At 38.9% G+C, this 50,879-nt stretch carries 46 protein-coding genes and 1 rRNA gene (1 of these 47 running past the window's edge); 42 read left to right on the forward strand and 5 right to left on the reverse strand.

The genetic code is table 11. From position 1 onward, the window contains the following. The 5 genes from ptsP to OS139_RS06315 all read left to right on the forward strand — a co-directional run. Positions 1-1,109 carry the 3' portion of a phosphoenolpyruvate--protein phosphotransferase gene (gene ptsP / locus OS139_RS06295; RefSeq protein WP_002295388.1) on the forward strand. Its footprint begins 619 nt before the window's first position, so only the last 1,109 of its 1,728 coding nucleotides appear in the window; its start codon lies beyond the left edge, outside the window; it ends in the stop codon at positions 1,107-1,109. A gap of 163 nt (positions 1,110-1,272) precedes the next feature. Beyond that, a complete protein-coding gene (locus OS139_RS06300) occupies positions 1,273-2,319 on the forward strand; it encodes a glycosyltransferase family 4 protein (RefSeq protein WP_002323526.1) in 1,047 nt (348 codons plus the stop codon). Between the two features lie 16 nt (positions 2,320-2,335). Continuing rightward, positions 2,336-3,559: a glycosyltransferase family 4 protein gene (locus tag OS139_RS06305; protein ID WP_002287605.1), complete on the forward strand. Its 1,224-nt coding sequence runs from the start codon at positions 2,336-2,338 to the stop codon at positions 3,557-3,559. Positions 3,560-3,647: 88 nt separating this feature from the next. Further along, positions 3,648-4,535, forward strand: coding sequence for an NAD(P)-dependent oxidoreductase (locus OS139_RS06310; RefSeq protein WP_002287606.1), 888 nt, complete (start codon positions 3,648-3,650; stop codon positions 4,533-4,535). 85 nt (positions 4,536-4,620) lie between these two features. After that, complete coding sequence (locus OS139_RS06315; protein WP_002287607.1) at positions 4,621-4,851, forward strand: YkuJ family protein; 231 nt, start codon at positions 4,621-4,623, stop codon at positions 4,849-4,851. Between the two features lie 56 nt (positions 4,852-4,907). Here the strand turns inward: OS139_RS06315 and OS139_RS06320 are convergent, their stop codons facing one another. Then, a complete protein-coding gene (locus tag OS139_RS06320) occupies positions 4,908-5,873 on the reverse strand; it encodes a GIY-YIG nuclease family protein (RefSeq protein WP_002332047.1) in 966 nt (321 codons plus the stop codon). Between the two features lie 305 nt (positions 5,874-6,178). Between OS139_RS06320 and fabT the strand changes: the two genes are divergently transcribed. The 21 genes from fabT to OS139_RS06425 all read left to right on the forward strand — a co-directional run bounded on the left by fabT (position 6,179) and on the right by OS139_RS06425 (position 22,447). Next, complete coding sequence (gene fabT / locus OS139_RS06325) at positions 6,179-6,619, forward strand: fatty acid biosynthesis transcriptional regulator FabT (RefSeq protein ID WP_002287610.1); 441 nt, start codon at positions 6,179-6,181, stop codon at positions 6,617-6,619. Positions 6,620-6,628: 9 nt separating this feature from the next. Then, a complete protein-coding gene (locus OS139_RS06330) occupies positions 6,629-7,591 on the forward strand; it encodes a beta-ketoacyl-ACP synthase III (protein ID WP_002332046.1) in 963 nt (320 codons plus the stop codon). A gap of 52 nt (positions 7,592-7,643) precedes the next feature. Beyond that, the gene (locus tag OS139_RS06335; protein WP_002332045.1) at positions 7,644-7,868 is read left to right on the forward strand and encodes an acyl carrier protein; all 225 of its coding nucleotides are present in this window, start codon (positions 7,644-7,646) and stop codon (positions 7,866-7,868) included. Positions 7,869-7,974: 106 nt separating this feature from the next. Continuing rightward, positions 7,975-8,892, forward strand: a complete 918-nt coding sequence (fabD, locus tag OS139_RS06340) for an ACP S-malonyltransferase (protein ID WP_002332044.1) — start codon at positions 7,975-7,977, stop codon at positions 8,890-8,892. A gap of 11 nt (positions 8,893-8,903) precedes the next feature. Continuing rightward, positions 8,904-9,641: a 3-oxoacyl-[acyl-carrier-protein] reductase gene (fabG, locus tag OS139_RS06345; protein WP_002332043.1), complete on the forward strand. Its 738-nt coding sequence runs from the start codon at positions 8,904-8,906 to the stop codon at positions 9,639-9,641. An 18-nt stretch (positions 9,642-9,659) separates the two neighbouring features. After that, positions 9,660-10,895, forward strand: coding sequence for a beta-ketoacyl-ACP synthase II (fabF, locus tag OS139_RS06350; RefSeq protein WP_002287619.1), 1,236 nt, complete (start codon positions 9,660-9,662; stop codon positions 10,893-10,895). A 2-nt stretch (positions 10,896-10,897) separates the two neighbouring features. Continuing rightward, complete coding sequence (gene accB, locus OS139_RS06355; RefSeq protein WP_002332042.1) at positions 10,898-11,374, forward strand: acetyl-CoA carboxylase biotin carboxyl carrier protein; 477 nt, start codon at positions 10,898-10,900, stop codon at positions 11,372-11,374. A gap of 24 nt (positions 11,375-11,398) precedes the next feature. After that, entirely contained in the window at positions 11,399-11,818 is a 420-nt protein-coding gene (gene fabZ, locus OS139_RS06360; protein ID WP_002287621.1) for a 3-hydroxyacyl-ACP dehydratase FabZ, read from the forward strand. Positions 11,819-11,825: 7 nt separating this feature from the next. Next, on the forward strand, positions 11,826-13,205 hold the full coding sequence (locus OS139_RS06365) for an acetyl-CoA carboxylase biotin carboxylase subunit (RefSeq protein ID WP_002287622.1): 1,380 nt from the start codon (positions 11,826-11,828) through the stop codon (positions 13,203-13,205). Then, complete coding sequence (accD, locus tag OS139_RS06370) at positions 13,206-14,075, forward strand: acetyl-CoA carboxylase, carboxyltransferase subunit beta (RefSeq protein ID WP_002287623.1); 870 nt, start codon at positions 13,206-13,208, stop codon at positions 14,073-14,075. It abuts the gene before it with no gap. Beyond that, positions 14,068-14,853, forward strand: a complete 786-nt coding sequence (locus OS139_RS06375) for an acetyl-CoA carboxylase carboxyl transferase subunit alpha (protein WP_002290847.1) — start codon at positions 14,068-14,070, stop codon at positions 14,851-14,853. The genes accD and OS139_RS06375 overlap by 8 nt, the downstream gene beginning before the upstream one ends. Positions 14,854-15,080: 227 nt before the next feature. Continuing rightward, positions 15,081-15,608: a YqeG family HAD IIIA-type phosphatase gene (locus OS139_RS06380; RefSeq protein WP_002287626.1), complete on the forward strand. Its 528-nt coding sequence runs from the start codon at positions 15,081-15,083 to the stop codon at positions 15,606-15,608. Next, positions 15,605-16,714 (forward strand): ribosome biogenesis GTPase YqeH, encoded by a 1,110-nt coding sequence (gene yqeH / locus OS139_RS06385; RefSeq protein WP_002287628.1) that lies wholly within the window; start codon positions 15,605-15,607, stop codon positions 16,712-16,714. The genes OS139_RS06380 and yqeH overlap by 4 nt, the downstream gene beginning before the upstream one ends. A 15-nt stretch (positions 16,715-16,729) precedes the next feature. Further along, positions 16,730-17,041, forward strand: coding sequence for a ribosome assembly RNA-binding protein YhbY (gene yhbY, locus OS139_RS06390; RefSeq protein ID WP_002295376.1), 312 nt, complete (start codon positions 16,730-16,732; stop codon positions 17,039-17,041). A gap of 9 nt (positions 17,042-17,050) precedes the next feature. Beyond that, positions 17,051-17,701 (forward strand): nicotinate-nucleotide adenylyltransferase, encoded by a 651-nt coding sequence (locus tag OS139_RS06395; protein ID WP_002332041.1) that lies wholly within the window; start codon positions 17,051-17,053, stop codon positions 17,699-17,701. Next, positions 17,685-18,278, forward strand: a complete 594-nt coding sequence (yqeK, locus tag OS139_RS06400; protein ID WP_002287635.1) for a bis(5'-nucleosyl)-tetraphosphatase (symmetrical) YqeK — start codon at positions 17,685-17,687, stop codon at positions 18,276-18,278. The genes OS139_RS06395 and yqeK overlap by 17 nt, the downstream gene beginning before the upstream one ends. Before the next feature lie 20 nt (positions 18,279-18,298). Beyond that, entirely contained in the window at positions 18,299-18,658 is a 360-nt protein-coding gene (gene rsfS / locus OS139_RS06405) for a ribosome silencing factor (RefSeq protein WP_079993968.1), read from the forward strand. Positions 18,659-18,661: 3 nt separating this feature from the next. Continuing rightward, entirely contained in the window at positions 18,662-19,402 is a 741-nt protein-coding gene (locus tag OS139_RS06410) for a class I SAM-dependent DNA methyltransferase (protein ID WP_002287639.1), read from the forward strand. Positions 19,403-19,618: 216 nt separating this feature from the next. Continuing rightward, entirely contained in the window at positions 19,619-20,770 is a 1,152-nt protein-coding gene (locus OS139_RS06415) for a nucleotidyltransferase (RefSeq protein ID WP_002332039.1), read from the forward strand. A gap of 130 nt (positions 20,771-20,900) precedes the next feature. Continuing rightward, the gene (locus OS139_RS06420) at positions 20,901-21,620 is read left to right on the forward strand and encodes a YebC/PmpR family DNA-binding transcriptional regulator (RefSeq protein WP_002287641.1); all 720 of its coding nucleotides are present in this window, start codon (positions 20,901-20,903) and stop codon (positions 21,618-21,620) included. Positions 21,621-21,799: 179 nt separating this feature from the next. Beyond that, positions 21,800-22,447, forward strand: a complete 648-nt coding sequence (locus tag OS139_RS06425; RefSeq protein ID WP_002319388.1) for a hypothetical protein — start codon at positions 21,800-21,802, stop codon at positions 22,445-22,447. Positions 22,448-22,539: 92 nt separating this feature from the next. On the opposite strand, the gene helD is transcribed toward OS139_RS06425, so the two are convergent. Next, positions 22,540-24,819, reverse strand: coding sequence for an RNA polymerase recycling motor HelD (gene helD / locus OS139_RS06430; protein WP_325066839.1), 2,280 nt, complete (start codon positions 24,817-24,819; stop codon positions 22,540-22,542). A 277-nt stretch (positions 24,820-25,096) separates the two neighbouring features. On the opposite strand from helD, the gene OS139_RS06435 reads away from it, so the two are divergent. The 5 genes from OS139_RS06435 (at position 25,097) to OS139_RS06455 (ending at position 32,943) form a co-directional block, all read left to right on the forward strand. Beyond that, on the forward strand, positions 25,097-26,920 hold the full coding sequence (locus OS139_RS06435) for a heavy metal translocating P-type ATPase (protein ID WP_002332037.1): 1,824 nt from the start codon (positions 25,097-25,099) through the stop codon (positions 26,918-26,920). Between the two features lie 46 nt (positions 26,921-26,966). Next, positions 26,967-27,146, forward strand: coding sequence for a 2-hydroxymuconate tautomerase (locus OS139_RS06440; RefSeq protein ID WP_002287649.1), 180 nt, complete (start codon positions 26,967-26,969; stop codon positions 27,144-27,146). Between the two features lie 336 nt (positions 27,147-27,482). Beyond that, positions 27,483-29,423, forward strand: coding sequence for a threonine--tRNA ligase (gene thrS, locus OS139_RS06445; RefSeq protein WP_002319391.1), 1,941 nt, complete (start codon positions 27,483-27,485; stop codon positions 29,421-29,423). A gap of 224 nt (positions 29,424-29,647) precedes the next feature. After that, the gene (locus OS139_RS06450; protein WP_325066840.1) at positions 29,648-30,496 is read left to right on the forward strand and encodes a MurR/RpiR family transcriptional regulator; all 849 of its coding nucleotides are present in this window, start codon (positions 29,648-29,650) and stop codon (positions 30,494-30,496) included. A 293-nt stretch (positions 30,497-30,789) separates the two neighbouring features. Further along, positions 30,790-32,943, forward strand: a complete 2,154-nt coding sequence (locus OS139_RS06455) for a peptidoglycan D,D-transpeptidase FtsI family protein (RefSeq protein WP_002332036.1) — start codon at positions 30,790-30,792, stop codon at positions 32,941-32,943. A gap of 430 nt (positions 32,944-33,373) precedes the next feature. Here OS139_RS06455 and OS139_RS06460 read toward each other — a convergent pair whose 3' ends face one another. Then, a complete protein-coding gene (locus OS139_RS06460; protein ID WP_002296740.1) occupies positions 33,374-34,183 on the reverse strand; it encodes a Cof-type HAD-IIB family hydrolase in 810 nt (269 codons plus the stop codon). A gap of 292 nt (positions 34,184-34,475) precedes the next feature. Between OS139_RS06460 and OS139_RS06465 the strand changes: the two genes are divergently transcribed. Both OS139_RS06465 and OS139_RS06470 read left to right on the forward strand, forming a co-directional pair. After that, complete coding sequence (locus tag OS139_RS06465; protein WP_002298256.1) at positions 34,476-35,912, forward strand: NCS2 family permease; 1,437 nt, start codon at positions 34,476-34,478, stop codon at positions 35,910-35,912. Between the two features lie 169 nt (positions 35,913-36,081). Further along, the gene (locus tag OS139_RS06470; protein ID WP_002290958.1) at positions 36,082-37,278 is read left to right on the forward strand and encodes a multidrug efflux MFS transporter; all 1,197 of its coding nucleotides are present in this window, start codon (positions 36,082-36,084) and stop codon (positions 37,276-37,278) included. Positions 37,279-37,339: 61 nt separating this feature from the next. Here the strand turns inward: OS139_RS06470 and OS139_RS06475 are convergent, their stop codons facing one another. Next, entirely contained in the window at positions 37,340-37,525 is a 186-nt protein-coding gene (locus OS139_RS06475; protein WP_002295359.1) for a YjzD family protein, read from the reverse strand. A gap of 230 nt (positions 37,526-37,755) precedes the next feature. On the opposite strand from OS139_RS06475, the gene dnaE reads away from it, so the two are divergent. The 3 genes from dnaE (at position 37,756) to pyk (ending at position 44,058) form a co-directional block, all read left to right on the forward strand. Then, a complete protein-coding gene (dnaE, locus tag OS139_RS06480) occupies positions 37,756-41,070 on the forward strand; it encodes a DNA polymerase III subunit alpha (protein ID WP_002332035.1) in 3,315 nt (1,104 codons plus the stop codon). A 167-nt stretch (positions 41,071-41,237) separates the two neighbouring features. After that, on the forward strand, positions 41,238-42,200 hold the full coding sequence (gene pfkA, locus OS139_RS06485; RefSeq protein WP_002304759.1) for a 6-phosphofructokinase: 963 nt from the start codon (positions 41,238-41,240) through the stop codon (positions 42,198-42,200). Positions 42,201-42,273: 73 nt separating this feature from the next. Beyond that, positions 42,274-44,058 (forward strand): pyruvate kinase, encoded by a 1,785-nt coding sequence (gene pyk / locus OS139_RS06490; RefSeq protein ID WP_002295355.1) that lies wholly within the window; start codon positions 42,274-42,276, stop codon positions 44,056-44,058. Positions 44,059-44,092: 34 nt separating this feature from the next. Here pyk and OS139_RS06495 read toward each other — a convergent pair whose 3' ends face one another. Continuing rightward, positions 44,093-44,995: a LysR substrate-binding domain-containing protein gene (locus tag OS139_RS06495; RefSeq protein WP_002295354.1), complete on the reverse strand. Its 903-nt coding sequence runs from the start codon at positions 44,993-44,995 to the stop codon at positions 44,093-44,095. A 185-nt stretch (positions 44,996-45,180) separates the two neighbouring features. Here OS139_RS06495 and OS139_RS06500 point away from each other — a divergent pair, with 185 nt between their 5' ends. The 6 genes from OS139_RS06500 to OS139_RS06525 all read left to right on the forward strand — a co-directional run. Then, positions 45,181-45,750: a YceD family protein gene (locus OS139_RS06500; protein WP_002332034.1), complete on the forward strand. Its 570-nt coding sequence runs from the start codon at positions 45,181-45,183 to the stop codon at positions 45,748-45,750. Between the two features lie 57 nt (positions 45,751-45,807). Beyond that, positions 45,808-45,987: a 50S ribosomal protein L32 gene (gene rpmF, locus OS139_RS06505; RefSeq protein ID WP_002290970.1), complete on the forward strand. Its 180-nt coding sequence runs from the start codon at positions 45,808-45,810 to the stop codon at positions 45,985-45,987. Positions 45,988-46,156: 169 nt separating this feature from the next. Beyond that, positions 46,157-47,578: an NADP-dependent phosphogluconate dehydrogenase gene (gene gndA, locus OS139_RS06510; protein WP_002295350.1), complete on the forward strand. Its 1,422-nt coding sequence runs from the start codon at positions 46,157-46,159 to the stop codon at positions 47,576-47,578. Positions 47,579-47,770: 192 nt separating this feature from the next. Next, positions 47,771-48,457 (forward strand): response regulator transcription factor, encoded by a 687-nt coding sequence (locus OS139_RS06515; protein ID WP_002332033.1) that lies wholly within the window; start codon positions 47,771-47,773, stop codon positions 48,455-48,457. Then, positions 48,454-49,959, forward strand: a complete 1,506-nt coding sequence (locus tag OS139_RS06520; protein ID WP_002298265.1) for a HAMP domain-containing sensor histidine kinase — start codon at positions 48,454-48,456, stop codon at positions 49,957-49,959. Before OS139_RS06515 ends, OS139_RS06520 begins: the two co-directional genes overlap by 4 nt. 686 nt (positions 49,960-50,645) lie before the next feature. Further along, a 16S ribosomal RNA gene (locus OS139_RS06525) occupies positions 50,646-50,879 on the forward strand; the annotation flags it as partial.

Here is a 50,879-nt window from a genome sequence, read left to right on the forward strand (position 1 = left end):
CAAAAGAAATTACTGCTAAAGTCAAAGAAGGCGATATTTTGGCTGTCAACGGGATCGAAGGCGATGTAATCATCGATCCTACAGATGAACAAAAAGCTGAATTTGAAAAAGCAGGTGCAGATTACGCAGCACAAAAAGCAGAATGGGAAAAATTAAAAAATGCAGAAACTGTCACAGCTGACGGCAAGCATTTTGAATTAGCTGCAAACATCGGAACACCAAAAGATCTAGTTGGTGTCCATAATAATGGTGGAGAAGCAGTTGGTCTGTACCGTACTGAATTCCTGTATATGGATTCTCCAGACTTCCCAACAGAAGATGACCAATATGAAGCTTACAAAGCTGTATTAGAAGGTATGGAAGGAAAACCTGTAGTTGTTCGTACAATGGACATCGGTGGAGATAAAGAACTACCATATCTGCAATTACCTCATGAAATGAATCCATTCTTAGGATATCGTGCATTGCGTATCAGTTTATCTGAACAAGGCGACGAAATGTTCCGTACACAAATGCGTGCATTGCTTCGTGCATCTGTTCATGGTAATTTACGTATCATGTTCCCTATGGTAGCTACACTCAAAGAATTCCGCGCAGCAAAAGCGATCTTTGAAGAAGAAAAACAAAAATTGATCAGTGAAGGCAAGGAAGTATCTGATACGATCCAAGTCGGCATCATGATCGAGATTCCAGCAGCAGCAGTCTTAGCAGACAAGTTTGCAAAAGAAGTAGATTTCTTCTCTGTAGGTACGAACGATTTGATTCAATACACAATGGCAGCAGACCGTATGAACGAACGCGTTTCTTACTTGTACCAACCATATAACCCATCAATTTTACGTTTGATCAAAAATGTAATTGATGCAGCACACGCTGAAGGAAAATGGGCAGGTATGTGTGGAGAAATGGCTGGAGATCAAACAGCTGTTCCATTGCTAGTAGGTATGGGTCTAGATGAGTTCTCAATGAGTGCGACATCTATTCTTAAAACGCGTAGTTTAATGAAACGCTTGGACACAGCGAAAATGGCTGAACTTGCTGATCGTGCATTGAAAGAATGCGATACGATGGAAGAAGTCGTTGAACTTGTTCATGAATATGTAAAATAAACAACGTATCAAAAGCTGGTGTGGCTTGTAAAAGAGCTACGCCAGTTTTTTTGTTCTTTTTTAAGAAAACGTTTTTGTCAGTAAGAATAGATAAAAATAGGGCTTAAGTTTGAGTGACAGTTTGTAGGCTATGTTATACTATATAAGTGAAGGGGGACGTAAGGTGAAGGTATTATTATATTTTGAAAGTGAAAAGATGCTTGCAAAATCTGGAATCGGGCGTGCGCTTGATCATCAAAAACGTGCTCTGACGGAAGTTGGTATCTCTTATACACTAGATGAAAAAGAAGATTATGACATCCTGCACATCAATACATACGGAATCAATAGTCATAATATGGTCAATAAAGCCAGAAGAGAAGGAAAAAAAGTTGTCTATCATGCGCATTCTACAGAGGAAGATTTCCGAAATTCCTTTATCGGATCGAACCAGCTTTCTCCTATCGTAAAAAAATATCTGGTAGGATTGTACCAAAAAGCGGACTATCTGATCACGCCAACACCTTATTCAAAACAGTTGTTGGAAAGCTATGGTATCCGTGTGCCGATTCAAGCTATTTCCAATGGGATCGACTTAGAGAAATATCGCCCTGATCCAATGAAAGAACAAAAGTTCAGAGAATATTTCAAACTGTCTCCGGATCAAAAAGTAATCATTTGTGTCGGTTTGTTTTTCGAACGTAAAGGAATCATTGATTTCGTAGAAATTGCTAAGAAGATGCCCGAATACACATTTATTTGGTTTGGTCATGTTCCCATGTACTCGATTCCTCGGAACATCCGGAAAATTGTAAAAGAAGATCATCCTGAAAATGTCCTGTTTCCTGGTTACATTCGTGGAGAGATCATAGAAGGTGCGTATTCAGGTGCAGATCTATTCTTTTTCCCTTCTTATGAAGAGACAGAAGGGATCGTTGTTTTAGAAGCTTTAGCAAGCAAACAAAACGTACTTGTTCGAGATATTCCAGTGTATAATGGCTGGTTAGAAGATAGCAAGAACTGCTATATGGGGAAGACAAACGAAGAATTTATCCGACTGATCCAACAGATTACCAATCAAGAACTACCGAGTACGACACAAGCCGGTTATCAAACAGCAAAAGAGCGAAGTATCAATAAAATCGGTGAAGAACTTAAAAATGTATACGAAAGTGTACTGAATGAAAAAGTCTCTAGCAAATTAAAAAAAGTAAATCAGGTCAAGGACTAGTTTGGAGGCGAAAAACATGAAAATCGGCTTTTTTACCGATACCTACTTTCCGCAAGTCAGCGGAGTTGCTACATCGATCAAAACATTAAAACAAGAATTAGAAAGACATGGGCATGAAGTCTATATTTTTACAACGACCGATCCTAATGCGGATAAGTTGGAAAAAGATGTGATTCGAATGCCAAGTGTACCATTTATTTCTTTCAAGGATCGAAGAGTTGTTGTTAGAGGCATGTGGTATGCTTATTTGGTTGCCAAAGAACTAGAACTAGATCTTATTCATACCCATACAGAATTCGGAGCAGGGATACTTGGGAAGATGGTAGCTAAGAAATTGAAAATACCTCTGATCCATACTTACCATACGATGTATGAAGACTACCTTCATTATATCGGTAAAGGAAAAGTGATCAGGCAATCCCATGTAAAATACTTGTCTAGATTATTTGCAAATCATACGACAGGTGTAGTTTGTCCAAGTGAACGTGTTATTGATACATTACGCAGCTATGGTGTAATAGCACCGCTTCGCGTGATTCCTACTGGTATCGACATTGAAAAATTCAAACGTTCTGATATCACTCAGCAGGATATCAGCAAATTAAGGGAGTCACTAGGTCTTCAGGAAAACCATTTGATGATTCTTTCTTTAAGCAGGATTTCTTATGAGAAAAATATCCAAGCCTTGATTAATGGGTTTCCTCAGGTCATCTCCGCTTATCCTAACGCCAGATTAGTTATCGTAGGAAAAGGACCTTATGTAGAAGAGTTAGAGGAATTGATCTCAGAACTGCAGTTAGAAGAATTTGTGCAGTTCACAGGAGAAGTGGACAACAATGATGTAGCACTTTATTATAAAGCGGCAGATTATTTTGTCAGTGCTTCTACTTCAGAAACACAAGGGCTTACTTATACAGAAGCGATGGCAGCCGGAACACCTTGTGTCGTGGAAGGAAATGCTTATTTGAACCGATTGTTCGATCATCCTTCATTAGGGAAAACTTTTGAAACCGACGAAGACTTTGCACCAGCACTTATTGATTATATTTCCAGTGAAGTTCCTAAAGATCCAAAAGTTTTAGAAGCTAAACTTTATGATATTTCATCTACACATTTCGGCGAAGCTATGATCGAATTTTATCAAGACATGGTTGTTTATCATGAAGAAGAGATGCGAAGAAAAGAAGAAGAAGACTCGATTGAACGAATCAAAATAAAATTAAATTCATTTAAAAGATAAAATTCAAACATTTTTTATGAAAAAATCCTTGTTTCTAGCGTATACTAGCATAGAAGCAAGGATTTTTGATTTTTAGGAGGTCGAAAAAATGAAACTTGGTTTTATCGGAACAGGCGTCATGGGAAGTGCTGTCGCACGCCATCTACTAGAAGCAGGACACGAAGTAGCTGTCTATAATCGGACAAAAGCAAAAGCTGATCCTTTAGTAACAGAAGGAGCTATCTGGGCAGATACACCAAAAGCGGTAGCAGAACAAAGTAATATTCTCTTTACAATGGTAGGTTACCCCAAAGATGTAGAAGAAATCTACTATGGACAGTCGGGGATTTTTTCTGCAGATATCTCAGGACATATTTTAGTTGACTTGACTACAAGTACACCAAGCCTGGCAGAAAAAATTGCAAAAACAGCAAAAGAAAAAGGCGCAGATGCGTTAGATGCACCGGTATCCGGTGGTGACTTAGGAGCAAAGAATGGTACACTGACGATCATGGTCGGTGGAGAAGAAGCCGTTTATGATCAAGTACTGCCTTTATTCAAAGAATTTGGTACGACATTTACATTGCATGGTTCTGCTGGGAAAGGTCAGCATACAAAAATGGCTAATCAGATCATGATTGCAGGTACGATGACAGGAATGACGGAAATGCTTGTCTATGCACAAAAAAACGGACTTGATTTAAAGAAAGTGATTGAGACGCTTTCAGGTGGAAGTGCAGCTAACTGGTCTTTAAGCAATTATTCTCCTCGTATTTTAAAAGAAGATTACACACCTGGTTTTTTTGTCAAACATTTTATCAAAGATTTAAAGATTGCATTAGAAGAAGCAGAAAAAATGGACCTTGTATTGCCAGCAACTACCCAAGCATTGAAACTATATGAAGAGTTGGCAGATAAAGGTTTTGAGAATGACGGAACCCAAGCTTTGATCAAACTTTGGTGGCCTGAAGGAAAAATACCAGAAAAAAAATCATAAAAAACGAGTTTTTTTAGAGAAAATCAATGCAAGTAGGCTATGCTTTTGATACAATATAACAGAAATAAGAAAAGGAGGACCTCCGATGACACATTCACAATTAGTCGCAATCATAAAACGACTGGAGGCTATGGTCGAGTCAGCAGATAATGAACTGCAAGTTCGCCGTTTTGAAAAAGAAGGCGTAGAGAAGTGTACAGTAACTTATGATAAAGCGACCGATACATTTGAATTAACTGAAACAGATACTCATCAGCAATACGAATTTGATAATATCGATATCGTAGCGATGGAAATCTATGACTTAATCCAATAAATTTTAGGATAATTGACATTTGAAGTTGAAGATGCCTAAAAGAAGCCGAGAAGCAACTAATTTAGTTGCTTTTCAGCTTCTTTTTTGTTTAACAGTTCAATTTCAAACTGTTCTTTTTCTAATTTTTTGCGGTAACTGATCAAGATTTGTACAGGATCGATTTCTTCTTTTGACAATTGACGTTTCAAAGATAAATGAGCTTCTTTCTTTTTATAATAGAAGTCAGGAGAAACGTCACCAGAGGCAATCATTGTTTCTGCAAGTTGACCATAACAAACGAGGTAGTGCTTTTTCTGACTCTCATCTGCTGCTAATGGCATGCTGAAGGTGAGCGATGGTGTTCTTAAAAACTGCTTTTGTTCCTGGATCCGTCTAATAAAATAAGTAACTAATTCGATATCTTTTTGAAGCATACCGGCTTTTTCGAAATTCAACTTATAGATGAAATGTTGTTGTCTTTTTTTCAAGTAAGTCAGTAGCTTTTTATTTCGGCCTTGAAACAGCCCTTGGAGTTCCTTTTTTTTCTGTTCAAAAGTCATTTCCTGTAGGTCAGGAAGCTGGACTCGCAAAGCTAACAAACTAATTTCAGACAACCAAGGCATTTGATAAGTTTCTTCCATTATACGCAAAATAGACGGCATTTTTTTATAGAGACGAAAAGGCCCGTATGTTCGAGCCGTAGGAGTATCTGTTAATACAAATCCCTTATTGGTAATATGTACATAATTATAATTACTGAAATAATTCATTTGTCGGTTATAAAAAGGACGGTAATGTTGGATCAATTGACACTCGAGCAATAAAGCATCTAATTCCGTGTCTACTACGACGAAATCAAAATCTGTTATATGATAAATCATACGTAATACTTTTTTTGAATGCTGTTTATTCTGATGAAAATAGCTGCTTACTCTATTTTTGAGCCGTTTTGCTTTACCAACATAGATGACCTTACCATCTCGGTCTTTCATAAGATAGACACCCGGCAGCATGGGGAGAGTTTTCATTTTTTCTTTTAACATAGGATCTCCTTTTACGCTTTGAATAAAAAGACTATAACAAATTTTGGAATAATGGACAAGTTTTAGGAAATTCTATAGTTCTGTTCACAGAAAATACTTTGATAATCAAAATATGTGAGATAGATGATTTTTCTAATAAAAGAAATTATAAATGCTGATTTATCAGTTTTTTTAAATGAGTAAAATCTTAAAAAAAGCTCATATAGTAAAAAAATGATCTTTTAAGGTTGCATTTTGAAAAAAGTTAAGATATAGTTTGAACATCAAAAGATTTGATAATCAAACTAATTAGTGGACGGTGGAACATGGAACCAGATTTAAAAACAGTAAATGATTATCTTGTTAGTGTCTTCAATGATATTTTGACAATCGAAGAGTCTGAGCTGAAAAAATCTCAATTCAAAGATCTGTCAATCACAGAGATGCACACGATCGAGGCAATCGGGATGTACAAGAAAAAAACAACTTCAGAAGTAGCCAAAGAACTATCAATTACTGTTGGGACCTTGACCACTGCTATTAACAAGTTAGTAAAAAAAGGCTATGTCGAACGTATCCGCAGTGAAGATGACCGCCGCGTTGTAAAGTTGGGACTAACGAAAAAAGGAAAGTTACTATTTCGGGTCCATCAGCATTTTCATCGTGAAATGGTCAAGAACATCTTAGACGGAATGGCTACGGAGGAACAGCATGCCTTGCTGGATGCACTGAAAAACTTGCACGACTTCTTGCAAGACTATAAGTGAGGATATTTAATGGAACAATTTGGAATGATTACTGCAACAGCCAGCGTCCTTCCTGAAAAGATTATTACTAATAATGATCTTTCCAAGATGATGGATACCTCTGATGAATGGATTTCGTCAAGGACGGGTATTCGTGAACGAAGATGTGTAACAAATCAGGAGACTTCTGATTTATGCATTTTAGTGGCGGAAAAATTGATAAAACAGAAAAATCTAAACCCTAAAGATTTGGATTTTATTTTAGTAGCAACAATGTCGCCCGATTACACGACACCATCTGTAGCAGCACAAGTACAAGGGGAATTGGGAGCAACTCATGCTATCGCTTTTGATATCAGTGCTGCGTGCTCAGGATTTGTTTATGCGTTAAGCATGGCTGAAAAAATGATCCGTTGCGGCTCAACTAAGGGACTGGTGATTGGTGGTGAAACACTATCTAAGCTAATCGATTGGTCTGATCGTACGACTGCTGTGTTGTTTGGCGATGGAGCAGGTGGGATTCTCTTAGAAGCGAATCCACAGAAAAAATTGCTGAAAGAAAAATTAGCAGCTGACGGTACCAGAAGTAGCTCATTGACCGCTGGCTACCAGCAAAATAAAAATCCGTTCTATTCAGAAGATTCAGAAGGTTCGTATTATTTGCAAATGAATGGCAGAGATATTTTTGATTTTGCCGTACGAGACGTTGCAAACAATATCCAAGAAGTCATGAAAGACAAACCAGTTGATTATCTGCTTTTGCATCAGGCAAACCTCAGAATTATTGAGAAAATTGCCCGAAAAGTAAAGATGCCGCAAGAAAAGTTCCTGACCAATATGGATAAATATGGGAATACATCTGCTGCAAGCATCCCTATCTTATTGGATGAAGCAGTTTCTAGTGGAAAGATCACCTTGGGAAAACAGCAGAAAGTAATATTTACAGGCTATGGCGGAGGTTTAACATGGGGAAGTATTCTCATGGAGTTGTAGACTGTTAAATTATAAAAATAAAAAGCAAACAATATCGGAGGAATATATTATTATGGTATTCGAAAAAATTCAAGAAATCATCGCAGAAGAATTAGGAAAAGATACTGAAGAAATCAAATTGACTACTGACATCCAAGAAGACTTAGAAGCTGACAGCTTGGATTTATTCCAAATCATCAATGAAATTGAAGATGAATTTGACGTGAAAATCGAAACAGAAGACGGAATCAAAACGGTTCAAGATTTAGTGACTTACGTAGAAAAACAAACTGCATAATCATTAAAATTAGGTTGGGGGCTGGGATATTTCCTGAAATAGGAATGTCTCGGCCTTTTTGAATAGGAAGAATCAAACATATATTCTGGATATATTGGAGAAAAACATGAAAACAGCATTCTTATTTAGTGGCCAAGGTGCACAATATCAAGGTATGGGAAAAGATTTATATGAAGAAGCCGTTGTAAAGCAGACATTTGATGAAGCAAGTGAGATTCTCGGCTACGATATGGCTGAACTTTGCTTTACAGAAAATGAACGTTTGGATCAGACGCAATATACACAGCCAGCTATTCTAACAGTCAGCATCGCGTATTATCGCTTATTGAAGGAGCATGGAATCATCCCAGATGCAGCTTTAGGACTGAGTTTAGGAGAATATTCGGCATTAGTAGCTAGTAATGCGCTATCCTTCACTGAAGCAGTTGCGTTAGTAGCAAAAAGAGGCGCTTATATGACAGAAGCTGCCCCAGCTGGAAGCGGGAAAATGGTTGCAGTGATGAATGCGCCGATTGAAACGATCGAGGAAAGCTGTCATGAAGCTAGCAAGTACGGCATCGTATCTCCTGCAAATTATAATACACCTCAGCAGATCGTGATTGGTGGCGAAGAAAAAGCAGTAGACGAAGCTGTTTTACTATTAAAAGAAAAAGGGTTCAAAAGAATGATCCCTCTAAATGTCAGCGGGCCTTTTCATACAGCTATTTTAGAACCGGCAGCAAAAAAACTGGCGAAGGACCTAAGTCAGATTCAATTCTCTGAACCTTCTTTTCCTATCATAAGCAACACAACAACGGAAATAATGAAGAAAGAAACAATCGCGGGACTACTTGAACAGCAAGTCATGCAACCTGTTCTTTTCTATGAGAGTATCCATAAGTTAAAAACAATCGGCATCGAACAAGTCATCGAAGTCGGCCCCGGAAAAGTATTAAGCGGATTTATGAAAAAAATCGATAAAACAATACCAGTTCTGCGTGTTGAGAATAAGCAGACATTTGATGAAACAATAGCAATACTATAAGGAGGAACGTTATGGATGTAAAAGGAAAAAATGTATTTATCACAGGTAGTACAAGAGGAATCGGCAAAGCGATGGCCTTAGCTTTTGCAAAAGCTGGAGCAAATATCATTTTGAATGGTCGCGGAGAGATTCCAAAAGAAAAGATAGAAGAAATCGAAGCATTCGGTGTAAAATGCGTAGGAGTTTCCGGTGACATCTCTGATTATGAGAAAGCGGGACAAATGATCAAAGAAGCAGAAGAAAAGCTTGGATCGATCCATGTGTTAGTAAACAATGCCGGAATCACAAATGACAAACTTGTGATGCGAATGGATGCAGAAGATTTCAAAAAATGTCTTGACATCAATTTGATTGGAACCTTCAATATGACGCAGCACGTATTGAAAAAAATGATGAAGCAGCGAGAAGGGACCATCATTAATCTCTCTAGTGTATCTGGGTTGATTGGAAATATTGGTCAAGCAAATTATGCAGCTAGTAAAGCTGGCGTAGTAGGATTAACAAAATCTGTGGCACGAGAAGCTGCAACTAGAGGCATTACATGTAATGCCATTGCGCCAGGATTCATCACAACTGATATGACGGAAGTTTTAGCAGACAAAGTCAAGGAACAAGCGGAAAAGCAAATTCCGATGCAGCGTTTCGGACAAGTAGAAGATATTGCACAAACAGCAGTTTTCTTAGCACAAAATCCATATATCACCGGACAAGTCATCAATGTCGATGGCGGATTGGTCATGCACGGATAAGAAAAGGAGAGCAAACAAATGAATCGAGTGGTAATTACTGGCTATGGAGTCACTTCACCTATTGGAAATGACGCAGACAGCTTTTTGAATAGCTTAAAAGAGGGGACGAATGGCATCGCACCGATCACTAAATTTGATGCTTCAGAAACAGGGATTACCTTAGCGGGCGAGGTCAAAGATTTTCCTTACGATAAATATTTTATTAAAAAAGATAGCAAACGAATGGATATGTTTTCGATCTATGGAATCTACGCTGCTTTAGAAGCAATGGAGATGAGCGGTTTAGATAAAGAAAAAATGAATCAAGACCGGTTTGGCGTCATCATCGGATCTGGGATCGGTGGTCTTCCAACAATCGAAAACCAAGTTATTCGTCTACATGAAAAAGGTGCAAAACGAGTTTCTCCAATGTTCGTACCAATGGCGATTGCCAACATGGCAGCTGGAAATATTGCTTTGCGCGTAGGTGCAAAAGGTATTTGTACAGCTATCGTAACAGCTTGTGCTAGCGGAACGAATTCAATTGGGGAAGCATTCCGTAACATCAAACATGGCTATTCTGATGTCATTCTTGCTGGGGGAACAGAAGCAACGATTTGTGAGATGGGGATTGCTGGATTTGCAGCTTTAACAGCACTCTCAGAATCAACTGATCCTAATCGTGGTTCGATTCCGTTTGACGAAAATCGGAATGGTTTTGTGATGGGTGAAGGAGCAGGTGTTCTAGTTCTTGAATCTTTAGAACATGCACAAGCTCGCGGTGCCAAAATCTATGGAGAAATCGTTGGATACGGTGCAAACTGTGACGCTTACCATATGACAGCTCCTACTCCAGATGGTTCTGGTGCATCTAAAGCAATGAAGCTTGCGATGGAAGAAGCTGGTGTACAGCCGGAACAAGTCGGATATATCAATGCTCACGGAACAAGTACACCAGCCAATGACCAGGCAGAAGCAAAAGCAATCCAAATCGCATTAGGTGAAAATTTCAGAGATACTTACGTCAGCAGCACGAAATCGATGACTGGACATTTATTGGGAGCAGCCGGCGGGATCGAAGCCTTGGCAACTTTGCTGGCATTAGAACATCAATTTATCCCACCTACGATCAATGTAGAAAAACAAGATCCTGAGATTGACTTGACAGTTGTCAAAAACGAAAGCAAACCTGCAAGTTTTACTTATGCAATGAGTAATTCATTAGGGTTTGGCGGACATAATGCGGTTCTGTGCATGAAACGCTGGGAGGAATAATTTTGGATATCAATGAAATCAGAGAATTAGTCAGTCAATTTGATCAATCCTCGCTAACGGAATTCGATTTGCGTGAAGGTCAATTTGAATTGTATATGAATAAAAATAAAACAAGTCGAGGCATGAATATGGTTCAGACAAACGAAACGTTGCCAGTTTCGGAGCCAGTCAATGTCATACCTGAACAAGCAACAACTGTTCCAGAACCAACGAAGGAAAAAGAATCGGCAGTATTTGATGGAATCGAGGTTGTTTCGCCAATCGTGGGAATCGTTTATCTGCAACCGGCGCCCGACAAACCAGCTTTCAAAAAAGTAGGTGATCAAGTTGCCAAAGGAGAAGTTATCTGCATTATTGAAGCGATGAAACTGATGAATGAGATAACTAGTGAGGCCGACGGAGTGATCACAGAAATCCTTGTAGAAAACGAGTCAGTTGTCGAATATGGACAGCCACTCTTTAGGATTCAGCAAAAATAAGCAAAGCAGGAAAGAGGGAAATCAATGAACATACAAGAAATAAAAGAAATCATTCCACATCGTTATCCAATGCTTTTGATTGATCGAGTGGAAGAAATGGTTGAAGGAGAACGGATCGTTGCTAAGAAAAATGTAACGATCAATGAGCCCTTTTTTCAAGGACATTTTCCAGAAGAACCTGTTATGCCAGGGGTATTGATTGTTGAAGCAATGGCTCAAGCAGGAGCAGTTGCATTACTTTCTCTTGAACAATTCAAGGGAAAGACGGCTTATTTCGGCGGATTGGACAAAGCAAAATTCCGTAAGAAAGTTACACCGGGAGATACCTTATACCTTGAAGTTGAGATATTGAAAGTGAAAGCTTCAGCCGGAATAGGCAAAGGAATCGCTAAAGTAGACGGTAAAAAAGTAGCCGAAGCGGAATTAACCTTTATGATTGGATAGGTGAAATATGTTTTCTAAAGTATTGATAGCTAACCGCGGTGAAATCGCTGTACGTATCATTCGTGCATGCCGCGAACTAGGGATCCAAACCGTAGCGATATATTCAGAAGCAGATGCCGAAGCACTTCATACACAGTTAGCAGATGAAGCAATCTGCATTGGCCCGGCCAAAGCCGTTGATTCATATCTGAATGTTCAGGAAGTACTGAGCGCTGCAATCGTGACAAAAGCCGAAGCAATTCATCCAGGATTTGGTTTTTTATCTGAAAATAGCCGATTTGCCTCCATGTGTGAAGAGTGCAATATCACATTTATTGGTCCTAAAAGTGCAACGATCGATGCAATGGGAAATAAGATCAATGCGCGTCAATTGATGCAAGAAGCAAATGTCCCAGTCATTCCAGGAAGTACTGGTGTATTATCTACAGTAGAAGAAGCATTGGAAATAGCAGACAGAATTGGTTATCCAGTGATGCTGAAAGCAGCTGCAGGTGGTGGCGGGAAAGGCATTCGGAAAGTTCAATCAAAAGAAGAGCTCCCACAGCATTTTTCTTCAGCTCAGCAAGAAGCAGCAGCGGCATTTGGAAATGATGATATGTATTTGGAAAAAATCATTTATCCTGCTCGCCATATAGAAGTTCAGATCTTAGGTGATCGATTTGGTCATGTCATTCATTTAGGCGAGCGAGATTGTTCTTTACAACGCAACAATCAAAAAGTACTGGAAGAATCTCCTTCTGTAGTGATCTCACAAACAAAAAGAGAAGCACTAGGAGACGCTGCTGTTCGAGCAGCTAAAGCAGTCAATTATGAAAATGCCGGAACGATCGAGTTTCTGATGGATGAAGAAGGCGATTTTTATTTCATGGAAATGAATACTCGAATCCAAGTGGAACATCCAGTAACAGAAATGGTCACAGGAATCGATTTAGTAAAAAAACAGGTGGAGATAGCAGCCGGTGAGCCTTTGAATGTGTGTCAAGAAGAAGTAGTATTCCAAGGACACGCAATCGAATGCCGGATTAATGCAGAAAATCCTGCTTTCCATTTTGCTCCTTCTCCAGGGAAGATCCAAAACTTACTGCTTCCAGCAGGTGGGATGGGACTGCGAGTAGACAGTGCAGTTTACCCGGGATATACGATCCCGCCATATTATGATTCAATGATTGCAAAAATAATCGTCCATGGAAATACGCGTTTTGAAGCATTAATGAAGATGCAGCGAGCCTTAAGTGAATTTATCACAGAAGGAATCATCACGAACGCAGAATTTCAGATGGATTTGATTAGTCACCCTGCAGTCATAGCAGGTGATTACAGCACAGCATTTTTACAAGAAGAATTTTTACCGAATTGGACACCAGAAACGGAGATAGGAGGCGCATAGATGGCTCTGTTTAAGAAAAAGAAATATATTCGGATCAATCCTAATAGAGAGAGCAAACCTGCTAACTCGCCATCTGTTCCTGATAACATGTGGGCAAAGTGTCCAAATTGTAAACATATCCTTTATACGAAAGACATCGGTGAAGAAAAAGTATGCCCTCATTGCGGATACGCTTTTCGAATCGGTGCATGGCAGCGTCTAGCTTTGATTATTGATGAAAAAAGTTTTGAAGAATGGGATACGGATCTTGTAACCAAAGATCCGCTAGCATTTCCCGAATATACGGAAAAAATTAAAAAAATGCAAGATAAAACAGGACTTCATGAAGCAGTCCTCACTGGTAAAGCAACCATTCAGGGGATTCCCTTCATTATTGGAGTGATGGATCCTAATTTTATCATGGGAAGTATGGGAACGATTGTCGGAGAAAAGATCACCAGATTATTCGAACGAGCAACAAAGGAAAGTCTTCCAGTCGTCTTGTTCACAGCTTCAGGTGGCGCACGGATGCAAGAAGGAATCTTTTCTCTAATGCAGATGGCAAAAATCTCTGCTGCTGTCAAACGGCATAGCAATGAAGGTCTTTTTTATCTAACTGTTTTAACGGACCCGACGACCGGAGGAGTAACTGCCAGTTTTGCAATGGAAGGCGATATCATTCTAGCAGAACCCCAAAGCTTGATCGGTTTTGCTGGAAGACGCGTCATCGAACAGACGATCAAGCAGGAACTTCCAGAAGATTTCCAAAAGGCTGAATTCTTATTATCTCATGGTTTTGTAGATCAGATTGTTCCCCGCATGGAATTGAAGCAGAAAATCCATACGCTTCTTGAATTGCATACACAGAAAGGATGGATAGATCGTGGATAAGACAGCACATGATGTCGTTCAGTTAGCAAGAGCTAAAGAACGATGGACAAGCTTGGATTTTTTTGAAGAGATCTTCGATTCTTTCGAGGAATGCCATGGTGATCGTTTGTTTGCAGATGACGAAGCGATTGTTGGTGGAATCGCTCGATTAGATGGCAAACCGGTAACAGTGATCGGTATTCAAAAAGGACGGGATCTGCAGGAAAATATCCGCAGAAATTTTGGTTCTCCCCATCCTGAAGGCTATCGAAAAGCTTTACGACTGATGAAACAAGCGGAAAAGTTCAATAGACCGGTGATTACCTTGATCAATACAGCAGGTGCATATTGCGGTGTAGGAGCAGAAGAGCGCGGCGAAGGAGAGGCTATTGCCAGAAATCTGCTCGAAATGTCTGATTTAAAGGTACCGATCATCGCCATCATCATTGGTGAAGGTGGAAGTGGCGGTGCCCTTGCTCTAGGTTTAGCGGATGAAGTCTGGATGCTGGAAGAAACGATTTATGCTGTGCTTTCTCCAGAAGGATTTGCGTCGATTTTGTGGAAAGACGGTAGTCGCGCCGCAGAAGCAGCTGAGTTGATGAAAATTACTGCGCCAGAACTACGCGAGTTAGGAATCGTTGATCGAGTTATTCCTGAAACGTTCAACGGCGAGCAGTTGCCACGATATAAAGTCGCACACATTATGAAAAAAGCGTTGATTGAAAGATTGACGGAACTTGTTCGATTCGACCAGCATGAATTACTGGAAAAACGATACAAGAGGTTCCGCCAATATTAGGTGTTTAACAACTAAGCAAAGAGTAAAGAATGGTTCTTGCTCGCTTAGTTGTTTTTTGTTTCTAAATTTTTCTGTGATCAATCTTTATTTTTGGTCATTTTGTAAAGAAATGCTTTTTCTGAAAGACGAACGAGTATAGAGGTAGTTTTTTTTGCTGATATGCAGTATAATACGGGGTTGAGGAGTACTTTATGTGCTCCTTCATTTTTTGCAGATGAGGAGACAGCATGTTTTCAAATTACAAACCAACATGGATGGTAGAAGCCATCTATCAGATTACACCTGCCCAATTAAAGAATCTAGGCATCAAAGCAGTATTGACCGATTTAGACAATACGTTGATTGCATGGAATAATCCAGATGGAACAGAAGAGTTGCTTACTTGGATTTTAGAAATGAAAAATGCAGGAATCCCTGTTGTTGTTGTTTCAAACAATAATTCAAAACGTGTCGCGCGAGCGATTGAAAAATTTGATCTTTTGTATGTTGCACGAGCAATGAAACCCTTAGCAAGAGGGATCAACATAGCAAAGAAACAATTGGATTTAGCAGATGATGAGATAGTAATGGTAGGCGATCAGATTATGACTGATATACGTGGAGCCAATCGTGCAGGGATACGTAGCATCCTTGTAAAACCCATTATCGCAACAGATAGTTGGAAGACACAATTTAATCGTTTTTGGGAAAAAAGAATTATGGCCTATCTATTAGCAAAACACCCTGATATGGGCTGGCGAGGTGGAATCGAATGACAGAAGAATTACAATGTATCGGCTGTGGTGCCGTTATACAAACAAACAAACCCGGTGAATTAGGATACACGCCGCAAACGGCTTTGGAAAAAGGTTTAGCTTCCGGGGAAGTCTATTGTCAGCGTTGTTTCAGATTACGCCATTATAATGAGATCCAAGATGTCTCATTGACGGATGACGACTTTTTGCGCTTACTGAATGAATTAGGGCAAAAAGATGCATTGATCGTCAATGTGGTGGATATTTTTGACTTCAATGGTTCACTAATCCCAGGACTACACCGTTTTGTCGGTGACAATCCAGTACTTTTAGTTGGGAACAAAGTGGATATATTACCTAAATCATTGAAAAAAACTAAATTAACACAATGGATGAAGGAACGTGCTTACGAAGCAGGAATTCGTCCAGTAGATGTATTATTAACTAGTGCTAAGAAATCTCATGAGATGACGGAACTATTAGAAAAAATCGAAGAATACCGCGATGGACGGGATGTCTATATCGTCGGAGTAACAAATGTCGGAAAATCGACGCTTATCAATCAAATCATCAAAAATACAGCGGGAGTACAAGATGTAATCACAACTTCGCAGTTTCCAGGAACGACTTTGGATAAAATCGAGATTCCTTTAGATGACGGGCATTTTTTGATTGATACACCGGGAATTATCCATCGCCATCAAATGGCGCACTACTTAGGTAAAAAAGATTTGCGGATCATTGCACCGTTAAAAGAAATCAAACCTAAAGTTTATCAGCTGAATGAAGGGCAAACACTTTTCTTGGGCGGACTTGCAAGATTTGATTTTATCAGCGGCAATCGTGCTTCATTTATTGCTTATGTGTCAAATGATGTAAATATTCATCGAACGAAACTGGAAAAAGCAGACGAATTTTATCAAAAACATGTAGGTGGATTATTACAGCCTCCTCGTCCTGATGAAGTCGAGGCATTTCCGGAGCTTGTTCGTTTTGAGTTTTCTGTGAAAGAAAAAACAGACATCGTTTTTGCCGGTCTAGGCTGGATCACTGTAACAGCGCCAGTAGTAATTGCGGGCTGGGCGCCAAAGGGTGTAGATGTATTGAAACGCAAAGCATTGATTTAAGGAAGAAGGAAAATTATGAGTTTAAGAGGAAAACAAAAGCGTTTTTTACGTAGCAAAGCGCATCATCTTCAGCCGATTTTTCAAATCGGAAAAGGTGGGATCAATTCAGCAATGATCGTTCAAATTGAAGAAGCTTTAGAAAAAAGAGAACTGATCAAAGTATCGTTACTTCAAAATACAGATGAGATTGTAGAAGAAGCAGCTCAAGTATTAGAAAAAGAAATAGATTGCGAAATCGTCCAAATCATTGGACGTGTTATTGTATTATACAAACCTTCCACAAAAGAAAAGTATCAAAGGCTATCAAAAGAAGTAAAAGCAATATAAGGAGTGACCATGATGAATACGCAAGCTAAGACATTTGTTCGTTCACAATTATTTCCTGAAGAAATGCCTCAATTCTTAGAGAAGAAAAAGCAAGTAGGGATCTTGGGCGGAACATTCAATCCCGTTCACCTTGCACATTTAGTGATGGCTGAACAAGCTGGCCGGAATTTAGGTCTTGACCGCGTATTTTTGATGCCTTCTTATCAGCCACCTCATATTGATGAGAAACAGACGATTGATGCAAAACATCGACTCAACATGTTGGAATTAGCTGTGGAAGACAATCCTTTTTTGCAGATTGAAACGATTGAATTAGCTCGTGGTGGGAAAAGTTACACCTATGATACTATGAAGGAATTGACGCAAAACAATCCGGATACAGATTATTACTTTATTATCGGTGGGGATATGGTAGAATATTTGCCAAAATGGTATAAAATCGATGAGCTGACTTCTATGGTCAACTTTGTGGGTATACGTCGACCAGGATACACAACGGATACTCCATATCCTGTAATTTGGGTAGATGTACCTGAGATCGACATCAGTTCCACGAAAATACGTCAAAAGATCAAAGAAGGCTGTTCTATCCGCTACCTTGTTCCAGATAAAGTAATTGATTATATTCAAAATGAAGGGTTGTATGAATATGGACTATAGTAATGAATATACTGCTTATTCTAGAGAAAACCTGATGCAAAAAATACAGATGAGAATGAGCGAACAACGCTTCAAGCATGTGCTTGGAGTAGAAGAAACAGCCGTGGCTCTTGCCAAAAAATACGGTGCTTCTCCTGAAAAAGCTAGTATTGCTGCATTGACACATGATTATGCAAAAGAACGACCAGATGAGGAGTTCAAAATGGTAATCGTAAGAGACGGTTTTGATCCAGAGTTATTGAATTATAATAATGCAATCTGGCATGGTCTTGTTGGCGCTTCGTTTGTAGAGCGGGAATTAGGAATCACCGATGCAGAGATTCTTCATGCAATCCGGGTGCATACGACTGGGGCTGCTAAGATGAGTCTCCTTGACAAAATCATTTATGTAGCAGACTATATTGAACCAGGTCGAGATTTTCCTGGGGTACAAGATGCACGAGCCATTGCATGGGCTGATCTAGACGAAGCTGTAGCATTTGAAACAAAACATACATTGGCCCATTTGCTTGCGCAAGAACAACAGATTTATCCAAAAACAATCGAAACATATAATTACTGGGTAGCAAAAAAATAAGCTGCTCATATTAGGAGGAAATCATCATAGATAGTAAAGAACAATTAAAAATTGCGGTTGAAGCAGCAGATTCAAAACGGGCAGAAGACATTATCGCTTTAGACGTTCGAAATGTTTCCTTGTTGGCAGATTATTTCATGATCTGTTCAGCAAATAGCGAACGTCAAATCAACGCAATTACAGAAGAAATCATTGATAAAGAAGAAGAAAACAAATATGAACTAAAACGTATTGAAGGAAAAGAAGGCGGAAAATGGGTATTGATCGATCTTGGAGATGTGATCGTACATGTTTTCCATGCACCAGAACGAAGTTTCTATAATCTGGAAAAACTATGGTCAGATGCTCCGTTAGTCGATCTTAGTGAATGGTTGGATTAACATATGGCTTATGAAACATTTGCTTTCATTTACGATGAAGTGATGGACGAAACACTTTATCAGCAATGGCTAGCTTTTTCGAAACGTCATTTACAAGAAGACACAAAAAATATTTTGGAACTGGCATGCGGTACTGGAGCATTAGCGGTTGCCTTTGCAAAAGATGGATATAAAGTGACAGGGTTAGACCTTTCAGAAGAGATGTTGATGATTGCCAGCCAGCGAGCATATGAAGAAGACGCATCGATCCAATTTGTGGAAGGCAATATGCTCGATTTATCAGAAATCGGACAATATCAGGCAATTACCTGTTTTTCTGATTCGCTGTGCTATATGAAAAATAGACAAGAGGTACAGCAAGTGTTTGATGAAGTCTATCAAGCGTTAGAAGAAAATGGCCGATTTTTATTTGACGTACACTCCACCTATCAAGTAGATGAAGTTTTTCCAGAATATAGCTATCATTATCAAGGGGATAATTTTGCTTTTTTGTGGGATAGTTATCCAGGAAGCGAGAAACACAGCATCGAACATTTTCTTACCTTTTTCGTTGAAGAACAAGAAGGGTCTGGTCGATTTATTCGTGAAGATGAACTACATCAAGAGCGTACCTATCCATTGGAAAGTTATCTAAGAATGCTGGAAAACAGCGGCTTTTCGAAAGTCGAAGCATTTTCTGATTTTACAGACGAAGCAGCATCAGAGAAATCAAAGCGCTGGTTCTTTGTAGCATACAAAGACTAGCGGTTTTGCCTGCTCGAGTTAACAAGAAAAGAATAAAACTTCAACATAAATTATATATCCGAACGATATAGGCATTGCTCTTGCAGTGCAGCTTTTCGTCGCAGAAGTATTGTGTTTGCGAGAATAGTTTATATAGTTCGGGTATTTTTTCCGATTTTTGCCTTTTTTTACTTGTCTCTATTTCTTTTTTATCGATAACTATGAAGGAGGATGCGCATGAAAAGCTGCGGGATTATCGTAGAGTACAATCCTTTTCACAATGGACATCGCTATCATGTGGAAATGGCACGAAAAACAACAGGAGCAGAGGTCGTCATTGCTGTAATGAGCGGGAATTTTTTGCAACGAGGCGAACCGGCTATCATCGATAAATGGCATCGCGCGAATGAAGCTTTACAAAATGGTGTTGATTTAGTAGTGGAGCTTCCCGTCGAATGGGCGGTTCAGTCAGCTGACTATTTTGCTAAAGGTGCAGTAAAAATCTTGCAAACACTGGACTGTGACAGTTTGTGTTTTGGAACAGAAGAAGAGACTTCGTTTGATTACAGCAGTTTCGGACGCTTTGTCCAAGAGAATCAAGATAGGATAGAAGAGGCATTTCAAGAACTGTCTGATCAAACGTATAGTTATCCGCAAAAAATGACTGAGGTTTTTCGCAGTCTGTATCCCGATATTACGCTTGATTTTTCTTCGCCAAATCATATCTTGGGATTAAGTTATGCAAAGGAAAATGCCAAGTATGTCCACCCTATGGAATTACATCCGATCCGACGTAAAAGTGCAGGCTATCATGAAAAAATTATCACAGATCAGACGATAGCCAGTGCAACAGCCATTCGCCATGCGTTAGAAGAAGGAAAAAGGATAGCTGGACTTGTGCCGCCTCAGACAGAAGAAGATCTTTCAACTTGTTCGCTGCAGACTTGGGAATCTTATTGGCCGTATTTGCGTTATCGGTTGTTATCTTCTACTTTGCTGGAACTGACAGATATCTATCAGATGACCGAAGGAATAGAATCGCGCATGAAAATAGCAGCTGCAACTGCTGATAGTTTTGAGGATTTTGTGTCAAAGGTAAAAACAAAAAGATATACATGGACACGGATCCAACGATTATCTTGTTATGTCTTGCTGAATATCAAAAAGCAAGAGATTCCTGTCCAACAAAATAAAAATTATCTTCGACTACTTGGATTTACCGATGCTGGAAGAAGATTCTTAAAAGAAAAAAAAGAGATTTCTATTTATTCCCGAATCGGAAAAAAAGAGGCACAAGAAGCGGAACTGTTAGTTAGAAGTGATCAAATCTATCAATTGGGAGGCAATATTCCGGAACAGAATTTCGGGCAAATTCCAATCCGAGTATAGATAATTGACTAAAAATGAGAAGAATGAAGGAAGAAAGAAAAAAAGCTTCACAGAATCGTGATTCACAAGTATAATGGAACAGGACGTTTTTGCGTTATGAAACTATCAAATCAGAAAGCGAAGTGAAAATATGGGACGTAAATGGGCAAATATCGTAGCAAAGAAAACTGCTAAAGATGCTAATAATAGCCGGATTTATGCAAAATTTGGGATTGAAATCTACGCGGCAGCAAAATCAGGTGATCCTGATCCGCATGCAAACCAAAAACTACGTTTCGTCATTGATCGCGCTAAAACTTATAATGTACCAAAACATATTATTGACCGAGCAATCGAAAAAGCAAAAGGTGCAGGAGATGAAACATACTCTGAATTGCGCTATGAAGGATTTGGACCAAGCGGCTCAATGGTGATTGTTGATACATTGACGAACAATGTGAATCGAACAGCAGCAGACGTACGGGCAGCATTTGGGAAAAATGGCGGGAACATGGGTGTTTCCGGAGCGGTTTCTTACATGTTTGACAATACAGCAATCTTTGCTTTTGCAGGAGAAGACGCTGACGAGATCCTTGAATACCTAATGGAAAAAGACATCGATGTTCGCGATGTAATGGAAGAAGAAGGACAAATCATCGTTTACGGTGAAGTAGCGGATTTCCATAGTATACAAGAAGCATTAAAAGAAAAAGGAATCACTGATTTTTCAATCGCTGAGATCCAAATGATCCCTCAAAACGAGGTAACACTATCTCCAGAAGATCAAGAAACATTTGAAAAAATGATTGATGCACTGGAAGATCTAGAAGATGTACAGCATGTGTTCCATAATGTGGCATTAGAAGACTAAGCAACCAGTTTTTAACGAAAAGTATTCAGTCTTTTTCGAAAAGCAAGACAATCTCACTAACAGATTGTCTTGCTTTTTTGTGTGATTTATTTTCTTTTCTAATTCAACCTGTGGTATGATGAGAGCATAAGTATCATGTGAAATGATATGAAGTATGTGGAAGATGGACGGGGAAGAATATGGAAGCAAAAATCACTTTAGAACCTTTTGAACGTATCTTAAGCGGTTACCGCAAAGTAGAAGAGTTAGCTGTGAACGTAACTGATTGTTCAAAATTAGCGCAAAAATACGCAAGATTCGGCGTTGAAGGCTATCGATTAGGAAACTATGTCGGTACAGGGTATCTGAACCGTTATTTAGAGTGTATGGTGGACCGCGCACCAATGCTGATTTATAGACAAAAATATTTGATTCCGCTGCTTTTTCGTCGTTCTGATTCAGCCTTTCGGTTATTTGAAGAAGAGTATCGGATGGAGGCTTTCTTTCTACTATTAGAGTGGAGCTTGAAGCATCGTCCTGAAAAAATTCTTATCGAAAGAAATGAGAAGATAGACACGAAAAAAAATAAAGTGATCGATAGTGCATACCTAGCATTTCGTGTATCAGAGATTTTGGATTGTGGCGGCTATCCAATCAGCAATTTCCAATCAATTGACCAGTTCATTGAATGGAATCGAATTTACCGATTGATCGACAATGGCGGGATTGGCCGTCATAGCAAGGTATTTGACCCAGAATATCCAGAAAACATGGAAGAACTGAAAATGATTATTTCGCTTGTCAAATTAAAATATCCTGAAACAGATTTGGATTTATATATAGAATAAATGACCTTAAATGATTGAATTACTTTTTCTGCAATTATTATTGTAAATAAAAAGACAACTGCTAACATTAATGATAGCAGTTGTCTTTTTACTTACAGTACTTTTTTCTCATAAGATGAAATATCCATATTGTTTAACAAAGGACTTTCATTATTGGAGGTAAAAAGGGTCAATTCATGCATCGCACGTGTACACATGGTGTAAAGGATCAATTTGTCTTGCTGAGAAGAAAAATGTTCTGCATCTACATCCCACAAGAAAACTCGGTCAAACTCCAGACCTTTTGCTAAAAAGGCTGGAAGTAAAATAATGGAACGTTTCATAAAGTCACTCTCATTTAAAATCAGCTGGACTTGTTGTTTCAACTCGTCTGGCAGTTGAGCATAAAGAGCTTCGCATTCTTCTTGTGTTTTAGCTATGATTGCTGTACGCCAATACCGGGCTTTTCCCTGAGTCATTCGAATGGTATCTGCTAACCAATTCAATTTGATATCATCTGTTGTTCCTTGGATGAGCAAAGGAAGGTCTCCTTTTCTTGCTGTTGTTTCTACTTGATGTTCTTTCACAATAAAATGATTAGCAAAATCAGTGATTTCTTTTGTGGAGCGATAGCTTGTCGTTAATTGGAAACGAGTGACTTCACGGTCCACGAAAAGGTCTTCCAATGATCCAACGATCATTTCATTTCCAAAGACATTTTGATTTAGATCTCCACAGAAAGTCAAATTTGCTTTTGGGAACAAGGCTTGCAGCAATGCCACTTGTGATGGTGCGAAATCCTGCATTTCATCAATAAAGATATAGCGAGCTTTGTGTGTAACCGTCACTGGATATATTCGGCGCATCAGTAAAAAGAATAGTACAGCATCCTCTTGACGCAATTCTCTTTGACGCAAGTGTGTACGAACAGTTGTCAAATGTTCCTGCCATCTGGTCTCGCTGATTTTATGTCCTGTTAGAAGAGAAAGTGGCACAGTTTGTAGAAAGTGGAGATATTGTTTCGTTATATTGACAAATTGATAATTCATGATCCCTCGATGGATTCGACGGAATCTTTTACGTACGATTTGGTTGGCCAGTTTTTTACGTAATGAACGCTCCTTTTGTTCTGTATATTCAAGATTAGGATCTGTTGCGTATAGTTCTTGGAGCTGTTCTTCCGCCAGATCTTTGACCCATTGCTGACGTGTTTCGTCTTTTTGCAGACCGCCTAATTTTTTCAGGAGCTTCGTTTGTAATAGAGAGAGTCTATGATGTAAAGGTAATTGTTCATTTGTTTCTTTATACCATTGGCGAATCGATTCCTTTGATAGGATCGTACGGCCATTTATTTTCATATCACGGAACAAGGGACCGTAGTTTGTGATGCCTTGGATATAGCGATCAATCTGATCGACTAAGGTCAATCCGCTTTTCATCACTTGTATCGGATCTTTTTCCCCTAGCAAAAACCCACTTTCTTGTTGCTGTTCATCTAGTAAAGAAAACTCTGGCAGCAGCTGCACCAAATAATTTTTGAATGTCTGTGTAGGCACGCCGCTTTCACCTAATGAAGGCAATACAGTCGAGATGTAATCAGAAAACAAATGGTTGGGTGAAAATAGAAGAACGTTTTCAGCCTCGAGCCACTTGCGATTATGATACAACAGAAAAGCAATACGTTGAAGCAAAGCGGATGTCTTTCCACTTCCGGCGATTCCTTCAATCAGCATTACTTTACTTGTTGTGTCCCGAATGATTGCATTTTGTGCTTTTTGTATCGTAGAGACGATGTTTTTCATATGGTTGCTTGATGATTCATCCAATATCTCTAGCAAAAAGTCATCATTGATTACTTCCGACGTATCTACCATAGATAAAATACGTCCTTCTTGGATTTTAAATTGTCGTTTCAACTGCAGATCGACATCTATTCTATCTGTTTCAGTTTCATAAAATGCGGGACCAATCTCACCTTCATAATAAAGATTGGCAATTGGTGCGCGCCAGTCAATAACGATTGTTTCTTCTGCCAGATCTCTTAAAGAAGCGATACCTAGATATAATGTTTCTGTTTCACGGTCTTCTTTAAAGTCGATACGGGCAAAATAAGGACTATCTTTCATGACAGACAACGTTTGCAGGCGTTTTTGCTGTGCTTCAAGAGTATGGTATTTCAAAAGCAATTCCTGCTCATGTTGGCGATATTCAACAGCAGATTCATAAAAAGCTTCATTGGAACTAGCTCGAATCTTGTGATTAGCTGTGTCTTTTGTCGAATGATTCATTTCCTGAGTCAATTCTTGTTGTTTTGTATCCAGCATATTTTGTTCGATCTGGATTAGTTCAATCGTTTCATCCACGTGCGTTTGTTCTAGTTGTTTCTCATTCATCGCATGTTTACTCCTTCCGCCGTAAATAACGAATTAAAAGTATAGCATAGTTTTTCGAAAAAAGGTACTTTTTAACTGATGAATCGAAAAAGTCATCCTTGCTGAATATTTTTGTTTGTAGAACTGATGAATTTTGGAAACGCTGATAGTGATAGTTGTTTTCAATTAAGGCCTATTGTTTTAAAAAGTGCTAGTCAAGGACTATGCTTAAGATGAAAGAGGCAGCTGGAAATTTATTACTAACCTTTCTAAGTCACATAAAAGAGGAGAAAAAACAATGACACATTTCAAAAAATTTTTACTTACTTTGCTTATTGGTGGGATAGCTTTATTAAGTGAATTTGTTTTTCACCAGCCAGCCCTTGCATTTGCGATTGTCGCATTTACTGGAGGGATTCTCGCCTTCTTGATGTTTTTGGAAATGATCAAGACGTTACGTTCAGGAAGATATGGCGTAGATGTATTAGCGATTACCGCAATCCTTGCAACATTAGCCGTCAAAGAATACTGGGCTAGTTTGATGATATTGATCATGCTTACGGGCGGAGATAGTCTAGAGGATTACGCGAATAAACGAGCGGGTAAAGAACTGCAGTCTTTGTTAGATAACACCCCAAGAATTGCCCATCGATTCAAAGAAGGAAAATTGCAGGATATAGTAATCGATGAAATAAATATTGATGACCAGTTACTAGTCAAGCCTGGCGAACTTGTACCCGCAGATGGTCGAGTGACCAAAGGAGAATCTTCGGTCGATGAATCTTCTTTGACAGGTGAGTCCCGCCCGGAAACCAAGAAACCTGGAGATCAGATTATGTCAGGGTCTTTAAATGGAGACGGATCGATCCAAATGATCGCTGAAAAACGTGCCGCAGACAGCCAGTATCAAATGATTATTAAACTAGTCGAAGAATCAAAAGAAAAGCCTGCCCGATTTGTCCGTTTAGCTGATCGTTATGCAGTCCCTTTCACGTTGATTGCTTATTTGATCGGTGGTATTTCTTGGTGGTTCTCAAAAGACCCTTTACGATTTGCTGAGGTACTGGTAGTGGCATCACCTTGTCCACTGATTCTAGCTGCGCCCATTGCTTTAGTTGCAGGAATGAGCCGTTCAAGTAAAAACGGGATCGTTGTAAAAACTGGAACAACGATTGAAAAGCTCGCACGTACAAAAACGATTGCTTTTGATAAAACAGGAACGCTTACCAAAGGGATATTGGAAGTAGAGGCGATTCAGCCAGTCAATGGAATAAAAAAAGAAGAGCTACTTCTGTATGCAGCTAGTGCAGAACAGGAATCTAGCCATATCTTAGCTCGTTCGTTAGTGAACAACGTGAAAAATAGCCAACTGTATCCTGTTAGTCAACTGAAAGAAGTGACCGGTCAAGGAATACAAGCAGTAGTCAATAATCATGAAGTAAAGATTGGACGTGCCTCTTTTGTTTCAACTGAAGAAATAGAAACGTCCAATACAGCAATCTATGTAACAATTGATCGATCTTTTGCAGGAACGATCCTATTTTCGGATCAGATTCGCCCAGAAGCAGCAAAGACAATCAAGGAGCTAAGAAAACTTGATGTGAAAAATTTGATGATGATCACCGGGGATGGATCTGCCATTGCTCAAACGATTGCAGAAAAAGTCCAATTAGATTCTGTACATGCCCGTTGCTTGCCTCAAGATAAACTGACCATTTTAGAAAGTATCCCTAAAGATCAAAGACCTGTTGCGATGGTAGGAGACGGCGTGAATGACGCACCAGCACTTGCTGCTGCAGATATCGGCATTGCAATGGGAGCTCATGGTTCTACAGCTGCTAGTGAAAGTGCAGATGCGGTCATCTTGAAAGATGATCTTTTACGTGTAGCAAAAGCAGTAGTGATCTCAAAAGATACGATGAGAATAGCGAAACAATCTGTACTGATTGGCATCTTTATTTGTATTTTTTTGATGTTAATTGCAAGTACGGGACTAATCCCCGCATTATTCGGAGCTGTTTTGCAAGAAGTCGTGGATACGGTCTCTATTTTGAGTGCCTTGAGAGCAAAAAAAGATCCAGCCATTTTTCCTGATTCAGTACCCAAGACAAACATAGTATGATAGAATCGAGTTGAAAAAAGAACGATCAGAAAGAGGAGAGAGCATTATGCCATTCGTACATGTCGAATTAGTAGAAGGCCGCAGTCCGGAACAATTAGAAAATATGATGAAAGATATCACGGAAGCTGTTCATAAAAACACGCAGGCACCAAAAGAACACATCCATGTCATCATCAATGAGATGAAAAAAGGAACATACGGTGTAAATGGGGAATGGAAAAAATAAGTTTAGTTTCCCACTTGATTTTTCTATTTATTAGTGGTTAAATAAACACATAATTGATTGATGAGAAAGCCAACTGAATTTGAGAGTCTTCGATAAGAGAGGAAAAGCTAGGCTGAAACTTTTCCAGGAGAAAACCAAAGGATGACCACTTTCGAAACCCTTGTTGAAGCAAGGGCGGTCGGACCGTTACAACGCTTGAGGAACGCATTTGCGTTTGAACATTAGGTGGAACCACGAACTTTTCGTCCTAGTATCTCTTTTCAAGAGATGCTAGGATTTTTTTGTTCTTCAGCTTGATGATCTGATCAATCAAAACATTTCAAGGAGGAAACTATTATGATAAAAATTACTTTTCCAGATGGTGCAGTTAAAGAATTTGAGTCTGGAACAACAACATTGGCAATTGCTGAAAGCATTTCAAAAAGCTTAGCAAAAAAAGCTTTAGCTGGTAAAGTGAACGGAAAACTCGTTGATTTGACTCGTCCAATCGAGGAAAATGCAAGTATTGAGATCATCACACCAGACCATGAAGATGCACTTGGCTTAGTCCGTCATTCAGCAGCTCATTTGATGGCCCAAGCCATGCGTCGCCTCTATCCAAATATCCACTTTGGCGTTGGACCAGCTATCGATTCAGGGTTTTACTACGATACAGATAATGGACAAAACCAAGTAACTGCAGAAGATTTGCCGGCAATCGAAGCAGAAATGATGAAAATCGTCAAAGAAAATCTGCCAATCGAACGCCGTGTTCTTTCAAAACAGGAAGCATTAGAAATTTTTGCAAGTGATCCGTACAAAGTAGAACTGATTAGTGAATTGCCAGAAGAAGAAGTGATTACTGCTTATCAACAAGGCGAATTCATCGATTTGTGTCGTGGACCACATGTTCCATCCACTGGCCGTATACAAGTATTTAAATTATTATCAGTGGCAGGTGCTTATTGGCGTGGAAACTCAAACAATCAAATGATGCAACGTGTATACGGGACAGCCTTTTTTGACAAGAAAGCTTTGAAAGAATATATCCGTCTCCGTGAAGAAGCAAAAGAAAGAGACCATCGTAAACTAGGAAAAGAACTTGACTTGTTCATGGTTTCCCCAGAAGTAGGTTCTGGTTTGCCATTCTGGCTTCCAAAAGGGGCAACAATCCGACGCACGATCGAACGTTATATCGTAGACAAAGAAGTTAGTCTAGGTTACCAACATGTATATACACCAATAATGGGAGATGTTGAGTTGTACAAAACATCTGGACACTGGGATCATTATCAAGAAGACATGTTCCCGCCAATGGATATGGGAGATGGCGAAATGCTTGTTCTTCGTCCAATGAACTGCCCTCATCACATGATGGTCTACAAAAACACGATCCATTCTTATCGTGAATTACCAATTCGTATCGCTGAATTAGGAATGATGCATCGCTATGAAAAATCAGGTGCTTTGTCAGGTTTACAACGTGTACGAGAAATGACGTTGAATGATGGTCATACATTTGTTCGTCCTGATCAAATCAAAGATGAATTTAAACGTACGCTTGAATTGATGGTGGCAGTATATGCTGACTTCAATATTACAGATTATCGTTTCCGCTTGAGCTATCGCGATCCAAACAATACAGATAAATATTTTGATGATGACGCAATGTGGGAAAAAGCCCAAGCAATGCTGAAAGCCGCTATGGATGAATTGGAACTAGATTACTTTGAAGCAGAAGGCGAGGCAGCCTTTTACGGACCAAAACTAGATGTTCAAGTCAAAACAGCTCTTGGTACAGAAGAAACATTATCAACTATACAATTAGACTTCTTATTGCCAGAGCGCTTTGATTTGACATATGTTGGAGAAGACGGGGAAAATACGCATCGTCCAGTAGTTATCCACCGCGGAATCGTTTCTACAATGGAACGTTTTGTTGCTTATTTAACAGAAGTATACAAAGGCGCTTTTCCAACATGGTTGGCACCTATACAAGCAACAATCATCCCTGTTTCTGTTGATGCACATGGCGATTATGCTTATGAAATCAAAGAACGTTTGCAAATGAAGGGGTTGCGTGTAGAAGTTGATGATCGTAATGAAAAAATGGGCTATAAGATACGTGCCTCTCAAACACAAAAGATCCCTTACCAATTGGTTGTTGGAGACAAGGAATTGGAAGATGCAACAGTGAACGTACGTCGTTATGGAAGTAAAGAAACAGCTGTAGAAGATTTGAATATCTTTATTGATGCTATGGAAGCAGAAGTCAAAAATTACAGCAGAGAAAACTAATAGGTAAATTTCCTGTAAAAAAGTAGTAGATAGAAAACAATCCGAACAATAGATAACAGGTATTCCTCAAAGACACAGATGCTCAATAGAATCTGTGGGATTGATGGGATAAGATATTCTGTTGGGCGGATTGTTTTTTTGTTTTTTTATCCAGTATACGACCGTGAATAAGGGTCTGATATGGTATACTTACATAGACTATCATTAAAAGGGTGGAGGAACTTATGAGCGTAATTAGTCGTATTGAAAGTATGATGGAAGATTATTCTTCAGCAGAAAAAAAGTTGGCCAACTACATTATCGGTAATATTGAGAAGGTCCCTACAATGACAGCTAATGAATTAGCAGAAGCTTCCGGGTTGAGTGCGCCGACAGTTGTACGTTTTTCCAAAAAAATCGGTTTTCAAAGTCTGACGGACTTCAAAATCACGATTTCAACAGAACTACAGACTGGAATCGATGAAGGTTTTAGTGATATAGAAGCAAATGAGTCCTTTTACTCTATCAAAAACAAACTTGGTAACAATGCACAAGTAGCGATAAAAGAAACAGTAGATATTCTAGAAGAAGAAACGATCCAAAAAGTCGTAGAGTGTTTGGAATCGGCAGAGACTGTTTTTTTATATGGGGTTGGCGCCTCTTCTTTAGTAGTAGAAGATATTCTGCAAAAATGGTCTCGTGTCGGTAAGCCAACCATTTTTGAAAAAGATATCCACGTCTTGCTCCCGCAACTTGTCAGCAATGAGAAAAAGAAAGTGCTTTGGCTTGTTTCAAACTCAGGTAGAAGTGCAGATGTAGTCGCATTAGCCGAGCTGGCGAAAAGCATGAATATCGAAATCATTGCGTTGACGCAATTTGGAAATAACCCGCTTAGCAAGATAGCCGATGTACTCGTACAAACATCTAGACCAAAAGAAATCACGAATCGAAGTGCGGCAACTAATTCACTTTTGGCCCAATTTGCTACGATCGATATCATTTTTTATTTCTATATGGCTAAAAACGAAAAGCTTAGCGAAAAAGTGAAAAAAACACGAGAAGCAATCCAAGAATATTTTATGGATTCGAAATAAAAACCTTACTATTTTTTATATAAGTTTTTTAGAATAACAAAACGTAGTTTTCCACAAATAAATGATCCATCAAAGTGTTTCACGACTTAAGAAAACATAATTTTCAAAAATAAGTTTATTTTTTAATGAAAAAAATAGTTGGATATGTAACTTTAAGTGATTGCTGTGAAACAAAAAGTTGATTTTATCTTGAAATTAGGTAAAGAATTTCTTGCTCCGCCCATTTTTTCTTTTTTATTAAGAAGTTTTTGGGTACAATGAAGCATGAATGTAAATAGGCGGAAGGATAGGAAATGATGAAAGATTTTATGAAAAAAAAATTAAATACTTCTTGGTTAGAAAAAATAAGAAAAGGTGCACAAGAACCTAAGAACAAAACGTTTCGCCGGTCCCATGTTCCTTTTCGCTTAAATTTTCTTTTTTTCATTATATTTACGTTATTTGTTGCGTTGATTGCTAGATTGGGTTATTTGCAGATCGTGAACGGCGAAGAGATGGAGGCGCGAGTGAAGTCTACTTCTACGATTACGGTCCAAGAAAGTACTCCTCGCGGAATGATCTACGACTCCACAGGAAAAGCTTTAGTTACGAATAAAGCGAATCAGGCCATCACATATACGAGAGGAACACAAGTTACGGCTAAAGATTTGCTTGAAATCGCAACGAAGCTGAACTCGCTGATCGATGTTCCGGTAGATGAAAATCTGACAGATAGAGATAAAAAAGATTTTTGGCTGGCTGATCCCAAACATTTGAAAGAAGCCACAAAAAGACTTTCGGAAAAAGAAAAGCAATTAGGGAACAGCGAACAATATAGTGCGATGGTCAATAAAGTCACAGCTGATGAGATTAATTTAAACGAGGAGCAATTAAAAATTGCTACCATCTTTAAACGGATGAATAGTGCATATGAATTAAACACTGTCTATATCAAAAACTCTGGTGTTACTGATCAAGAGTTAGCTGTTGTGGCAGAACGCGCTTCTGAACTTCCAGGAGTTTCGACTGGCACAGACTGGACACGAGAATATAATGCAGCAAGTTCACTGAAAAGTATTCTTGGCAGTGTGACGACTGAAAAGCAAGGACTTCCAGCAGATGAAGCAGAGAAATACCTAGCAAAAGGTTATTCTCGGAATGACCGTGTAGGACAAAGTTATTTGGAAAAACAATATGAAGATGTCCTGCAAGGAACCAAAACCCAATATGAAGTTTCCCTTGATAATGAAGGAAATGTTTCGAATCAAAAAGAAATCTTCTCTGGGGAAAAAGGTTCTAATTTAATGTTATCTATGAATGCAGAATTCCAATCAAAAGTAGAAGAAATTTTGAAAAGGAATTATCAAACATTGATCAACAACGGCAAAGCACAGTATTCGCCTGGTGCTTATGCAGTGGCTATGAATCCTCAGACAGGAGAAGTGCTAGCAATGACTGGTTTCAGTCATGAACAAGGTTCCAAAGAAATCACCGAGAATGCTTTAGGCACGATTACTAGCGCCTTTGCTCCAGGGTCTGTAGTCAAGGCTGGTACTTTGACAGCAGGCTGGGCAAGTAACGCGATCAGCGGAAATCAAGTTTTGATTGATGAGCCGATTCGTCTGCAAGGTTCTTCAGAAAAAAGCTCTGTCTTTAATCGAAGCGGACAAGTTGCTCTTGATGCAGTCAAAGCATTGGAATTGTCTTCTAATACGTATATGATCAAAGTGGCGTTAAAGATGTTAGGACTAGACTATACACCTGGAATGGGACTACCTAGTTTAGATGAAGAAGCTAAAGCTTATCAGCAATTGAGAGACTCTTTCAAAGAGTTTGGTCTTGGTACAACGACTGGGATCGATTTGCCGAATGAATCTCCTGGGATCTCACGTTCTGTTGATTATATGAAGAAGTTCAATGCGGATAATGGCAAAGAATGGTATACTCCAGGTAACTTTACCGATTTGGCATTTGGACAGTTTGACACATATACACCAATCCAATTAGCTCAATATGCTTCAACAGTCGCTAATGGCGGGAAACGAGTACAGCCGCACCTAGTCAAAGCGATCTATGGCAATGACGAAAATGGAAACTTGGGTGAAGTGAAGAAAGAAATTGGCACAACAGTAGAAAATACGGTCAATATTTCTGCAGAAAATATGGCGATCCTCCGTGAAGGATTCCACCAAGTTGTCCATGGTACCGATCCTTACACAACAGCCAAACCATTAGCCAGTGCGAAAATGGACCTTTCCGCAAAAACAGGGACTGCAGAAACGGTTGCGGAAGGTCATCCAGATATTACGACAGTCAATAGTAATATCGTGGCATACGGACCAACAGACAATCCGGAAATTGCCATCAGTGTTGTCTTGCCGAACTTATTAGACGAACAAGACCACATGAACTTGACGATTGCTAAAGAAATAATGGACGCGTATTATGATATGTTCATGGCAAAATAAAAAAGAGGTCGTGAAAAAGCCGCTTAGTTTCGAGTATGAAGAAAAATTTTGTGAAAATAGCTTCTCACATTTTTGCTTAAATTTGACTTCATACCGAGAAACTGGCTTTTGAACACCGTTTAAGGAAGAGGTTGTGAAATCAGCGCCCTGACCTGAGTATTAGAGAAACAAAACGGAAAAATAGCTTCTCATATTTTGCCGTTTTTGAGCTAATACCGAAGGACAGCTGATTGAACGCCGTTTATCAAGAGGTCGTGGGCCTGCCGTTCAGCTCCGAGTCACAAGGAACAAGTACAAAAAAACAGCTTCTCATGTTTTATGAATATTGTGACTTGTGATTGAGGAGTTGGCAGGAGAACACCGTTTACTCGGCAAAAAAGGTTGTGACAAAAATTGTCACAACCTCTTTTTTGTGGAATCTAATTCTCTATTATAGTTTAAGTAGTTTTTCCAGATAAACAGCTAAACCGTCTTCCTGATTGCTCAAAGGAGTGACATCATTTGCAATGCCTTTGAGTTGATCAGTACCGTTAGCCATAGCTACTCCCCAACCTGCATAATCCAACAATTCCAAATCATTATGCTCGTCACCAAAGGCAATGACGTCTTTTTGATCGATAGACAGGTAGTTAGCAATCTCTTGCACGCCTTTTGCTTTTTGGATTCCTTTTGAAACAATCTCTAAGATGGCAGTAGGTCCACCCCATGTCCGAACATCGACATAACTGCCAAATTGACGTGTTAATTCAGCAGATACAGCTCCTGCAAAACGTTTGTCTGTTCGGACAAGCAAAGATGTAGGATTTGTCGTCAAATTTTTAGGAGAAAGCAAATTCTTCTCTCCTGGACGAGAAGAAGCAAAAATTTTTTCATCAAAGAAATCAAAACTGTCAATAAAAAAAGTATCACGATTTTCAGCAGCGATAAAATCTAAATTTAGCTGCTTTTTTTGCGATAAGATTTCAAAAGCGATTTCACGATTGATCAACGTTTCTCTTTCACCATCCCAGTGCTGATTAGGGATGTGTACTAATGCGCCGTTAAAATTAACCATCGGTGTTGTTAATTCTAATTGTTGGTAAAACTGATGGCTCATTCGGAATGGGCGTCCTGTAGCAATACTGACATGATGACCGGCATTGATTGCTTTTTTCAGAGTCTCTTTTGTTTTAGATGTAATCATCGAATCTTGATTGAGGGTAGTTCCGTCCAGATCGATGGCAATTAATTTTTTATTCAATAAGGGTCCTTCCTTCCTCAACTAGCATTTGTTTTAGTCTAGCATATTTTAGGTAATTAACAAGAGCAATCAGCTATTCCTAACAAAAACTACAGTTATGGCTATATAAATAGCTAAACATAAGCTAAACACGAACGTTAAGTATTATTTTCGCTTTTTTTGTTAAAAAAACGTTGAAAAGCGAATGAAACGTCTATATAATTTGAAATTGTTCGATGGATTTGCCCTATTTTACTTATTTTTTATTATTATAGTTTTCCATCAGAAAAAAATTCAGGGAGTGGAACTTTTTATGGAAAAGTTTTTCGGTTTAAAGAAAAACAATACAAATGTATCAACTGAAATAATGGCGGGAGTAACGACATTCTTTGCCATGAGTTATATCTTATTCGTAAATCCGACGATTTTGTCAGCATCAGGTATGCCCTTCCAAGCAGTATTTCTAGCGACAATCATTGCATCGATTATTGGTACGCTGGTAATGGGATTGTTCGCAAATGTACCATATGCTCAGGCACCTGGTATGGGATTGAACGCATTTTTCACTTTTACGGTCGTTTTTGGGCTTGGTTATTCTTGGCAACAAGCCTTGGCAATGGTGTTTATTTGCGGATTAATCAATATTTTTATTACTGTCACAAATATTCGAAAAATGATTATTCGGGCGATTCCCGAAAGTCTTCAACATGCGATTGGTGGCGGGATCGGTATTTTCGTTGCGTATGTCGGAATCAAAAATGCAGGATTCTTATCTTTTTCAGCAGACCAGTCAGCTATTTCGAGCTCTGTCGTTGAAGGCGGAAAAGCGACAAATGTTACGATAAATGGTGGAATCGTCCCTGCGTTAGCCAACTTTGACAACGCTCCTATCTTATTGGCTGTGATTGGTTTGGTACTGACAGCCATTTTAGTTGTAAAAAATGTCCGTGGGGCTATTCTTATCGGTATCGTAGCGACCACAGTCCTTGGTATTTTTATGGGTGTTGTTGATTTAAGTTCCATTGATTGGCAAACGAATTCGTTAGGTAATTCATTTAAAGAATTAGGAACAACTTTCGGTGCAGCATTTGGTTCTGAAGGCATGCAATCTTTATTCAGTGATTCTTCCAAGATTCCTCAAGTATTGATGACGATCATCGCATTCAGTTTATCTGATACTTTCGATACGATCGGAACATTTATCGGTACAGGACGCCGCACAGGCATTTTCTCAAAAGAAGACGAGATCGCGTTGGAAGATGGTCGTGGGTTCAAAACAAAAATGGATAAAGCACTATTTGCCGATGCGATCGCTACTTCCGTGGGGGCTATCTTTGGTACATCGAATACAACAACTTATGTCGAATCTGCAGCTGGGATCGGGGCCGGTGGACGTACTGGTTTGACTTCAGTAGTAGTGGCAGTGCTATTCGCATTAAGTAGTTTATTCTCTCCACTGATCGCCATTGTACCAAATCAAGCAACTGCGCCAGCATTGATTTTAGTTGGAGTAATGATGATGGCTTCTTTTGCAGACATCAAATGGCTAGATATGGAAGAAGCTTTACCGGCCTTCTTTGCATCGATCTTTATGGGATTGTGCTATAGCATTTCCTATGGGATTGCAGCAGGATTTATTTTCTATACAATTGTGAAAGTAATCAAAGGAAAATACAATGAAGTTTCTGTTGCTTTGTGGATCGTTGATATTTTATTCATTATCAACTTCATCATTCTAGCAACAATTTAACTAAAGAGAAGGGATTGGAACAGTATTTGTTCTGATCTCTTTTTGTTTTACATAAAAAGAACGTTACATATAAAATGACCTTTGCGGGATTTTTCTCTTTTTACTGGCGAGATCGTTGCTTGTTTATTCGAAAATAGGTATGATAAAAGAGACGAAAGAGGGATGATAGATGGAGATTAATTGGAGAAAAAATTTAGTGATTGCGTGGATTGGCTGTTTTTTCACTGGTGCAAGTATTAGTTTAGTTATGCCATTCATACCAGTTTATGTTGAGCAACTAGGAACACCAAAAGATCAAATCGAATTGTTTTCGGGACTAGCAATCTCTGTGACTGCTTTTGCATCTGCCGTGGTTGCACCAATCTGGGGAAATCTAGCTGATCGAAAAGGCCGAAAACTCATGATGATCCGTGCAGCAGCAGGGATGACATTAACAATGGGATCTTTGGCTTTTGTACCGAACGCGTATTGGCTTTTGATCATGCGGTTTTGGAATGGGATTTTGTCTGGATATATTCCAAATGCCACAGCGATGATTGCTTCACAGGCACCTAGAGAAAAGAGCGGATGGGCGTTAGGAACATTGTCTACCGGAGCGATTGCTGGAAATCTGATCGGACCTTCAATGGGCGGTGCACTGGCTCAGTGGTTTGGTATGGAAAATGTATTCTTGATCACAGGGGCTTTGTTGATGATCACAACGGTGCTGACCATCTTCTTAGTCAAAGAAGATTTCCATCCAATCGAGAAAAAAGATCTGATAAGCACCAAAGAAATTTTTTCAAAAATGGATCATCTCTCTATTTTGATCGGTCTCTTCATTACGACCTTGATTTTACAGATAGGAATCACTACGATCAGCCCTATTTTGACCTTATATATTCGTGAATTGAGCGGAAGTACAGAAAATATCCTTTTTGTCAGCGGCTTGATTGTTTCGATAGCTGGTGTTTCCGCTGTCTTTTCTTCACCGAAACTAGGAAAACTAGGGGATAAGATTGGGAATCAAAAAGTTCTAATTGGAGGACTCATTTTATCATTTTGCTGTTATTTACCTATGGCATTCGTCACTACACCGCTCCAATTAGGTATACTTCGCTTTATTTTAGGCTTTTCAACTGGCGCTTTGATGCCTTCTGTCAATACACTGATCAGTAAGATTACGCCTCAAGAAGGAGTCAGCCGAATCTATAGCTACAATCAGATGTTTAGCAACTTTGGACAAGTTTTAGGTCCCATGCTAGGATCGACAGTCGCGCATGCTTATAATTACAGTGCTGTTTTTATTGTGACAAGTTTGTTTGTTCTGTCAAATATTCTTCTTTCTTTATTCAACTTTCGTAAAGTTCTTCGTAGCAGATTATAATGGTGGTGAGGAGTAGAAAATAAAAAAGAGCTTGAGATATCTCAAGCTCTTGGCTGTTTTTTTACGAATGGGCAGAGGTTTCTTTTCTTGGCGCAACTGCACCAATCAAAAGGATAATGACACCCGCAATGAATGAAATGATTGTTGTCAAAGTAAAATCATATGTTCCGCTTGTTAATGCAGCACCAATATAACCGACTACTTGACCTAGAACGACAGCCCAGAATAATGTAACGATATATCGCATAAAGAACACCTCTTTTCTATCTTAATTTTACCAAATTTTCTTTGAATGTAAAGAAACGAGACCAAATCTCAATAAAATTTGAGTTCTTGCGAAAGAACTCATTCCTACAGATTACAAGCAAGCAAATGAAGTGGAATAATCAACTTCAGCGCCTGCTATCTTAATGAAAGTAAAAGGATCAAACCTTTTAACGCTAGTGAATTTTAACGAAAAAAAAGGCGGAATGCAAGATGTTTTTCCCACAACTTTATACAATTACTTCTTATTCTCTTTTACAAAGTACGATACGTATTCGAGAATATGTACAAGAAGCAAAAAAACAAGGCTACACTTCATTAGCCATAACGGATAAAGATGTCTTATACGGTGCACCTGAATTCTATCGTATTTGTGTAGAAGAAGGAGTACAGCCAATCATTGGATTACATCTTAGTTATACTTATGAAGAAAAAAATTATGGCTTGCTTGCGTACGCAAAAGATGAAATAGGTTATCAGCAGCTGATGAAACTTTCCAGCCGAAAAATGATCCAAGAAAAATTGGATCTTGCAGAAATGACAGAAACCGACCATCTAGCGTTTGTTGTTCCGGCAAATCATTCTGTTTCTGAGGCTTTCAATAAAGAGGATAACTTTTTCGGTCATTGGCAGTTTTTACTTGAAAATGTTTTTACTAGAAATTTTTATATCGGCTTGACAGAAAACACGCCTGATCAATTGCCTGAATGGTATCAGTATGTGATAAAAGAAAATTATTCGCTTTGTGCATTACATCCCATCGCTAGTTTACAACAAGAAGAACTTTTTGCACTTGAAGTGATGAAACATATCAAAGATGGAAGCCAAATACCTTTAGAAAATTTATCTGCATCTTTACCACTAACAGCAAATGGCTATCTTCTTTCAGAACAAGAAATGATCAAACGATTCGAAAAAGCGGGTCTTTCCCAAGCTGTAATAGGCGCCCAGCGTTTAGCTGAATCGATTTCATTTGAATTCCAGTTCCATCAGAAATTACTTCCGCATTATCCAGTTCCTAATGGAAAACAAGCTGGAGAATATTTAAGAGAGTTATGCTATTCGCAAGTGGAACGCCGAATCACTGATTATACAAAGGAATACCAAGAACGTTTGGACTACGAGTTATCTGTCATCCATCAAATGGGATTCGATGATTATTTCTTGATCGTATGGGATGTAATGGCTTTTGCTCATAGAAACAAAATCGTTACCGGTGCAGGTCGTGGTTCTGCTGCGGGTTCATTAGTAGCCTATGTGTTAGAAATCACAGATGTGGATCCATTAGAATATGATTTGCTGTTCGAACGCTTTTTAAACCCCGAACGCTTTACGATGCCAGATATCGATTTGGATATTCCTGACAATCGACGTGAAGAAGTATTGAATTATGTTCGAGAAAAGTATGGACAATATCATATGGCACAAATCGCGACATTTGGCACAATGGCAGCAAAAATGGTTCTTAGAGATGCAGCTAGAGTGTTTGGTTTATCGCAAAGTGAAGCAAACCGCTGGTCAAAAGCAATACCCAATCAATTGAAAATCACATTGACCCAAGCTTATAAAACTTCGCATCAATTAGTAGAATTAGTTCAGGCAAGCGAAAAAAACCAACTTTTATTCAAAACTGCAGTGATTTTAGAAGGATTGCCAAGACATGTTTCGACTCACGCAGCAGGTGTAGTTATCAGCGATAAGAATCTACTTGAACTAGTCCCGCTCCAACGCGGTTCTGATGAAGCTTTTCTGACCCAGTATACGATGAATGAGGTAGAAGCCATCGGTCTTTTGAAAATGGACTTTTTAGGACTACGCAACTTATCGATTATTGATTTTACTTTGAAAGCTGTTAAGCGAGTAGAAGGTTATGAGATCCGATTAAAAGAGATCCCGCTAAATGATGCAAAAACGCTGCTCTTGTTTCAACGAGGAGAAACCTCAGGAGTATTTCAATTTGAATCTGCTGGTATCCGGAACGTTTTACGAAGATTAGGTCCAGAAAACATCGAAGATATTGCCGCAGTCAATGCATTGTATCGACCAGGCCCTATGCAAAATATAGATACCTTCATTGCCAGGAAGAAAGGAAAAGAAGCCATTCGCTACCCAGATGATTCACTGATCCCGATTTTGAAAAACACATATGGAGTGATCGTCTATCAGGAACAAATCATGCAGATCGCCTCGACTATGGCTGGATTTACATTAGGGCAGTCAGATATTCTGCGACGGGCAGTGAGTAAAAAGAAAAAAGACGTATTAGATGAAGAAAAGTCGCATTTTGTATCAGGAGCATTACAACAGGGATATTCGGAAAAAACAGCAGCGACCGTATATGAATATATCGAAAAATTTGCAAACTATGGATTCAATCGGTCACATGCATTTGCTTATTCATTCGTGGGATTCCAAATGGCGTATCTAAAAGCCCATCATCCAGGTGCTTTCTTTACCAGCCTGATGAATTCTGTTCGGCATAACACATCAAAATTGAAAGAATATATTGCAGAAGCACGTAAAAATAAACTCAAACTTTCCTCGCCGTCCATTAATCAAAGTAATTCCAGTTTTGAGTTGGTCAATAAGGAAGAAATCAGATTCGGACTGACAGCGATAAAAGGTATTCGGCGTGATTTTGTAGAAGATATATTAAACGAAAGAAAACAAAATGGTCCGTTCCAGTCAGTGGATCAATTCCTCATACGGATCGATAAGCGTTGGCTGAAATTAGAGTTACTGCAATCACTGACAGCAGTAGGCGTTTTTGATGAATTATCTCCTAACAGGAAACAATTGATGCTTGATCTCGAAGGAAAAATCCAAAATATCGTTTACAGTGGTGGAAGTCTTGACTTGCTGGGAATCATGGCATTAAAAGAAGAAGAAGTCGCTGACTATACACTAGAAGAACGCTTGAAGCTGGAAGAGGAGTACTTAGGTATTTATTTGTCAGGTCATCCTGCAGAAGGGTTTGATCGTCTTCGTTTAGCTAAACAAGTTCAGCTGATTACAGATATCGTCCCTAATCAACCAGTCAATTTATTAGTGATGATCAAGGAAGTTAGAGAAATTCGGACAAAAAAAGGAGAACTGATGGCCTTTGTTGAAGGAACCGACAGTAGTGGAGAAATTTCTGTCACAGTTTTTCCAACTCTTTATCGTAAATATCGTAATTTGTTTGCCGTTGATCGAGTGATCTTTGTTCAAGGGCGGAGCGAAATCAGCAAATATAATCAGGAACTGCAACTAATTGGAGAAAGCTTTGCTGATCCTAACCAGTTAGAAGCCCAGTATCCTTCACAAACTTGCTATTTGCGTATTACAGAAGAACGGGAAGATCCCGAGATAATGAAACAATTACAAGTGATTTTTCAGAAACACCCAGGATATATACCAGTAGTTATGTATCACGAAAAAACGCAACGAAAAGTAGTTCTGTCAGATGCTTATTGGGTGGATGACAGCAAGAGTATAAAGGGGCAACTTATTTATCTGCTTGGCGAAGATAATGTGGTTTTCAAATAACTTACGGTAAAAAATACTACTTGCTTTCATTTTTTTTCATTTTTTTATCCGTAAATCAAGACAAGTGAGAAAAATAATGTTAGAATGTTAGTCGTGGTTAACGCAAAAATGGTTGTAAACCTAAGTCATACTTAGGATAAAGTATTTTAATGAGGTGAATGTTTATTATGAAACGCATCGGAATTTTGACCAGTGGCGGAGACGCACCTGGAATGAATGCAGCTGTTCGTGCCGTTGTTCGTAAAGGTATTTACGAAGGACTGGAAGTATACGGGATCAATTATGGTTTTGCCGGTTTAGTTGCTGGAGATATTCGTCGTCTTGATGTGGCAGATGTAGGTGACAAGATCCAACGTGGTGGTACATTCTTGTATTCTGCACGTTATCCAGAATTTGCAACTGAAGAAGGTCAATTAAAAGGAATCGAACAATTGAAAAAATTCGGAATCGAAGGTCTAGTGGTTATCGGAGGAGACGGCTCTTATCATGGCGCAATGGCTTTGACAAAACGCGGTTTCCCAGCAGTAGGTATTCCTGGAACAATCGATAATGATATTCCTGGGACTGATTTCACAATCGGTTTTGATACAGCAATCAATACAGTACTAGAATCAATTGACCGTATTCGTGACACAGCGACTTCTCATGTTCGTACATTCGTTATCGAAGTAATGGGACGCAATGCAGGAGACATCGCTTTATGGTCAGGTGTGGCTGGCGGAGCGGATGAAATCATCATCCCAGAACATGATTTTGATATGGCTTCAGTTGCTAAAAAAATCCAAGAAGGCCGCGATCGCGGGAAGAAACATTGCTTGATCATCTTGGCTGAAGGTGTAATGGGCGGAAATGAATTCGCTGAGAAACTTTCAGAATTTGGCGACTATCATACACGTGTATCTATCTTGGGACACGTTGTCCGTGGTGGAGCACCAAGCGCACGCGACCGCGTGTTGGCAAGTAAATTCGGTGCTTACGCTGTCGAATTGCTTCAAGAAGGAAAAGGTGGATTATGTGTCGGTATCCATGACAACGAAATCGTTGCGTCTGACATCATTGATACACTTGAAAACAACAAACATAAACCAGACTTATCACTATATGATCTAAATAATTCACTTTCATTTTAAGAGTGAAAGAAACCAAGCTATTTAAGCTGTGTACAGCTTTAAATAAACAAAATTGAATGGGAGAGTTTTTTAAATGAAAAAAACCAAAATCGTTAGTACATTAGGACCAGCAAGTAACTCAGTAGAAATTATTTCTCAATTGATTGAATCTGGGGCAAATGTCTTCCGCTTTAACTTTTCTCATGGTGACCATGAAGAACAATTATCACGTATGACTATGGTCCGTGAAGCAGTTAAAAAGACAGGAAAAGATGTCGGTATTCTTTTAGATACAAAAGGAGCTGAAATCCGTACAACTGTTCAAGGCACAACAGAAGCTGATTTTGGTCGTGCAGGATACATCAAATTTGAAGTAGGAGATCAAACACGCATCTCTATGGATCCTGAACATGTAGGTTCAAAAGAAAAAATCGCGGTTACTTACCCAGGATTATTTGACGATGTTCACGTTGGTGGACACATTTTATTTGATGATGGTTTGATCGATATGCAAATCATTGAAAAAGACGAAGCAAACCGTGAATTAGTCGTAGAAGTTAAAAATGCAGGTATGCTAGGATCACGTAAAGGGGTAAATGCACCAGGCGTTTCTATTAGTTTGCCAGGTATTACTCCAAAAGATGCTGACGATATTCGTTTTGGTTTAGACAACGATATCGACTTTATCGCTGCAAGTTTTGTACGTAAAGCACAAGACGTTCTAGATATCCGCGAAATCTTAGAAGAAAAAGACATGACTCATGTTCAAATCTTCCCTAAAATCGAATCTCAAGAAGGTATCGACAACATTGACGAAATCATCAAAGTTTCTGACGGTGTTATGATTGCCCGCGGAGATATGGGTGTTGAAATCCCAGCTGAACTAGTACCAATGGTTCAAAAACGCATCATCAAAAAATGTAATGCTGCTGGTATCCCAGTTATCACTGCTACACAAATGTTAGAATCAATGCAAGAAAACCCACGTCCAACACGTGCGGAAGCTTCTGACGTTGCTAACGCTGTATTTGATGGCACAGATGCAACAATGCTATCTGGTGAATCTGCAAACGGGGACTACCCAGTTGAAGCTGTTTCAACAATGGCACGTATCGACCAAGAAGCTGAAAATGCATTATCAGAATTAGGTACATTCCAATTGAACGAATTCGATAAAACAGATGTAACTGAAACAATCGGTTTATCTGTAGCTCGTGCTGCAAAAAATCTAGGCGTGAAAACAATCGTTGCTGCAACTGAATCAGGATACACTGCAAAAATGATTTCAAAATATCGTCCAGATGCAGATATCTTGGCTGTTACTTTTGACGAACGCACAAAACGTGGTTTGATGTTAAACTGGGGCGTTTACCCAACAGTTGCTGAAAAACCATCAACAACTGATGAAATGTTCGAACTAGCAGCTAAAAAAGCTGTTGAATTAGGTTTCGCATCAGAAGGCGATTTAATCTTGATCACTGCTGGTGTACCAGTTGGTGAACGCGGAACAACTAACGTGATGAAAATTCAAATGATTGGTTCTAAATTATTAGAAGCTCAAGGCGTTGGACAAAAATCTGTCGTTGCAAATGCAGTTATTGCTTCATCTGCTGAAGAAGCTGTAAAAAAAGCAAAAGACGGAATGGTTCTAGTTGTACCATCAACTGACAAAGAATATATGCCTGCAATCGAAAAAGCAGCTGCTGTTATCGTTGAAGAAGGCGGATTGACTTCTCACGCTGCAGTTGTAGGAATTGCACAAGATATTCCTGTAATCGTTGGTGCTAAAGGCGCAACAACAACAATTACAGAAGGTGAATTGATTACCGTTGATTCACGTCGCGGCATCGTTTACCGTGGCGAAACAACAGCTATCTAATTTAGCTTAATAAAAAATAAAAACAGCTCTTCTTTTACGAAGAGCTGTTTTTTTGTGCTGTAACGAATTCATGGATAACTTGGACTACTTGTTCTTGAAGAGGCGTGACGATCTGCTGTGTTCGTTTTGCCAATGAAATCAAGAAGCGAGGCTGAACTTCATCTGAAAGAGGGAGGCAAACTAAATGATCTTCAGGATGGACAGCAATCTCTGCCAAAAAACCGATACCCACATTTTCTCGGACCATACTCTTTAAAATCGTCAAGTCATTGCTTTGATAAACAACTTTTGGATGAGTATGTGTTTGTTTAGAAAGCTTAGTGAATGCTGCGGGGTGGACATAATGTTCGTTCAATAGTACAAACTGTTCATCTGCTATATCTTTGAAAGAGACAGTATCCTGCTTGGAAAGAGGATGTGTAGGTGGCACGACGATCATGAAACGTTTGTCCAAAAGTAACTCTGTTTCTAAATATTGATCCACGATTGGCTGTGTTGAGCCTAATACAGCTAAATCGATCCTCCCTTGTCGGATCATCCCGTATAAGTCCCGAGAGCCTCCATCGGTAATCTCAATTTGATTCATCAATTCATGCTTGATAAAGTAACTTGACAGTTTAGGAAAGTATTCATTGCCGATAATAGGAGGCATGCCAAAACGAAGCTTTTTCTTTTGCAACTGAGTGATTTCAGCTCTTGCAGTAGAAATCTCTTGGAGAATGGTTTGTGCATGGAGAAACAGCTGCTTTCCAGAAGGCGTGACGATTAATTCGTGATGCGATCGATCTCTTGTAATAAGTACGGTGTCAAACTCTTTTTCAAGACGTTGTAATGCATATGTAATAGTAGGTTGGCTCACACGGAAATAATTAGCCACTTTCGTAAAATTTTTTTGTTTGACGATTTGGACATAGTATTCGATATCTTTCGTGTTCATGAAGATCATCCGCTCCTTTAATGGAATAATGATTATTGTAAATGATTCTGAGGATGATAGCAAACAGAGGCTTTCTAATAAAGATTTTTATGTTTTTTTATGAACAGCAAGGTGTCAAGAAAATTTCATTGACAACATGCTTTTTGCCCTGTATAATTGCTTTTGTTGCTTAGGAGTGATGAAAAATGAAATGGTCTTTATTGGAATTGAGAAAATACCAGGAGACACCGTTAACTTTTCATGAGACGCTCGACTTGAAAGCCGCTCTCATGAAGCGAGACAATTTAATACTTGATGTTGCGCCAGTGGAAGTCGAAGGTTTGGTCTCAGTTGATAAGAAAGGCTATATCGTTCATTACACTGTGCAGACGACTTTGACAGTTCCTTCAACACGTTCACTAGAACTTGTTGAACTGCCCATGGATTTTTCTGTAGACGAAGTATTCATGACAGAAGAACAATTCCAAAGTAGAGATGAACAAATGTCTGCGGATGAGATTTTGCTAATTGAAGGTCCATTATTGAATTTAGCAGAGTCGATTGAAGACAACATCTTATTGGCGATTCCAATGCGGGTATTGACAAAAGAAGAGGAAGCAGCAACAGAACTTCCAAAAGGCAATGATTGGGAAGTTGTTTCCGAAGAAGAATACCAGCGCAGAAAAATGGAAGAAGCCGAGAATAAAATTGATCCTCGTCTTGCAAAACTATCTGAACTTTTTGATTCTAAATCAAAAGACGACGATAACAAGTAAGATTGGAATATATTGTGTCTAATTTAGATACAAGACTTTACAAGGAGGTGTAGCAAAATGGCAGTACCAGCTAGAAGAACATCAAAAGCTAAAAAAGCAAAACGTCGTACACACTACAAATTGACAATCAAAGGGTTAAACGAATGTCCAAACTGTGGTGAAATGAAAAAAAGCCATCACGTATGTGCAAATTGTGGTTACTATGATGGTAAGGACGTAATGTCAAAAGAAGCTTAATACATTTTAATTAGAAAATGTAAAACCTCAAGGCTAACCATGGAGCCTTGAGGTTTATTTTTTTGTAGTCGGTAAATAAAAAATATGTTGTTCTTTAGTTTGCAATGTAGCCGTGTTAAGCTATAATGTAAGAGATTAGGGAGAAATCCCGTATGTAGGAGGAGTTCATATGTCAAAACAACAAATCGGCGTTGTCGGTATGGCCGTTATGGGTAAAAATCTAGCCTTGAACATAGAAAGCCGCGGCTATTCAGTGGCTTTATTCAATCGTACAGGGGCTAAAACAACCGCTGTAGTAGAAGAACACCCAGATAAAAATTTCAAAGCAACATATACAATCGAAGAATTTGTAGAATCTATCGAGAAACCACGTCGGATCTTGCTAATGGTCAAAGCAGGACCGGCAACAGATGCAACAATCCAAGAGTTACTTCCTCACCTTGATAAAGGCGATATTTTGATTGACGGAGGAAATACATTCTTTAAAGATACGATGCGTCGTAATGAAGAATTAGCCAACTCTGGCATTAACTTTATCGGTACAGGCGTTTCTGGTGGTGAAGAAGGAGCTTTAAAAGGACCTTCAATCATGCCTGGTGGACAAAAAGAAGCCTATGCGCTAGTTGCACCAATCTTAGAGCAAATTTCTGCAAAAGCAGAAGACGGAGCACCATGTGTCACATATATTGGCCCAAATGGAGCCGGACATTATGTAAAAATGGTACACAACGGTATTGAGTATGGAGATATGCAGTTGATTGCTGAATCTTATGACTTAATGAAGAATATTTTAAACCTTTCAGTAGAAGAAATGGCTGATATCTTTAAAGAATGGAATCAAGGCGAATTAGACAGCTATTTGATAGAAATCACTGCTGACATTCTGACGCGTAAAGACGATGAAGGAACAGGTAAACCAGTAGTAGATGTGATCCTTGATGCAGCTGGGAATAAAGGAACAGGTAAATGGACAAGCCAAAGCGCGCTTGACTTAGGTGTGCCACTTCCATTGATCACTGAATCTGTATTTGCCCGCTATATTTCTGCTTATAAAGAAGAACGCGTACAAGCAAGTAAAATTTTGTCTCGTACGAACGATTTTGAGTTCACGGGAGACAAAAAAGAATTGGTCGAAAAAATCCGAGAAGCGTTGTATTTCAGTAAAATCATGAGTTATGCCCAAGGATTTGCTCAATTACGTGTCGCTTCAAAAGAATTTGACTGGGACTTGCCATTTGGTGAAATCGCAAAAATCTGGCGCGCTGGATGTATCATCCGAGCTCGATTCTTGCAAAAAATTACGGATGCCTATGACAAAAATCCTGAGATCGAAAATTTATTGCTAGATGATTACTTCGTTGAAATCACGAAAAAATATCAGCAATCAGTCAGAGACGTCGTTGCCTTGGCTGTCCAAGCTGGCGTACCTGTACCGACTTTCTCATCAGCCATCGCTTACTTCGATTCATACAGAGCAGAACGTCTGCCTGCAAATATAATCCAAGCCCAACGCGATTACTTTGGCGCACATACCTATGAACGTGTCGACAAAGAAGGAATCTTCCATTACTCATGGTACCATGAAGAATAATAGTCTTTCGGCTGTTAGGAAATGAGAAAATAAAAAGAGGACGAAAGAGCTGAAGTCGATTGTTATGAGTAGACTTCAGCTCTTTTTTAAAATTGCTATCCATGATAAAATGACTATAGATTTTTAAGCATATTATCGGTATAATGATAGAGTTTTTAAAAAGCCAGTAGAATAGAAAGGATAAAATAATAAATGAGCAATATTCTAATCGTTGAAGATGAAAAGAACTTGGCACGATTTGTCGAGCTAGAGTTGAAGCATGAAGGGTATAACACAGAAGTCCACTACAACGGCCGAACTGGTTTAGATGCGGCATTAAATAATGAGTGGGATGCCATATTGTTGGATCTGATGCTCCCAGAATTGAACGGTTTAGAAGTCTGCAGACGTGTACGCCAAGTCAAAAATACACCAATCATTATGATGACTGCAAGAGATTCTGTGATCGATCGTGTATCTGGACTTGACCACGGAGCAGATGACTACATCGTCAAACCATTTGCTATCGAAGAATTATTAGCACGTCTTCGTGCATTGTTGCGTCGAATCGATATTGAAGGCGATAAAAATGTGGCTAAACAAACTACTATTACTTATCGCGATTTGACTATCGAAAAAGAAAACCGTGTCGTACGTCGCGGAAATGAAGTAATTGAACTAACAAAAAGAGAATACGAGTTGCTGCTTACTTTAATGGAAAACGTGAACGTGGTATTAGCACGTGACGTTTTACTAAATAAAGTGTGGGGATACGAAACAGAAGTTGAAACAAACGTAGTGGACGTATATATTCGTTATCTTCGCAACAAAATTGACGTTCCCGGGGAGGAAAGCTATATCCAAACTGTACGCGGAACAGGTTATGTGATGCGCTCGTGATAAAGCCGAAAAAATCGGAAAAAAGAGAACTGAAAGGGCCCTCCTTGACAATCAAGTGGGCCTTTGCGAGTTCTTTCTTCATATTCGTTGTGTTTACAATTTTCGCTGTCATTACCTATAAATCATCTATCAATCTGATTGTGGCAAAAGAAAGAAACAATGTAGAGCGTACGATTTCAGAAGTAGCTTCTCGTTTGGCTAACTCGGATGAAGAACTGACATTAGTAAATACGTATCGTAATCTGACGAAAGCGACAAATGACGGAGATGAGGTCGTAGATCATACTTCACTGGTCGAAGGGAACTTAATGAAGATCGATTCCTTTATAGCTGAGCTAGGGCAGCCATCAATGGATCTTTATGTTTATGATTTGGACGAGAACTTGATTTTTAAAACCCATGAAAACAGTCGAAACCTGATTCAGACTACACGTAAAGTTCCAACGATCGTTACACTAGAAGGAAAAACTGGCTTTTTATCTATCCAGCCTATATATTCTAAAGGTACAAGAGAAAAGATCGGCTATGCGCAAAGCTTCTATGAATTATCTTCTTTCTATGATATTCGAAATAAGCTATTATTGACTCTTATTGTTTTAGAAGTTGTTTCTTTGATCTTAAGTAGTATTTTAGGTTTCTTTTTATCTTCTTATTTCTTAAAACCACTCAAGGTACTCAGAGATACAATGGATACTATACGTAAAGATCCGCAATCAGATATCCACATGCCTGAAATCGACACAAATGATGAATTGGCAGATTTAGCTGAAATATTCAATGAGATGCTTGACCGTATGCGTTTGTATATTGAACAACAAGAGCAATTCGTGGAAGACGTATCTCATGAGTTAAGGACACCTGTTGCAATTATTGAAGGGCATCTTAGTCTGCTAAATCGTTGGGGGAAAGATGATCCTGAGATATTAGAAGAATCATTAAGCGCCAGCATGCAAGAAATCAGCCGTATGAAAAGCTTAGTTCAAGAGATGCTAGACTTATCAAGAGCAGAACAAGTAGATGTTCATTATGCGAATGAAACAACTAAAGGAAAAGAAGTCACCTATCAAGTTTATAATAATTTCAAGATATTATATCCAGACTATGTGATCACTTTAGATGATGATTTGACAAAAGAAGTGACCCTGCAAATTTATCGTAATCACTTTGAACAATTAATCATTATCATATTGGATAACGCAGTAAAGTATTCAACTACACGAAAAGAAGTCCATATCTCTATTTCTTCCACTCTGAATGAATTTGAGATCGCGATTCAGGACTTTGGCGAAGGAATACCCAAAGAAGACCTTAATAAGATCTTCAATCGTTTTTATCGAGTGGATAAAGCAAGAGCTAGAACGAAGGGTGGAAATGGTCTGGGGTTGTCTATCGCTAAACAACTGGTTGAAAACTATAAAGGACGTATCTTAGCAGAAAGTGTAGTAGGGCAAGGGACAATTTTTAGAATCTTTATTCCTATCGCAAAGGCAGAAGACAAGTAAAGCATGTGCTTTACTTGTTTTTTTATATATCCAACAAAGAATAAGGTACAAAATACAAGCAAGTGAGAAATTCAGGGATGTCATTATAAAAAAAACTAGCGAACAATTAAATAGAATAACATCCGTTAATTAAATGTAAGTAGCTTTTAGATGAACGAAAAAACAATAAAATGCTGTAATATTCGTGTTTAAAAATAATAAATAAAAATAGGGAATTTTCTATTGCAATTTTATAAAGAGATTGCTATATTATTATTTGTTCTAAATGATTCCTTTAAGGTGTCGCTAAAAATTATAAAAAATAGGGTTGACGCACTTTTGGTGTCATGTTATAATAACGAAGTCGTTTGGATGAGATAGCTAATAAAGCTTGATTTTATCGAAAAAAACTTCGAAAAAGTTATTGACAAATAACAATAAAGATGATATGATAATCAAGTCGCTGCTAATGAGTGACAAAGACGTTTAGAAAAAATAAACAAAGAAGTTGTTGACATTCTCTTCTGAATCTGATAAGATTAAAGAGTTGTTGAAACAAAAAGATTAGACCTTTGAAAACTGAACAAAGTAAGACAAACCAAATGTGTAGGGCGTCTTGATTCAATTCAAGACAACAAACATTTTTAACAAGCAAGCAATATGCTAGCAAACAAATTGAGCTTAACAATCGCAAGATTGTTCGAACTTTTTATGAGAGTTTGATCCTGGCTCAGGACGAACGCTGGCGGCGTGCCTAATACATGCAAGTCGAACGCTTCTTTTTCCACCGGAGCTTGCTCCACCGGAAAAAGAAGAGTGGCGAACGGGTGAGTAACACGTGGGTAACCTGCCCATCAGAAGGGGATAACACTTGGAAACAGGTGCTAATACCGTATAACAATCAAAACCGCATGGTTTTGATTTGAAAGGCGCTTTCGGGT

It is taken from the genome of Enterococcus sp. E4-223 (assembly GCF_035727065.1).
In the GTDB taxonomy this organism is placed as follows: Bacteria; Bacillota; Bacilli; order Lactobacillales; family Enterococcaceae; genus Enterococcus_B; species Enterococcus_B faecium.

Coding starts and splice junctions, on each gene's coding strand:
- OS139_RS06415 (WP_002332039.1), top strand. CDS start 19,619: ATGAAAAGCTGCGGGATTATCGTAGAGTACAATCCTTTTCACAATGGA.
- thrS (WP_002319391.1), top strand. CDS start 27,483: ATGATAAAAATTACTTTTCCAGATGGTGCAGTTAAAGAATTTGAGTCT.
- OS139_RS06435 (WP_002332037.1), top strand. CDS start 25,097: ATGACACATTTCAAAAAATTTTTACTTACTTTGCTTATTGGTGGGATA.
- OS139_RS06310 (WP_002287606.1), top strand. CDS start 3,648: ATGAAACTTGGTTTTATCGGAACAGGCGTCATGGGAAGTGCTGTCGCA.
- OS139_RS06455 (WP_002332036.1), top strand. CDS start 30,790: ATGATGAAAGATTTTATGAAAAAAAAATTAAATACTTCTTGGTTAGAA.
- OS139_RS06440 (WP_002287649.1), top strand. CDS start 26,967: ATGCCATTCGTACATGTCGAATTAGTAGAAGGCCGCAGTCCGGAACAA.
- fabG (WP_002332043.1), top strand. CDS start 8,904: ATGGATGTAAAAGGAAAAAATGTATTTATCACAGGTAGTACAAGAGGA.
- OS139_RS06330 (WP_002332046.1), top strand. CDS start 6,629: ATGGAACAATTTGGAATGATTACTGCAACAGCCAGCGTCCTTCCTGAA.
- yqeH (WP_002287628.1), top strand. CDS start 15,605: ATGACAGAAGAATTACAATGTATCGGCTGTGGTGCCGTTATACAAACA.
- OS139_RS06425 (WP_002319388.1), top strand. CDS start 21,800: ATGGAAGCAAAAATCACTTTAGAACCTTTTGAACGTATCTTAAGCGGT.
- yqeK (WP_002287635.1), top strand. CDS start 17,685: ATGAATATGGACTATAGTAATGAATATACTGCTTATTCTAGAGAAAAC.
- fabZ (WP_002287621.1), top strand. CDS start 11,399: ATGAACATACAAGAAATAAAAGAAATCATTCCACATCGTTATCCAATG.
- OS139_RS06315 (WP_002287607.1), top strand. CDS start 4,621: ATGACACATTCACAATTAGTCGCAATCATAAAACGACTGGAGGCTATG.
- OS139_RS06395 (WP_002332041.1), top strand. CDS start 17,051: ATGATGAATACGCAAGCTAAGACATTTGTTCGTTCACAATTATTTCCT.
- pfkA (WP_002304759.1), top strand. CDS start 41,238: ATGAAACGCATCGGAATTTTGACCAGTGGCGGAGACGCACCTGGAATG.
- yhbY (WP_002295376.1), top strand. CDS start 16,730: ATGAGTTTAAGAGGAAAACAAAAGCGTTTTTTACGTAGCAAAGCGCAT.
- dnaE (WP_002332035.1), top strand. CDS start 37,756: ATGTTTTTCCCACAACTTTATACAATTACTTCTTATTCTCTTTTACAA.
- OS139_RS06410 (WP_002287639.1), top strand. CDS start 18,662: ATGGCTTATGAAACATTTGCTTTCATTTACGATGAAGTGATGGACGAA.
- fabT (WP_002287610.1), top strand. CDS start 6,179: ATGGAACCAGATTTAAAAACAGTAAATGATTATCTTGTTAGTGTCTTC.
- OS139_RS06365 (WP_002287622.1), top strand. CDS start 11,826: ATGTTTTCTAAAGTATTGATAGCTAACCGCGGTGAAATCGCTGTACGT.
- OS139_RS06335 (WP_002332045.1), top strand. CDS start 7,644: ATGGTATTCGAAAAAATTCAAGAAATCATCGCAGAAGAATTAGGAAAA.
- OS139_RS06515 (WP_002332033.1), top strand. CDS start 47,771: ATGAGCAATATTCTAATCGTTGAAGATGAAAAGAACTTGGCACGATTT.
- OS139_RS06380 (WP_002287626.1), top strand. CDS start 15,081: ATGTTTTCAAATTACAAACCAACATGGATGGTAGAAGCCATCTATCAG.
- gndA (WP_002295350.1), top strand. CDS start 46,157: ATGTCAAAACAACAAATCGGCGTTGTCGGTATGGCCGTTATGGGTAAA.
- OS139_RS06475 (WP_002295359.1), bottom strand. CDS start 37,525: ATGCGATATATCGTTACATTATTCTGGGCTGTCGTTCTAGGTCAAGTA.
- pyk (WP_002295355.1), top strand. CDS start 42,274: ATGAAAAAAACCAAAATCGTTAGTACATTAGGACCAGCAAGTAACTCA.
- rpmF (WP_002290970.1), top strand. CDS start 45,808: ATGGCAGTACCAGCTAGAAGAACATCAAAAGCTAAAAAAGCAAAACGT.
- OS139_RS06500 (WP_002332034.1), top strand. CDS start 45,181: ATGAAATGGTCTTTATTGGAATTGAGAAAATACCAGGAGACACCGTTA.
- OS139_RS06320 (WP_002332047.1), bottom strand. CDS start 5,873: ATGTTAAAAGAAAAAATGAAAACTCTCCCCATGCTGCCGGGTGTCTAT.
- OS139_RS06495 (WP_002295354.1), bottom strand. CDS start 44,995: ATGAACACGAAAGATATCGAATACTATGTCCAAATCGTCAAACAAAAA.
- OS139_RS06305 (WP_002287605.1), top strand. CDS start 2,336: ATGAAAATCGGCTTTTTTACCGATACCTACTTTCCGCAAGTCAGCGGA.
- OS139_RS06465 (WP_002298256.1), top strand. CDS start 34,476: ATGGAAAAGTTTTTCGGTTTAAAGAAAAACAATACAAATGTATCAACT.
- fabF (WP_002287619.1), top strand. CDS start 9,660: ATGAATCGAGTGGTAATTACTGGCTATGGAGTCACTTCACCTATTGGA.
- accD (WP_002287623.1), top strand. CDS start 13,206: ATGGCTCTGTTTAAGAAAAAGAAATATATTCGGATCAATCCTAATAGA.
- OS139_RS06450 (WP_325066840.1), top strand. CDS start 29,648: ATGAGCGTAATTAGTCGTATTGAAAGTATGATGGAAGATTATTCTTCA.
- fabD (WP_002332044.1), top strand. CDS start 7,975: ATGAAAACAGCATTCTTATTTAGTGGCCAAGGTGCACAATATCAAGGT.
- OS139_RS06470 (WP_002290958.1), top strand. CDS start 36,082: ATGGAGATTAATTGGAGAAAAAATTTAGTGATTGCGTGGATTGGCTGT.
- OS139_RS06420 (WP_002287641.1), top strand. CDS start 20,901: ATGGGACGTAAATGGGCAAATATCGTAGCAAAGAAAACTGCTAAAGAT.
- helD (WP_325066839.1), bottom strand. CDS start 24,819: ATGAATGAGAAACAACTAGAACAAACGCACGTGGATGAAACGATTGAA.